The 57,671-nt window shown below is 36.4% G+C and carries 57 protein-coding genes, 2 pseudogenes and 5 other annotated features (2 of these 64 running past the window's edge); of the genes and pseudogenes, 46 read left to right on the top strand and 13 right to left on the bottom strand.

Annotated elements, in window-relative coordinates:
- From NST14_RS23215 to NST14_RS23175, 9 genes are all read left to right on the top strand, one after another.
- On the top strand, window positions 1-24 hold the 3' end of the coding sequence (locus NST14_RS23215) for a replication initiation and membrane attachment family protein (protein ID WP_000415041.1). The gene continues 1,383 nt to the left of window position 1, outside the view; only the last 24 of its 1,407 coding nucleotides appear in the window; the start codon falls outside the window, past its left edge; its stop codon occupies window positions 22-24.
- 33 nt (window positions 25-57) lie between these two features.
- Complete coding sequence (gene dnaI / locus NST14_RS23210) at window positions 58-996, top strand: primosomal protein DnaI (RefSeq protein WP_000400101.1); 939 nt, start codon at window positions 58-60, stop codon at window positions 994-996.
- Between the two features lie 279 nt (window positions 997-1,275).
- The gene (gene ytxC / locus NST14_RS23205; RefSeq protein ID WP_000569618.1) at window positions 1,276-2,157 is read left to right on the top strand and encodes a putative sporulation protein YtxC; all 882 of its coding nucleotides are present in this window, start codon (window positions 1,276-1,278) and stop codon (window positions 2,155-2,157) included.
- Between the two features lie 31 nt (window positions 2,158-2,188).
- Window positions 2,189-2,417, top strand: a binding site (T-box leader).
- A 47-nt stretch (window positions 2,418-2,464) separates the two neighbouring features.
- A complete protein-coding gene (gene thrS / locus NST14_RS23200; protein WP_000786083.1) occupies window positions 2,465-4,402 on the top strand; it encodes a threonine--tRNA ligase in 1,938 nt (645 codons plus the stop codon).
- A 210-nt stretch (window positions 4,403-4,612) separates the two neighbouring features.
- Window positions 4,613-4,733: a sequence feature (ribosomal protein L20 leader region), on the top strand.
- A 62-nt stretch (window positions 4,734-4,795) separates the two neighbouring features.
- Window positions 4,796-5,299, top strand: a complete 504-nt coding sequence (gene infC, locus NST14_RS23195; RefSeq protein ID WP_000973214.1) for a translation initiation factor IF-3 — start codon at window positions 4,796-4,798, stop codon at window positions 5,297-5,299.
- Window positions 5,300-5,320: 21 nt separating this feature from the next.
- On the top strand, window positions 5,321-5,521 hold the full coding sequence (gene rpmI, locus NST14_RS23190; RefSeq protein ID WP_001125945.1) for a 50S ribosomal protein L35: 201 nt from the start codon (window positions 5,321-5,323) through the stop codon (window positions 5,519-5,521).
- 37 nt (window positions 5,522-5,558) lie between these two features.
- Complete coding sequence (gene rplT, locus NST14_RS23185) at window positions 5,559-5,915, top strand: 50S ribosomal protein L20 (protein WP_001138362.1); 357 nt, start codon at window positions 5,559-5,561, stop codon at window positions 5,913-5,915.
- Window positions 5,916-6,387: 472 nt separating this feature from the next.
- Window positions 6,388-6,879, top strand: a complete 492-nt coding sequence (locus tag NST14_RS23180) for a dUTP diphosphatase (RefSeq protein WP_000365050.1) — start codon at window positions 6,388-6,390, stop codon at window positions 6,877-6,879.
- Between the two features lie 69 nt (window positions 6,880-6,948).
- Window positions 6,949-8,034, top strand: coding sequence for a M42 family metallopeptidase (locus tag NST14_RS23175; RefSeq protein ID WP_000163568.1), 1,086 nt, complete (start codon window positions 6,949-6,951; stop codon window positions 8,032-8,034).
- A 40-nt stretch (window positions 8,035-8,074) separates the two neighbouring features.
- Here NST14_RS23175 and NST14_RS23170 read toward each other — a convergent pair whose 3' ends face one another.
- Window positions 8,075-8,692: a TetR/AcrR family transcriptional regulator gene (locus tag NST14_RS23170; RefSeq protein ID WP_000023670.1), complete on the bottom strand. Its 618-nt coding sequence runs from the start codon at window positions 8,690-8,692 to the stop codon at window positions 8,075-8,077.
- Window positions 8,693-8,989: 297 nt separating this feature from the next.
- Between NST14_RS23170 and NST14_RS23165 the strand changes: the two genes are divergently transcribed.
- Both NST14_RS23165 and NST14_RS23160 read left to right on the top strand, forming a co-directional pair.
- Complete coding sequence (locus NST14_RS23165) at window positions 8,990-9,643, top strand: HlyD family secretion protein (RefSeq protein ID WP_001071404.1); 654 nt, start codon at window positions 8,990-8,992, stop codon at window positions 9,641-9,643.
- Between the two features lie 12 nt (window positions 9,644-9,655).
- Window positions 9,656-11,455, top strand: a complete 1,800-nt coding sequence (locus tag NST14_RS23160) for a DHA2 family efflux MFS transporter permease subunit (RefSeq protein WP_095843180.1) — start codon at window positions 9,656-9,658, stop codon at window positions 11,453-11,455.
- A gap of 137 nt (window positions 11,456-11,592) precedes the next feature.
- Here NST14_RS23160 and NST14_RS23155 read toward each other — a convergent pair whose 3' ends face one another.
- The 3 genes from NST14_RS23155 to sspI form a co-directional block, all read right to left on the bottom strand.
- Entirely contained in the window at window positions 11,593-12,306 is a 714-nt protein-coding gene (locus NST14_RS23155) for a CPBP family intramembrane glutamic endopeptidase (RefSeq protein ID WP_001177663.1), read from the bottom strand.
- Between the two features lie 140 nt (window positions 12,307-12,446).
- Window positions 12,447-13,004 carry an HD domain-containing protein gene (locus NST14_RS23150; protein ID WP_000554792.1) on the bottom strand — a complete coding sequence of 186 codons (558 nt, stop codon included), beginning with the start codon at window positions 13,002-13,004 and terminating at the stop codon, window positions 12,447-12,449.
- 161 nt (window positions 13,005-13,165) lie between these two features.
- The gene (gene sspI, locus NST14_RS23145; protein ID WP_000009513.1) at window positions 13,166-13,375 is read right to left on the bottom strand and encodes a small acid-soluble spore protein SspI; all 210 of its coding nucleotides are present in this window, start codon (window positions 13,373-13,375) and stop codon (window positions 13,166-13,168) included.
- Window positions 13,376-13,457: 82 nt separating this feature from the next.
- Here sspI and NST14_RS23140 point away from each other — a divergent pair, with 82 nt between their 5' ends.
- From NST14_RS23140 to NST14_RS23120, 5 genes are all read left to right on the top strand, one after another.
- Window positions 13,458-14,255, top strand: coding sequence for a TrmH family RNA methyltransferase (locus tag NST14_RS23140; protein WP_001993769.1), 798 nt, complete (start codon window positions 13,458-13,460; stop codon window positions 14,253-14,255).
- Between the two features lie 48 nt (window positions 14,256-14,303).
- Window positions 14,304-14,532, top strand: a binding site (T-box leader).
- 43 nt (window positions 14,533-14,575) lie between these two features.
- On the top strand, window positions 14,576-15,610 hold the full coding sequence (gene pheS, locus NST14_RS23135; protein WP_000388219.1) for a phenylalanine--tRNA ligase subunit alpha: 1,035 nt from the start codon (window positions 14,576-14,578) through the stop codon (window positions 15,608-15,610).
- A gap of 18 nt (window positions 15,611-15,628) precedes the next feature.
- A complete protein-coding gene (pheT, locus tag NST14_RS23130) occupies window positions 15,629-18,049 on the top strand; it encodes a phenylalanine--tRNA ligase subunit beta (RefSeq protein WP_000498168.1) in 2,421 nt (806 codons plus the stop codon).
- A gap of 317 nt (window positions 18,050-18,366) precedes the next feature.
- Window positions 18,367-18,618 (top strand) — a binding site (T-box leader).
- A gap of 52 nt (window positions 18,619-18,670) precedes the next feature.
- Window positions 18,671-20,062 carry an asparagine--tRNA ligase gene (gene asnS / locus NST14_RS23125; RefSeq protein ID WP_000432166.1) on the top strand — a complete coding sequence of 464 codons (1,392 nt, stop codon included), beginning with the start codon at window positions 18,671-18,673 and terminating at the stop codon, window positions 20,060-20,062.
- 92 nt (window positions 20,063-20,154) lie between these two features.
- Window positions 20,155-20,289: a YuzL family protein gene (locus tag NST14_RS23120; protein ID WP_000039587.1), complete on the top strand. Its 135-nt coding sequence runs from the start codon at window positions 20,155-20,157 to the stop codon at window positions 20,287-20,289.
- Window positions 20,290-20,328: 39 nt separating this feature from the next.
- Here NST14_RS23120 and NST14_RS23115 read toward each other — a convergent pair whose 3' ends face one another.
- From NST14_RS23115 to rnhC, 3 genes are all read right to left on the bottom strand, one after another.
- The gene (locus NST14_RS23115; RefSeq protein WP_000994756.1) at window positions 20,329-20,580 is read right to left on the bottom strand and encodes a hypothetical protein; all 252 of its coding nucleotides are present in this window, start codon (window positions 20,578-20,580) and stop codon (window positions 20,329-20,331) included.
- Window positions 20,577-20,846 (bottom strand): hypothetical protein, encoded by a 270-nt coding sequence (locus tag NST14_RS23110; protein ID WP_229143036.1) that lies wholly within the window; start codon window positions 20,844-20,846, stop codon window positions 20,577-20,579. The genes NST14_RS23115 and NST14_RS23110 overlap by 4 nt, the downstream gene beginning before the upstream one ends.
- Window positions 20,847-20,962: 116 nt before the next feature.
- A complete protein-coding gene (rnhC, locus tag NST14_RS23105) occupies window positions 20,963-21,898 on the bottom strand; it encodes a ribonuclease HIII (protein WP_000071600.1) in 936 nt (311 codons plus the stop codon).
- Window positions 21,899-22,022: 124 nt separating this feature from the next.
- Between rnhC and zapA the strand changes: the two genes are divergently transcribed.
- From zapA to srtB, 12 genes are all read left to right on the top strand, one after another.
- On the top strand, window positions 22,023-22,292 hold the full coding sequence (gene zapA / locus NST14_RS23100) for a cell division protein ZapA (protein ID WP_000082701.1): 270 nt from the start codon (window positions 22,023-22,025) through the stop codon (window positions 22,290-22,292).
- Window position 22,293: 1 nt separating this feature from the next.
- Window positions 22,294-22,833: a CvpA family protein gene (locus tag NST14_RS23095; RefSeq protein WP_000565413.1), complete on the top strand. Its 540-nt coding sequence runs from the start codon at window positions 22,294-22,296 to the stop codon at window positions 22,831-22,833.
- A 55-nt stretch (window positions 22,834-22,888) separates the two neighbouring features.
- Window positions 22,889-24,607 carry a DNA polymerase/3'-5' exonuclease PolX gene (gene polX, locus NST14_RS23090; RefSeq protein ID WP_000867555.1) on the top strand — a complete coding sequence of 573 codons (1,719 nt, stop codon included), beginning with the start codon at window positions 22,889-22,891 and terminating at the stop codon, window positions 24,605-24,607.
- 19 nt (window positions 24,608-24,626) lie between these two features.
- Entirely contained in the window at window positions 24,627-26,987 is a 2,361-nt protein-coding gene (locus NST14_RS23085; RefSeq protein WP_000893747.1) for an endonuclease MutS2, read from the top strand.
- A gap of 195 nt (window positions 26,988-27,182) precedes the next feature.
- Window positions 27,183-27,872 (top strand): 23S rRNA pseudouridine(2604) synthase RluF, encoded by a 690-nt coding sequence (locus NST14_RS23080; protein ID WP_076856090.1) that lies wholly within the window; start codon window positions 27,183-27,185, stop codon window positions 27,870-27,872.
- 108 nt (window positions 27,873-27,980) lie between these two features.
- Window positions 27,981-28,236, top strand: a binding site (T-box leader).
- 112 nt (window positions 28,237-28,348) lie between these two features.
- Window positions 28,349-29,674 (top strand): branched-chain amino acid transport system II carrier protein BrnQ6, encoded by a 1,326-nt coding sequence (brnQ6, locus tag NST14_RS23075; RefSeq protein WP_229143035.1) that lies wholly within the window; start codon window positions 28,349-28,351, stop codon window positions 29,672-29,674.
- A 500-nt stretch (window positions 29,675-30,174) separates the two neighbouring features.
- Window positions 30,175-30,900, top strand: coding sequence for a heme uptake protein IsdC (gene isdC / locus NST14_RS23070; protein ID WP_001226896.1), 726 nt, complete (start codon window positions 30,175-30,177; stop codon window positions 30,898-30,900).
- Between the two features lie 51 nt (window positions 30,901-30,951).
- Window positions 30,952-33,861 (top strand): NEAT domain-containing protein, encoded by a 2,910-nt coding sequence (locus tag NST14_RS23065; RefSeq protein WP_341119384.1) that lies wholly within the window; start codon window positions 30,952-30,954, stop codon window positions 33,859-33,861.
- Window positions 33,862-33,930: 69 nt separating this feature from the next.
- The gene (gene isdE / locus NST14_RS23060; RefSeq protein ID WP_229143034.1) at window positions 33,931-34,812 is read left to right on the top strand and encodes a heme ABC transporter substrate-binding protein IsdE; all 882 of its coding nucleotides are present in this window, start codon (window positions 33,931-33,933) and stop codon (window positions 34,810-34,812) included.
- Between the two features lie 27 nt (window positions 34,813-34,839).
- Window positions 34,840-35,823: a FecCD family ABC transporter permease gene (locus NST14_RS23055; RefSeq protein ID WP_001036821.1), complete on the top strand. Its 984-nt coding sequence runs from the start codon at window positions 34,840-34,842 to the stop codon at window positions 35,821-35,823.
- The gene (locus NST14_RS23050) at window positions 35,813-36,583 is read left to right on the top strand and encodes an ABC transporter ATP-binding protein (RefSeq protein ID WP_000403755.1); all 771 of its coding nucleotides are present in this window, start codon (window positions 35,813-35,815) and stop codon (window positions 36,581-36,583) included. Before NST14_RS23055 ends, NST14_RS23050 begins: the two co-directional genes overlap by 11 nt.
- A 32-nt stretch (window positions 36,584-36,615) precedes the next feature.
- The gene (srtB, locus tag NST14_RS23045; protein ID WP_061535687.1) at window positions 36,616-37,380 is read left to right on the top strand and encodes a class B sortase; all 765 of its coding nucleotides are present in this window, start codon (window positions 36,616-36,618) and stop codon (window positions 37,378-37,380) included.
- Window positions 37,381-37,446: 66 nt separating this feature from the next.
- On the opposite strand, the gene isdG is transcribed toward srtB, so the two are convergent.
- Window positions 37,447-37,770 carry a heme oxygenase gene (isdG, locus tag NST14_RS23040; protein WP_000587815.1) on the bottom strand — a complete coding sequence of 108 codons (324 nt, stop codon included), beginning with the start codon at window positions 37,768-37,770 and terminating at the stop codon, window positions 37,447-37,449.
- Window positions 37,771-38,113: 343 nt separating this feature from the next.
- Here isdG and NST14_RS23035 point away from each other — a divergent pair, with 343 nt between their 5' ends.
- Both NST14_RS23035 and NST14_RS23030 read left to right on the top strand, forming a co-directional pair.
- Entirely contained in the window at window positions 38,114-39,904 is a 1,791-nt protein-coding gene (locus NST14_RS23035; protein WP_000230347.1) for a cation:proton antiporter, read from the top strand.
- An 89-nt stretch (window positions 39,905-39,993) separates the two neighbouring features.
- Entirely contained in the window at window positions 39,994-41,193 is a 1,200-nt protein-coding gene (locus NST14_RS23030) for a class I SAM-dependent rRNA methyltransferase (RefSeq protein ID WP_001255958.1), read from the top strand.
- A gap of 38 nt (window positions 41,194-41,231) precedes the next feature.
- On the opposite strand, the gene NST14_RS23025 is transcribed toward NST14_RS23030, so the two are convergent.
- On the bottom strand, window positions 41,232-41,426 hold the full coding sequence (locus NST14_RS23025; RefSeq protein ID WP_001014310.1) for a YwbE family protein: 195 nt from the start codon (window positions 41,424-41,426) through the stop codon (window positions 41,232-41,234).
- Window positions 41,427-41,600, bottom strand: coding sequence for a hypothetical protein (locus NST14_RS23020; protein ID WP_001293578.1), 174 nt, complete (start codon window positions 41,598-41,600; stop codon window positions 41,427-41,429). It lies immediately after the preceding gene.
- A gap of 168 nt (window positions 41,601-41,768) precedes the next feature.
- Between NST14_RS23020 and NST14_RS23015 the strand changes: the two genes are divergently transcribed.
- From NST14_RS23015 to NST14_RS22985, 7 genes are all read left to right on the top strand, one after another.
- The gene (locus NST14_RS23015; protein WP_000018056.1) at window positions 41,769-42,461 is read left to right on the top strand and encodes a response regulator transcription factor; all 693 of its coding nucleotides are present in this window, start codon (window positions 41,769-41,771) and stop codon (window positions 42,459-42,461) included.
- 1 nt (window position 42,462) lies between these two features.
- On the top strand, window positions 42,463-43,398 hold the full coding sequence (locus NST14_RS23010; protein ID WP_000247662.1) for a HAMP domain-containing histidine kinase: 936 nt from the start codon (window positions 42,463-42,465) through the stop codon (window positions 43,396-43,398).
- A 125-nt stretch (window positions 43,399-43,523) separates the two neighbouring features.
- Complete coding sequence (locus tag NST14_RS23005; protein WP_000221083.1) at window positions 43,524-44,447, top strand: ABC transporter ATP-binding protein; 924 nt, start codon at window positions 43,524-43,526, stop codon at window positions 44,445-44,447.
- The gene (locus tag NST14_RS23000; RefSeq protein ID WP_000931773.1) at window positions 44,440-44,601 is read left to right on the top strand and encodes a hypothetical protein; all 162 of its coding nucleotides are present in this window, start codon (window positions 44,440-44,442) and stop codon (window positions 44,599-44,601) included. The genes NST14_RS23005 and NST14_RS23000 overlap by 8 nt, the downstream gene beginning before the upstream one ends.
- A gap of 35 nt (window positions 44,602-44,636) precedes the next feature.
- Entirely contained in the window at window positions 44,637-45,341 is a 705-nt protein-coding gene (locus tag NST14_RS22995; protein WP_000945219.1) for an ABC transporter permease, read from the top strand.
- Window positions 45,342-45,378: 37 nt separating this feature from the next.
- Window positions 45,379-46,248 (top strand): DUF4097 family beta strand repeat-containing protein, encoded by an 870-nt coding sequence (locus tag NST14_RS22990; protein ID WP_048557705.1) that lies wholly within the window; start codon window positions 45,379-45,381, stop codon window positions 46,246-46,248.
- Window positions 46,249-46,272: 24 nt separating this feature from the next.
- The gene (locus NST14_RS22985) at window positions 46,273-46,968 is read left to right on the top strand and encodes an ABC transporter permease (protein WP_229143033.1); all 696 of its coding nucleotides are present in this window, start codon (window positions 46,273-46,275) and stop codon (window positions 46,966-46,968) included.
- A gap of 80 nt (window positions 46,969-47,048) precedes the next feature.
- Here NST14_RS22985 and NST14_RS22980 read toward each other — a convergent pair whose 3' ends face one another.
- Window positions 47,049-47,552, bottom strand: a complete 504-nt coding sequence (locus NST14_RS22980) for a DinB family protein (protein WP_214328330.1) — start codon at window positions 47,550-47,552, stop codon at window positions 47,049-47,051.
- 168 nt (window positions 47,553-47,720) lie between these two features.
- Between NST14_RS22980 and NST14_RS22975 the strand changes: the two are divergent.
- Window positions 47,721-47,975, top strand: a pseudogene (locus tag NST14_RS22975) (septation ring formation regulator EzrA); the annotation flags it as partial.
- A 136-nt stretch (window positions 47,976-48,111) separates the two neighbouring features.
- Here NST14_RS22975 and NST14_RS22970 read toward each other — a convergent pair.
- Window positions 48,112-48,216 (bottom strand): annotated as a pseudogene (locus tag NST14_RS22970) (iron ABC transporter permease); the annotation flags it as partial.
- 213 nt (window positions 48,217-48,429) lie between these two features.
- Between NST14_RS22970 and NST14_RS22965 the strand changes: the two are divergent.
- The 8 genes from NST14_RS22965 to uvrC all read left to right on the top strand — a co-directional run bounded on the left by NST14_RS22965 (window position 48,430) and on the right by uvrC (window position 57,112).
- Window positions 48,430-49,431, top strand: coding sequence for a BclA C-terminal domain-containing protein (locus tag NST14_RS22965; RefSeq protein WP_229143032.1), 1,002 nt, complete (start codon window positions 48,430-48,432; stop codon window positions 49,429-49,431).
- Window positions 49,432-49,619: 188 nt separating this feature from the next.
- A complete protein-coding gene (locus tag NST14_RS22960) occupies window positions 49,620-51,305 on the top strand; it encodes a long-chain-fatty-acid--CoA ligase (RefSeq protein WP_000414715.1) in 1,686 nt (561 codons plus the stop codon).
- Window positions 51,306-51,411: 106 nt separating this feature from the next.
- Window positions 51,412-51,999 (top strand): TetR/AcrR family transcriptional regulator, encoded by a 588-nt coding sequence (locus tag NST14_RS22955; protein WP_000742222.1) that lies wholly within the window; start codon window positions 51,412-51,414, stop codon window positions 51,997-51,999.
- A gap of 11 nt (window positions 52,000-52,010) precedes the next feature.
- On the top strand, window positions 52,011-52,787 hold the full coding sequence (locus NST14_RS22950) for an enoyl-CoA hydratase (RefSeq protein ID WP_000911295.1): 777 nt from the start codon (window positions 52,011-52,013) through the stop codon (window positions 52,785-52,787).
- Window positions 52,788-52,865: 78 nt separating this feature from the next.
- Window positions 52,866-53,639 carry an electron transfer flavoprotein subunit beta gene (gene etfB / locus NST14_RS22945; RefSeq protein WP_001029030.1) on the top strand — a complete coding sequence of 258 codons (774 nt, stop codon included), beginning with the start codon at window positions 52,866-52,868 and terminating at the stop codon, window positions 53,637-53,639.
- A gap of 36 nt (window positions 53,640-53,675) precedes the next feature.
- Window positions 53,676-54,653, top strand: a complete 978-nt coding sequence (etfA, locus tag NST14_RS22940) for an electron transfer flavoprotein subunit alpha (RefSeq protein ID WP_000101965.1) — start codon at window positions 53,676-53,678, stop codon at window positions 54,651-54,653.
- Between the two features lie 211 nt (window positions 54,654-54,864).
- Entirely contained in the window at window positions 54,865-55,179 is a 315-nt protein-coding gene (gene trxA / locus NST14_RS22935) for a thioredoxin (RefSeq protein WP_001018943.1), read from the top strand.
- 148 nt (window positions 55,180-55,327) lie between these two features.
- Window positions 55,328-57,112 carry an excinuclease ABC subunit C gene (gene uvrC / locus NST14_RS22930; RefSeq protein ID WP_000544272.1) on the top strand — a complete coding sequence of 595 codons (1,785 nt, stop codon included), beginning with the start codon at window positions 55,328-55,330 and terminating at the stop codon, window positions 57,110-57,112.
- A gap of 113 nt (window positions 57,113-57,225) precedes the next feature.
- Here the strand turns inward: uvrC and NST14_RS22925 are convergent, their stop codons facing one another.
- Window positions 57,226-57,671 carry the 3' portion of a YslB family protein gene (locus NST14_RS22925; protein ID WP_000042220.1) on the bottom strand. 4 nt of this gene lie beyond the right edge of the window, so 446 of the gene's 450 nt are visible here — the last part of the coding sequence; its start codon lies off the right edge, out of view; the stop codon is at window positions 57,226-57,228.

The raw sequence follows: 57,671 nt of genomic DNA, 5'->3' as shown, positions 1-57,671 counted from the left end.
TTAAAAAAATATAAGCGTGATTAATAGAAGAGAATGAACGCTCTTTGAGGTGAGAAAATGGAGCATATTCAAAATTCATTTGCAAAGTTAATGGAAAATGAAAATTTTAAAAATAGATATGAAGTATTAAAGGCGGAAGTAATGGCACATCCGCGTGTGAAAGAATTTATAGACGAACATAAAGGGGAAGTAACAACGTCTATGATTGAACGCAGTCTTGTGAAATTATACGAATATATTGGACAAAGTGTAGGTTGCGCGGATTGTCCGGATCTAGGTTCGTGTAAAAACATGCTGCAAGGATATGAGCCAAAGCTCGTTATCCAAGGGAAGATGATTGATATTCAATATGATCGTTGCGTTAGAAAAGTAGCATATGACGAGAGGAAGAAATATGAAAAGCTCGTTCAAAGTGTATATATGCCAACTGATATTTTACAAGCAACGATGGAAAACTTAGACCCTTCAGATTTAGATGCGCGTATTGATGCAATTGGTGCAGCTAATGAATTTTTAAGTACATATGAACCTGGTAAAAAAGTACAAGGTTTATATTTGTACGGTAAATTTGGTGTAGGGAAAACGTATTTATTAGGAGCAATTGCGAATGAGCTTGCTCGAAAGAAAATAAGTTCAATGCTCGTATATTTCCCTGAATTTTTACGTGAAATTAAAAGTTCAATTCAAGATAATTCGATTGGGGAAAAGATTGATGCGGTGAAACGCGTACAAGTTTTAATGTTAGATGATATTGGAGCAGAAGCGATGTCAAGCTTTGTGCGTGATGATGTACTCGGTGCAATTTTGCAATTCCGTATGTTAGAAAACTTACCGACGTTCTTTACGTCTAACTTTGATTTTAAACAACTAGAACATCATTTAACATATACGCAGCGCGGTGAAGCGGAAGAAATGAAAGCAGCTCGTATTATGGAGCGAATTAAATATTTGGCGAAACCAATACCGATTGGCGGGAAAAACCGTCGTCATAAGTAAAGAGCAAGCTGAGAAGCTTGCTCTTCTTTTGTAGTTAAACGCTTTTTAAAGTAGCCGAATGATAAAATGAAAAGTTCTTATTGAAAATTCCTAGTAGCTTGTATCATTTTTTTCTCCCTCCCTTAATATATATAAAATTAGCAAGCCATATCGAGTGGATTTTCTAACGATAAGAAATGTAATTCTACTAAGAGTGAACTTTCACGCGGGACGGACTCTTATAGGATTTGTAACGTATAGATACAGTCCTTTAGAGCAGGGATAAAAGGGGGGACAAAAGTGATTGAAATTTGCTTCGAAGAAAAAAATGATGCTATGCACGTATATAGACAACTATTGAAAAGAGCGGAACTGTTATATAAGGAAACGAGTGTGTATTTACAGGAACAAAAAGTGGTGATTCACATACCAGTATGTGAATCAAATTATATTGAAAAGATTTTATTGCCAGTAATGGTATATTTCATTGTGAATGTGAAACAAAATGAGTGGATATATACAATCTTAAAAGAGAAGTTTTTTTATGAAGAAGAGGAAGAGTGCCATCAAATATTGCATATGGCACAAGAGATTTTAAAAGGAAGAAGAAAAGGAATTGCTCGTGAATTAACACGTCACACATTTGAATCATATATTAAATCCTCTTTAAATAACTGGCTTTGTGATCCGCTTTCATTCTCGTTTTCATCATATGTTCGTTTTCGTCTTCGTACATATAGGGAAATGGTAGCTAAGCTTGCTGAAGTGGCAATTGATGAGTATAAGTTAGAACAAGAATATCAAATGTTTATTGAGACGCTCCGGCAACAAGTGCGTAGCCGGAAATCACGTTTGTCATGTGTACATCTTATTTTTGATGAAAGTTTTATTTTCTATGATGATAAAGGTAGACGTTTAAAACAAGAGAAATTGGTTCAATATATAGATGAAGACTTATTAAAACAAAAGGATGTATATATTGATACGAAAGTAATTGCACCACTTCTTTCTATTTCGCCGAAAAAAATTTATTTATATACGAAAGAACAAGACCATAATATGATTATTACTTTGCGAAATGTATTTCAAGAACGGGTACAATTACATGGATTACATGAGTTTGAGCGCAATGTGAAAAATTTAAAAAATAAAGGTAACGCCCTTGATTTTCTAAGTTTTTGAGCATATAATTACCTACATAAATGAAATATATTGAAATGTCATGATGAGGACATGAGTAGTTTTCTACGATTTTCAGAGAGGGAAGCCTTAGGGTGTGAGCTTCCTAGTACGGGATTATTACTTACCACCTCTAAACTTTAGCAGTGAACGGTTTTTCTAGTAATTGCTAACGGACAACACCGTTATGTTGAACTTGAGCAATTAACAATTATGTTAATTGGAACAAGGGTGGAACCACGAATTCAACACTCGTCCCTTTTTACGGGATGAGTGTTTTTTATTTTGAGAAAAAGAGGAGTGACCAGTGATGGCAGATGTAGTTAAAATTACTTTCCCTGATGGAGCTGTGAAGGAGTTTCCAAAAGGCGTAACAACTGAAGAAATCGCAGCTTCTATTAGCCCAGGCTTAAAGAAAAAAGCTGTGGCTGGAAAATTAAATGATGAGATGATTGATCTTGTTACACCAATCGAAGAAGATGGTGCAGTTTCTATCATTACATTAGATTCTGAAGATGGCTTATATATTTTACGCCACTCAACAGCTCACCTTTTAGCGCAAGCGTTAAAACGTTTATATAAAGATGTTAAGGTTGAGCTTGGCATTGGTCCAGTAATTGAAAATGGCTTCTACTACGATATTGATATGGAAGAAGCAATTACAGTTGAAGACTTCAAGAAAATCGAAAAAGAAATGCAAAAAATTGTGAACGAGAACTTAGAAATCGTTCGTCATGAAGTACCACGTGCAGAAGCAATTCGTCGTTTTGAAGAAATCGGCGATGAGTTAAAATTAGATTTAATTAACGATCTTCCAGAAGATGCAGTTATTTCAATCTATGAGCAAGGCGAATTCTTCGACCTTTGCCGTGGTGTCCACCTTCCATCTACAGGGAAAATTAAAGTATTTAAATTATTAAGCGTTGCGGGTGCTTACTGGCGCGGCGATAGCAATAATAAAATGTTACAACGTATTTACGGTACTGCATTCGTTAAGAAAGCAGAATTAGATGAGCATTTACGTATGCTTGAAGAAGCGAAAGAGCGCGATCACCGTAAATTAGGTAAAGAATTAAAACTATTTACTAATAGCCAAAAAGTAGGACAAGGTTTACCACTTTGGTTACCAAAGGGTGCAACAATCCGCCGCATTATCGAGCGTTACATCGTTGATAAAGAAGCAAGCTTAGGCTATGATCACGTATACACTCCAGTACTAGGAAGCAGAGAGCTTTATGAAACTTCGGGTCACTGGAACCACTACCGTGATGGTATGTTCCCATCAATGGAAATGGATAATGAAGAGTTAGTTCTTCGTCCGATGAACTGCCCTCACCACATGATGGTTTATAAAAACGATATTCACAGCTACCGTGAATTACCAATCCGTATTGCGGAACTTGGAACAATGCACCGCTACGAAATGTCAGGTGCGTTATCTGGATTACAACGTGTACGCGGAATGACTTTAAACGATGCTCACATTTTCGTACGCCCAGATCAAATTAAAGAAGAATTAAAACGTGTTGTAAACTTAACTCTAGAAGTGTACAAAGATTTCGGTTTAGAGAACTACTCATTCCGTCTATCTTATCGCGACCCAGCAGATACTAAAAAGTACTATGCTGATGATGAGATGTGGGAAAAAGCACAAGGTATGTTAAAAGAAGCTATGGATGAAATGGGTCTTGATTACTATGAAGCTGAAGGTGAAGCGGCATTCTACGGTCCAAAACTTGACGTTCAAGTTCGTACTGCTCTTGGAAAAGACGAAACACTTTCAACTGTACAATTAGACTTCTTACTTCCAGAACGCTTTGAACTATCTTACGTTGGTGAAGACGGTAAACAACACCGTCCAGTTGTAATTCACCGTGGTGTTGTATCTACTATGGAACGTTTCGTAGCCTTCTTAATTGAAGAATACAAAGGTGCATTCCCAACTTGGTTAGCTCCAGTTCAAGTACAAGTAATTCCAGTTTCTCCGCAAGTACATTTAGACTATGCGAAGAAAGTACAAGACGAATTACGCCGTGCTGGTATCCGTGTTGAATTAGATACTCGTGAAGAGAAAATTGGTTACAAAATCCGTGAAGCACAAATGCAAAAAATTCCGTACATGCTTGTAGTAGGTGACAATGAAGTAACTGAAAACGGCGTAAACGTACGTAAATACGGTGAACAAAAATCAGAAACAATCGCATTAGATGCTTTTGTTGATATGATTAAAGTAGAAGGAAAACGATAAGAAAAAGCCGCGGTATACCGCGGCTTTTCTATGTAATATGAGTAAGGGAAATTAGAAAAAAAAACCATGTAACACTTATCGTAAAAAAGTATTGCAAGTATGTTAGTTGTTTGTTACAATATTTCTTGTTGTTAGTAAAACACATTGCGTCTTCTTGACAGACGTCATGTCCTATGATAAACTCATCAAGGATAATAGAATATTGTTTTGTGGAACAAGTAGAAGCACCCGCTTCTCACCTGATGGACGCATTCGCAGTTTACAGGTAAATGTATTTCTTACTTAAGATTTTACAAGTGTGGGTGTCGTATGCCCGCACTTTTTTTGTCGGGTTCTATGACTACAAACTATGTTCTGAGAAAACCTTGGAGGTGGCTTACTATTAGCAAGGATATGATGATTAACGAGCAAATTCGTGCACGCGAAGTACGTTTAGTTGGTGCAAATGGCGATCAACTTGGAATCAAGTCTCGTAATGACGCTTTAGACTTAGCTGCAAATCTTAATCTTGATTTAGTATTAGTTGCTCCAAATGCGAAACCGCCAGTATGCCGCATTATGGACTACGGTAAATTCCGCTTTGAGCAACAGAAAAAAGAAAAAGAACAGCGCAAAAATCAAAAAGTAATTAGCATGAAAGAAGTTCGTTTAAGTCCAACAATTGATGAACACGACTTTAACACAAAACTTCGTAATGCTATCAAGTTTTTAGAGAAAGGCGACAAGGTTAAAGCGTCAATTCGCTTTAAAGGACGTGCCATTACTCATAAAGAAATCGGTCAACGTGTTTTAGATCGCTTCTCAGAAGCTTGTGCTGAAGTTAGTACAATCGAATCTAAGCCTAAAATGGAAGGACGCAGTATGTTCTTAGTTTTAGCACCGAAAAACGATAAGTAATAGATAGAGGAGGAAATACCTATGCCTAAACAAAAAACTCATCGCGGCGCTGCAAAGCGTTTCAAAAAGACTGGATCAGGTAAACTGAAACGTTCTCACGCTTACACAAGCCATTTATTCGCTAACAAATCTACAAAAGCTAAACGTAAACTACGTAAAGCTGGTGTAGTAAGCGCTGGTGACTTCAAACGCATTCGTCAAATGCTTGACAACTTAAAATAAGTTCGGCTGATATATAGAACAATTAGGAGGTAATATTATGCCAAGAGTAAAAGGTGGTACAGTTACTCGTCAACGTCGTAAAAAAGTAATTAAATTAGCAAAAGGTTACTACGGTTCAAAAAATACATTATTCAAGGTTGCTAACCAACAGGTTATGAAATCTCTAATGTATGCATTCCGTGACCGCCGTCAAAAGAAACGTGACTTCCGTAAATTATGGATTACACGTATCAACGCAGCAGCTCGTATGAATGGTCTTTCTTACAGCCGCTTAATGCACGGTCTTAAAAATGCTGGCATCGAAGTTAACCGCAAGATGCTTGCTGACTTAGCTGTTCATGACGAAAAAGCTTTCGCTGAATTAGCAACAGTTGCAAAAAACAACATTAACTAATTAATTAGTTGAAACCTTAGAAGATTTTTCTTCTAAGGTTTTTTTATTTGTATGCAAAGAGAAGTGTGTCGTTATCGATATGACAAAATCAACATAAAAGTTATAGCAATATAGAAGAATATGCATATGAAGTCAGGAGAATCCTCCTGGCTTCTTTTAATTATCATCCTCTGGAAAGAAGAGTATCTTTCCTACCTGAAACGACACTGCTATAATGGAAAGATGATATGGAACTTTCATCAGATAAAATAATATTTTTAATAGTGGGCAATTCCTGGATAAGTATTAACTATCACCAATCGGAGTGAACAATCTAATCGTGATGATTGAAACGTATTTGTAAATTAAGGACAAGCTATTTTGTGTAAAGAGGTAAATGGCTGACTTATTAATAAGAAACGAAAAATAATAATGAACTTTGAGATGAAACAACATTGTTGCGTAAAATGCGATGTTGGAGGAGGACAATAGAGTGGACTTACTACAACTATTTAAATTACAAAAAGAATTAGATGACCGTATTGCGAAAGAACATGACTTACAACCGAAAAAATTGTTAAAAGAGAAAATGTTAGCTCTTCTTGTAGAAATTGGAGAACTTGCAAATGAAACACGTTGTTTTAAATATTGGAGCAACAAACCAGCATCAGAACGTGAAGTCATACTAGAAGAATACGTAGATGGCTTACATTTTATTTTATCAATCGGAATTGATTTAGGTATTGATAAAAACTTCTTATTCTATAAGTGTGCACAGACGAATAAAACACAAGTAGAAATTTTCTTAGACACGTATGCGAAGGTGATTCGTTTTACAGATCAACCATCTATTACGAACTATATTGAATTATTTACAAGCTACCTTCGACTTGGACAAGCACTTGAGTTTGAACAAGAAGAGATTGAAAAGGCATATTTAGATAAAAACGAAGTAAATCATCAGCGTCAAACACAAGGATACTAAGTTAATTTTTGAATATTTCAATTTCCTTTTGTATAATGAAGTGACTGAAGAAAAAGGAGGGTGTTGGCAATGACAAAATTAGACGAGACATTGACAATGCTAAAAGAATTAACAGATGCACGTGGTATTGCGGGTAACGAGCGTGAACCACGCGAAGTAATGAAGAAATATATTGAGCCGTTTGCGGACGAACTTTCTACTGATAATTTAGGAAGTTTAGTTGCGAAAAAAGTAGGGGAAGAAAACGGCCCGAAAATTATGGTTGCAGGTCATTTAGATGAAGTTGGCTTTATGATTACGCAAATTGATGACAAAGGTTTCCTTCGTTTCCAAACAGTTGGTGGCTGGTGGTCACAAGTTATGCTTGCACAGCGCGTAACAATTGTAACGCGTAAAGGAGATGTAACAGGTGTTATCGGTTCAAAACCACCGCATATCTTACCTCCAGAAGCGCGTAAAAAGCCAGTTGAAATTAAAGACATGTTCATCGATATTGGTGCTTCTAGCCAAGAAGAAGCAATGGAGTGGGGCGTACGACCAGGAGATCAAGTTGTACCTTACTTTGAATTCCAAGTGATGAAGAACGAAAAAATGTTACTTGCAAAAGCATGGGATAACCGAATTGGTTGTGCAATTGCAATTGACGTATTAAAACAATTAAAAGATGAAAAGCATCCAAACGTTGTATATGGCGTAGGGACTGTACAAGAAGAAGTTGGTCTTCGTGGTGCAAAAACATCTGCAAATTATATTAAACCAGATATCGCGTTCGCAGTAGATGTTGGTATTGCTGGTGACACACCGGGTGTAACGTCAAAAGAAGCGCAAAGTAAAATGGGTGATGGACCACAGATCATTTTATATGATGCTTCTGTTATTGGTCATACAGGTTTACGTGACTTTGTAGTTGATGTTGCTGATGAATTACAAATTCCATACCAATATGATTCAGTAGCGGGCGGTGGAACGGATGCAGGCGCAATTCATATTGCTGTAAATGGTATTCCGTCTATGGCAATTACGATTGCAACCCGTTACATTCATTCTCATGCGGCAATGTTACACCGTGATGATTATGAAAATGCAGTGAAGTTAATTGTAGAAGTTATTAAACGTCTTGATAAAGAGGCTGTACATAACATTACATTTAATTAATAGAAAAAGCGAAGGAGCCTCTCCTTCGCTTTTTTGTGTTTTAAAAAGGTCGTTCTAATCCCGCGGCAGTATGAGCCCCTAAAATGATTAAACGAGTTAATTGCATGGCCATAAAATGCGGGGTATATATCATCCCTTTTTTTAGCCATGACATAATCATGCCGAGGTGGGCACCAGTAACATAACTAAGGAGAATATCACGTGGAACCATTAGTTTTTCATCGTTAGGCTGTGCAATAGAGAGGCTTAATGTTAAATGTGTCTGAATGGCTTTCATCATTTTATACGTAAAGTTTCCGGCAGCTTTATCACCAAGCATGACGTTATAGAAGTTCGCATTTTCTGCGATATGTTCAAATAAAGACAAGAAATTTGGATGTGGTGAATCAAATGTAAGTTGAAAATCTTCTTTATTTCTATTTTTCGGTTTAATAACTTCTGTTAGCTTCTCTAACATTTCTTCAATGCTTTTGTCTAGTAAGTCATATTTATCGTGGTAATGGCTATAAAACGTAGCGCGATTTACAGGAGCACGTTCTGCAATATGTTGAACAGTTACATTTTCAAACCCTTTTTCGCCTACTAAAGCGACAAAAGCATCCTGTATGAGTTGTCTCGTCCGTTTTACACGTGGATCATTTGTATTTTTAATAGACATTTTTATTTCCCCTCGTTTAATTTTCTGTATTTAAACAACATATTGGTATTATATTGTTGTTTAAGCGACATTTCATACGTAAATTGTCGGTTGTAGATTTGAAATAATTATTTATAATTATAAACGATAGTCCTTCAGAAATCAGCACCGCTTGCAGGTAGATAAATTTCGATTTACACCGCAGATGGTGTGATTTTTTTGTTTAAAAGTTAATATAATTAACAATTAAACAATCTAAACAATAAGGACGTAAATAGTCTAGAAAAAAATTATATGCGATATAAGGAGAGGAATGCAATGAATCAGTTTCGAAGAATGGTGATTATCAACATTATCACATTAATTGTACTAGTTGGTGGCGGTATTGGCGGTTATTACTATTACAATCAAGCGGAAAATTACTTAAAAACAGACAATGCAAAAATTGATGGAAAGGTAATTCCGATTGCATCACCAGTAGCAGGGAAATTAACTGACTGGAAAGCGGAAGTAGGTAAGAACTACAACGAGAATGATAAATTAGGTGCTGTCACTGTAGCAGCAGCGAATGGAGAACAAACAGTAGATGTAACAATTCCACAAAATGCAACAGTTGTACAATCAAACGCAACAACAAATGCTTTCGTTGGAGCAGGTAGCCCAATCGCTTATGCATTTGATATGAACAATTTATGGGTAACAGCAAATATTGAAGAAACAGATGTTGATGATGTTCAAAAAGGTCAAGATGTAGATGTGTATGTAGATGCATACCCAGATACAACGTTAACAGGAAAAGTAGAACAAGTTGGCTTAACAACAGCGAACACATTCTCTATGTTACCATCAAGCAACGCAACAGCGAACTATACGAAAGTAACACAAGTAGTACCAGTTAAAATTTCTTTAGATCATAGCAAATCAGTAAATATTGTTCCTGGCATGAATGTGACAGTTCGTATTCATAAGTAAGGGGGAGATGAGATGTCCTCAATTGTAATTGCAGGATATGCACTATTTTGTATAATCGTCTTCTTCCTTGTAAATCGTCTTTTACGAAAGAAAAAAACGAAAATGGGAGAAGAACAAGTCCCAGCCGTAAGTAAAATAGAAGTAAGTAAAGTTGAAACAGAAGAGAAAGACATTGAACGAAAGCAAGAACCGGAAATTTCTAATGTAGTTGAGTTGGAAACAGGAAAGCAAGAAGAAGTAAAACAAGAAAAAGAAGTGCCGAAAAAACAAATGTCTATGCCTGTAGAGAATGTGAACGTAAAAGCAGTGGTAGCTGTATTAATTCTCGGCATGTTCGTTTCTATTTTAAACCAAACAATCATTAACGTTGCATTGCCTCCGTTAATGAATGAATTTAACGTATCAACTTCAACAGCACAATGGTTAATTACAGGCTTCATGCTTGTAAATGGTATTTTAGTACCGATTAGTGCCTTTTTAGTTTCACGATTTACGTATCGTAAATTATTCGTAGCAGCAATGTTATTCTTTACGGTAGGATCTATCATTTGTGCTACTTCAGGAAACTTTACAATGATGATGACGGGCCGTGTTATTCAAGCGGTTGGCGCGGGTATTTTAATGCCGGTTGGTATGAATATCTTCATGACACTATTCCCGCCTCATAAGCGCGGAGCAGCGATGGGATTACTAGGCGTAGCAATGATTTTAGCACCAGCTATCGGACCAACTGTAACAGGTTGGGTAATTGAAAATTACAGCTGGAACTTAATGTTCTATGCGATGTTTATTATCGGTTTAATTATTACGTTCCTATCTTTAAAATTCTTTACACTAGCTCAGCCAGTGTCTAACACGAAATTAGATATATTCGGTGTGGTTAGTTCAAGTATTGGACTAGGAAGCTTATTGTACGGATTTAGTGAAGCTGGAAACAATAGTTGGACTAGTGCCGAAGTTGTTATTTCACTTATTATCGGTGTAATTGGTTTAGCGTTATTTATTTGGAGAGAGTTAACAACGGATAATAAAATGCTTGATTTACAAGTATTTAAATACCCGGTATTTACTTTTACTTTAGTAATTAACGCAATCGTTACGATGGCATTATTCGGAGGTATGTTATTACTTCCTGTATATCTGCAAAACATTCGTGGCTTTACGCCAATTGAATCTGGTTTACTACTTCTTCCAGGATCATTAATTATGGGGATCATGGGACCAGTAGCGGGTAAATTATTCGATAAATATGGCATTCGTCCATTAGCGATAATTGGATTGGCAATTACGACGTATGCGACATATGAATTTACAAAATTATCGATGGATACACCGTATAGCGTTATTATGACGGATTATATTATACGCTCAATTGGTATGTCATTCATTATGATGCCGATTATGACAGCTGGTATGAACGCGCTACCGATGAAATTAATTTCTCACGGTACAGCAACGCAAAATACGTCAAGACAAGTAGCGGGTTCAATCGGAACAGCGATTTTAATTACACTTATGACGCAACAAACAACGGCTCACGTAGCAGATTATGGAAATATGTTAACAACGTCAAACCCAATTTTAGTTGATAAAGTACACGGCATGGGGCAAAGCTTAGCGGCCTTAGCCGGCTCAGCACAAGCAGGAGATGCGATGAGCACGCAACTATTATTCGGACAAATTTCAAAGTTATCTGCAATTAACGGTATTAACGATGCCTTCTTAATTGCAACGATACTTGCAGGGATTGCTTGGGTGTTATCGTTCTTCTTACCATCAGGCAATAAACCAAATAGAAAAGCAGGGAATTAATTTCCCTGCTTTTTATTTTGGATAGTATTAATAAATAAATGAGAAATAACGATCCAAATTATTGAAAAATGTTAAAGAAAGAGGAATTTGAAGTTGTTATAAAAGAATAAAGAGAGAAATCGTGATGATATCTCTCTTTAACTTAAAAGTGCTACTATATTATTTATAATATGAAATAGTATGGTTGGAATGATGGAATTTGTTTTCCTGTATAAAAAAGCCATCATTAGCCCTGCGAAGAACGCACTCACCATTATCCCCAGTGAGTATGTATGGGCGACTCCGAAAAATAAACTTGTCAAAATTGCAGCAATCCAGAATGGGAACCGTTCTGAGAAGAAGCGAAGCATAAAACCTCTGAAAATGAGTTCTTCAAAAATGGGTGTAAGTATTGCGGACCCGATAAGTAACAATATTTGATATTGGCTTAAAATATGTAAGTTTAACGCAGACGATTGTTCTTCTGATGCATCTGGAAATACGTGTTGTAATACGAATGAATTGAAAAGGATACTTAATGAAAAGATAATGAACAAGTATGCGTATGTACGATATTTTTTTAATACACTAAAGTCAAATGATGGTAATAATAATGTTTTGGCAGGCTCGTATTTAAATATGAAAAACAATAGAATAATTAGTTGTAGTGCAGTACCTGTCGTATCTATAATAGATTCGTATAAGGCGATTTGTGTTTTATCTGCAAATATACTTTTATACATTATTAGTGGGAGTATAAGGAATGTAGTTATAAAACCAGTGCCCCAAAATGCAAATAGAGTAGAGGGGATAAATTGTCCCCATGACATGGATTGTTTTTGTTCGTGCGGAAGTTGTGTAGTAAGTTGCATATGTTTAAACCACCTCTTTATATTTGTATATTTAATTATAAAGTATTTGTTTTTTGAATGTAACATTTAAATATTACATATAAAGGTGTATTTTCCATAAAATAATAAAAGAGGTATCACCCTATAGTGATGCCTCTTTCTCATTGATAACTATGTTCTGTTTTGTTGTTTGATTTCGATTGCTCTATTTGTAATTCACGCTCTACCAATCGGTCTAACTGTTGAATTGCTTTTAGTGCTTTTTCATAAGAAATTGTTCGATAATGATGCGCTCCGCCTGGTTCTTCATCTGCTTCGTCTGCCCATTTAATAATGTTTTGCAGAGATGTTCTTTCGATTTCTTGCTGTACTAAGAAAGAATCTGTATGAAGAAGAATTGCGATAGAAATTTCTTTTGCTAGTTTAGGGTGTTCTCCTAATCTAATAAGCAATTTATGAGCTCTTTCTGCTCCTTTAATTGCGTGTATATCATTCTTTTTATATAAATCATAGTCCCATTCGCCGCCTGTGTACCACGTATGATGTCCGATATCATGAAGGAAACCGGCTTTTGTCGCAGCATCGACTGAGGCGTGATGCTTTTTAGCTAAGTGAAACGCATGGTAAGCGACAGCGATCGCGTGGACCATCCCAGAACGATTTACGTATTTTTGTGTAATGTGGTGTTTAAAAATTTGTTCAAGCGTAATACGGTGCATAAAACATTCACTCCTTTTATCTAATGGTGTATATGAAGAAAAATCGATCGGTTTAAATGTATTTTGAACATTGTACTCCATCGAGTAGCGTTAGTAAAGTAGAAATGTTTAGGAGAAGAAAAAAATCACCTTAGCTTATGCAAAGGTGATTTTTAAATTGCTTATTTTTTTAATCCTTGCTCTAGTGTTTCTAACATTTCATGCTTTTCATTTTCATCAGCGTTTTTCCAAATGACTTCAAATAAGACACCAAGACCTGGAAGCATTTTCTCTTCACCGCTTTGAATTGCATCGACAATTGTTTCTTGTAATTGATCTTGTGTATTACCAGATACATTTGCTAATACAGCACCGCGTAAATTAAAACTCATTGTTTTCACCTCTTCTTCAGAATTGAAACTGACGTTAGTTTTTGTTCTTTTTTATGTAAATATGTATGAAAAATAGGCTATAATGATAAGACAAGAAGAGAGGGAAATACATATTATGAAAAACATTGATTCAGTACAAAATCCGCGTGTGAAGCAGTGGAAAAAGCTGCAAACGAAGAAAGAGCGCGATAAAAAAGGTTTATTTTTTGTAGAAGGATTCCATTTAGTGGAGGAAGCTTTAAAAGCAGGAGTTGTAACAGAACTTATCGTTTCAGATCAGACAGACCTTCCGAAAGATTGGACAGTTAATGATGTAGAAATGTATATCGTACCGGAAGCAATCGTAAAAGTACTTCGTGAAACAGAAACGACGCAAGGTGTATTTGCTGTTTGTGAAAAGCATGAGAAGGAAGTAGCTCTTGCTGATGGGAAGTTTCTTTTATTAGATGGCCTGCAAGACCCAGGTAACTTAGGGACAATTATTCGTACAGCTGATGCAGCTGGTATTCATGCCGTTGTGCTTGGAGAAGGTTGTGTTGATGTTTATAATAGTAAAGTACTCCGTTCTACACAAGGTTCTATTTTTCACTTACCAATTGTAAAAGGGAACTTAGAAGAATGGGTAGACAAGCTAAAAGAAAATAACGTTCCTGTATATGGAACAGCTCTTGAAAATGGAGTTCCGTACGGGGAAGTAACACCAGCTGGTAGCTTTGCATTAATTGTAGGAAATGAAGGAAACGGCGTACGCCAAGAAATTCTTGCAAAAACGGATCGAAACTTGTATATTCCGATTTACGGCGGGGCAGAATCATTAAATGTTGCAGTTGCAGCAGGGATTTTAACGTATTATTTGCAAAGCCCGGTTGCGAACAAATAAAAAACTTCTTATAATAAGTTGAAGTACATTATATTAAAAGTTAAATAACGAAAAACGTTGATAGAGAAGAGTAGCTTACAAAATCGCCATATAGGGAGAGAATGCCGTAGACTGAAAGCATTCTTATGGTAGACGGAAGTGAATTCACCTCTGGAGTTGACGCCAGGACCATGTATATGTAAAGGCGTTCCGGTCAGAATTGATCGTTATAACTAATGAGTGGGCAGACATGTTCTGTCAATTTAGGGTGGTACCGCGAATTTACCTCGTCCCTTTTTGGGAGCGAGGTTTTTTTATTTTTAAAATTAGGAGGGTTCCAAATGGAAGCACGTTTAAAAGAGCTAAAGCAAAAAGCGTTAGAGCTTATTGAAGAAGCGAAAGAGCTAAAAGGCTTAAACGACGTACGCGTAGCGTATTTAGGAAAAAAAGGTCCAATTACAGAAGTATTACGCGGCATGGGAAAATTATCAGCAGAAGAGCGTCCACGTATGGGAGCATTAGTAAATGAAGTACGTGAAGCGATTCAAACGCGTCTAGACGACAAAATCAGCAACTTAGAAAAAGCAGTAATTGAAGCGAAATTAGCAACTGAAACAATTGATGTTACATTGCCAGGTCGTCCTGTTGAAACAGGTTGTCACCATCCGTTAACAGCTGTTGTTGAACAAATTGAAGATGTATTCATCGGTATGGGTTATGAAGTAGCGGAAGGAACAGAAGTAGAAAAAGACTACTACAACTTCGAAGCATTAAACTTACCGAAAGATCACCCAGCGCGTGATATGCAAGATACATTCTACATTACAGAAGAAACGTTACTACGTACACATACATCTTCTGTGCAAGCACGTACGATGGAAAATAATAAAGAAAAAGGCCCAATTAAAATTATTTGTCCTGGTAAAGTGTATCGCCGTGATGACGATGATGCGACGCATTCACACCAGTTCATGCAAATTGAAGGTCTTGTAATTGATAAAAATATTCGTATGAGTGACTTAAAAGGTACACTGCAAGTATTCGTGAAAAAGATGTTCGGTGAAGATCGTGAAATCCGTCTTCGTCCAAGTTTCTTCCCATTCACAGAGCCATCTGTAGAGATGGACATTTCTTGTATGATGTGTCATGGCAAAGGTTGCGGCACTTGTAAAGGAACTGGTTGGATTGAAATTTTAGGCGCAGGTATGGTTCACCCGAACGTACTTGAAATGGCTGGTTATGATTCAAAAGAATATCAAGGTTTCGCATTCGGTATGGGCGCAGAGCGTATCGCAATGTTGAAATACGGCGTAGATGACATTCGTCATTTCTATACAAATGATGTACGTTTCTTACAACAATTCAAACGAGCGTAAGGGAAGGAGAGGATAAGTATGTTCGTATCATATCGTTGGTTACAAGAGTATGTAGATATTAAAGATGTAACGGCACAAGAACTAGCAGACAAAATCACGAAAAGTGGTATTGAAGTAGAAGGTGTTGAAGTATTAAATAAAGGTGTAAAAGGTGTTGTAGTTGGTCACGTATTAGAATGTGAAAAACACCCAGAAGCTGATAAGTTAAGCAAATGCTTAATTGACATCGGCGAAGAAGAACCAGTTCAAATTATTTGTGGTGCTGCTAACATTGCAAAAGGTTTAAAAGTACCAGTTGCAAAAGTTGGCGCTGTACTTCCTGGTAATTTCAAAATTAAAAAAGCAAAACTACGTGGTGAAGCTTCTCACGGTATGGTTTGTGCTCTTCAAGAGCTTGGCATTGATGGAAAGTTAGTTTCAAAAGAATACGCAGATGGTATCTTCATCTTCCCAAGTGACGCTGAAGTTGGTGCAGATGCACTTGAAATTTTAAACTTACATGATGAAGTACTTGAGCTTGGTTTAACACCGAACCGTGCAGATTGCTTAAACATGTTAGGTGTTGCATATGAAGTAGCTGCTATTTACGGCCGTGAAGTAAAACTTCCAGCTATCGACTTACAAGAAACAGCAGAAAAAACTGCCGATTACATTTCTGTAAGTGTAGAAGCGAAAGAAGAAAATCCATTATACATTGCAAAAATGGTGAAGAACGTAAAAATTGGTCCATCACCAATGTGGATGCAAACTCGCCTTATGGCAGCTGGCATTCGTCCGATTAGCAACGTAGTTGATATTACAAACTACATTCTAATGGAATACGGTCAACCGTTACATGCATTCGATTACGATAAATTAGGTTCAAAAGAAATCGTTGTTCGTCTTGCAAAAGAAGGCGAAAAAATTGAAACGTTAGATGATCAAGAACGTACGTTACAAAGCCACCACCTTGTTATTACAAACGGCACAAAAGCGTTAGCTGTTGCTGGTGTAATGGGCGGAGCGGATTCAGAAGTTACAAATGAAACAGTAAACGTTCTAATTGAGTCTGCATACTTTGCAGGTCAAACAGTACGTCGTACATCAAAAGACTTAGGTCTTCGCAGTGAATCAAGTGCACGTTTCGAAAAAGGAATCGATCCAACACGTACATTTGAAGCAATTCAACACGCAGCCGCTTTAATGGCGAAATATGCTGGCGGAGAAGCGCTTGAAGGTGTCGTAGAAGTTGATAACTTACAAGTACAGGAGCGTACAGTATCTGTTACTGCTGAAAAAGTAAACCGAGTATTAGGCACAAATATTTCTGCGAGTGAAATGGGTACAATATTCACAAACTTGAAATTCCCATTCACAGAAGTAGAAGGAACATTCCACGTGAATGTACCAGCACGTCGTCCTGATATTACAATTTCAGAAGACTTAGTAGAAGAAGTGGGCCGTCTATACGGTTATGACCACATTCCAGTTACATTACCTTCTGGAACAATGACTCGTGGTAAATTAACAGCAGCGCAAACGAAACGTCGTAAAGTACGTCGCTTCTTAGAAGGTGCTGGTTTATATGAAGCAATTACGTATTCATTAACAAGCGCTGACAAAGCGAAACAATATATGGTGGAGCCAAACGAAAAAGCGCCTGTAGCTCTTGCACTTCCAATGAGTGAAGAACGTAGCCAACTTCGTTTAAGCTTAGTGCCACAATTGTTAGAAGCAGTTTCATACAATGTCGCTCGTAAAAACGATAGCGTTGCTTTATACGAAGTAGGTTCTATCTTCTTACCGACAGAAGAAGGAGAACTTCCGAAAGAAGAACAACATCTTGCAGGTGTTATGACAGGGCTTGCTCTTCACCATGCATGGCAAGGTGAGAAAAAAGTAGTAGACTTCTTCGTTGTGAAAGGTGTACTAGAAGGTCTATTTGACGTACTTGGCGTTTCAAACCAAATCACATATGCACCAGCAAAACGTGAAGGTATGCACCCAGGTCGTACAGCTGACATCGTATTAGAAGGCGAAGTAATTGGTTTCATCGGTCAATTGCACCCAGAAGCAGAAAAACAATTAGATGTGAAAAATACATTCGTATTCGAACTATCTCTTGTAAAAGTATTCGGTGCAGACGCTGAAGAAACTTACTACTCAGCAATTCCACGTTTCCCATCTATGACACGTGACATGGCTGTTGTCGTAACGAAAGAAACAAAAGCTGGCGAAATGAAGCAAGTTATTGCTGAAGCTGGTGGAGAACTTCTGAAAGACGTAACACTATTTGACTTATACGAAGGTGAAAAAATGGAAGAAGGCAAGAAATCACTTGCATTCTCTATGAACTACTTCGATGCAGAGCGTACGTTAACAGACGAAGAAGTAACAGAAGCACATAACCGCGTGTTAACAGCGGTAGAAGAGAAATTTGGTGCGGAGTTACGTAAATAATAAGAAATTGCCGGATCTATTCCGGCAATTTTTTTAGTGGATTGGTTGTCGGAAAATGTCGGTAAGTCGATATATTACAAAAATCGCCGATATATTTGGAGTTACGGTCGATATATTACAAAAATCGCCGATATATTTGGAGTTACGATCGATATATTATAAAAATCGCCGATATATTTGGAGTTACGATCGATATATTATAAAAATCGCTGATATATTTGGAGTTACGATCGATATATTACAAAAATCGCTGATATATTTTCCGACATCTTGCATCTTTCTCTCGAATGTAGTACATTAATTTTAGTTTAACAAAATGAAAGACGATGATAAGGAAAAGTAGTATATACTATAATCCAAAGCGAGTCAGGGACGGTGAGAGCCTGATGAGGCGGTATATGTGAAGAACACCTTGGAGTTGCTAACCGAAATTGAATCTTGTATTCAAGAGTAGACTTAGACGGGAATCCGGCCTGTTACAAACCGGGAAGTATGTATTACATACGAGTTAAAGTTGGTCTTTATGACAAATTGGGTGGTACCGCGAAGTTTAACCTTTCGTCCCTTTATGGATGAAAGGTTTTTTTGTATTTAAATATATCAGCAAAGGAGAATTTCACTATGGAAAACACATTAGTAAAAAGTCTGTATAGAGATACAGATAAATACGCAGGTCAAACAGTACAAGTATCAGGGTGGATTCGTAACTTACGTGATTCAAAAGCATTTGGTTTCATCGAATTAAACGACGGTAGCTTTTTCAAAAGCGTTCAAATCGTTTTCGATACAGAATTAGATAACTTCAAAGAAATTGCAAAGCTTCCACTTAGCTCTTCAGTTAAAGTAGAAGGTAAAGTAATTGTAACGCCTGGAGCGAAACAACCATTTGAAATTAAAGCAGAAAAAATTGATATTGAGGGCTTATCAGATTCTGATTACCCACTTCAAAAGAAACGTCATACGTTTGAATACTTACGTACAATTGCTCACTTACGTCCAAGAACAAATGCATTCTCTGCAACGTTCCGCGTACGTTCTATCGCAGCATTTGCGATTCACCAATTCTTCCAAGAGCGTGGATTCGTACATGTTCATACACCAATCATTACTGGTAGTGATACAGAAGGTGCGGGCGAAATGTTCCGCGTAACAACGCAAGATTTAAACAACGTACCAAAAGGCGAAGACGGACAAGTTGATGAATCAAAAGACTTCTTCGGCAAAGAAACAAACTTAACAGTAAGTGGACAGCTGAACGCTGAAGCTTATGCATTAGCATTCCGTGATGTATACACATTCGGACCTACATTCCGTGCAGAAAACTCAAACACAACTCGCCACGCTGCTGAGTTCTGGATGGTTGAGCCTGAGATTGCATTCGCTGAACTAGGTGACGTAATGAACCTTACAGAAGATATGCTGAAATATGCAATGAAATACGTATTAGAGCATGCACCAGAAGAAATGGAATTCTTCAACAGCTTCGTTGATAAAACAGTTCTAGAGCGTATGAACAACGTAATTAACTCTGACTTCGGTCGCATCACTTATACAGAAGCAATTAAAGTACTTCAAGAATCAGGTGCTGACTTCAAATACCCAGTAGAATGGGGTATTGACTTACAAACAGAGCATGAAAGATACTTATCAGAAGAAATCTTCAAACGCCCTGTATTCGTAACGGACTATCCGAAAGACATTAAAGCATTCTACATGCGCTTAAATGATGATGGTAAAACAGTAGCTGCTACTGACCTTCTAGTTCCTGGCATAGGCGAATTAATCGGCGGAAGTCAACGTGAAGAAAGAATGGACGTTTTAGTAGATAGAATTAAAGAATTAGGCATGAAAGAAGAGGACTACTGGTGGTACTTAGAACTTAGAAAATACGGCGGTACAAAACACGCTGGATTCGGTCTAGGTTTCGAGCGCTTCCTAATGTACATCACTGGCATGGCTAACATCCGTGACGTAATTCCATTCCCAAGAACTCCAGGTTCTTCTGAATTCTAAAATATGAAAAAAGCGAGAGGATTTCCTCTCGCTTTTTATTTTGTATAGTTTACTGCCTCGTAGCAAAAAGTAACGCGAAGGGGTGAATATAAATGAGTAAAAAAGTGAAAAAAGATCATTCAAGATCGGGCCTCGGTTCTCCAGAAGTAGAAGGACAAGGAACGACGACACATGAAACAGGTTCTCATAAAGTACCTTCATCTAATAAGAAGCAGAAACAAAGCTAACATAAAAAGGAGAGTCTTGGCGACTCTCCTTTTTATGTGTTACATCTTTTTATCATGAATCTCTTTTGTAATGTTATCTACATCTTTGTCTAATCGATCGAAATAGAAAAACCACAGTAAACTCATGAACACGTAATAGATGGCCATCACGCCAAGATTATCAGATATATTTTCAAATGTAGATTTAGTAGTGAAAAAAGCGCCCCAAATGGTAGAAATAGTGAGATAAGAAAGAGGACCTACGATGTGTACGAATGCATAAAGTACCTTTTTAACTTTTACAGCGTTCATATGAAAGACCGCCTTTTTCTAATCATACATTCAAGTTCCTCACAGAAGTGTTGTAGTTTTGTTGGATTATGTATTAACGAGCGAGCATCGTGTTTCCCGATAAACCTGCGGATCCGAAAGTTTAATAAGAAAGATCGGCCATAGCGCTCTATTAAATCGTTGAACTCTCGTTGTTCGCTTAGTAGATGAATGTTTTCCCTAATTTCGAACTGTCTTTCGTGTGGATTACCTAGTAAAATATTTAGAATCATTTGTAGAAGTAGCAATAGGGATCCCCTCCTATGTTAGAATAATCTGTATATTATAATTATAACAAAACTATAAGGATAATAGTAGGATGAAACAAAAAACAGGAGTTTGTAGGCTCCTGTTTTTGTCGATACTATTTTAGTAAGCGAAACGCCTTTTCCGTATTAGCAAAATGCAGTTTCACAAACTCAGGTAATCGTTCTTTACCAAGCTTTTGAATTAATTTAGCGGCGGCGATATCAACTTGTTTACCTGCACCTTTTGGAAGGGGCATACCAGCTTTTTTGCTTAGTTCGTTAAATTGTTTTACGAATGAGTAACGAGCTAAAATGGAGGCGGCGGCTACTGCTAAATGGACGCTTTCGCCTTTCGTTGCGAAGTAAACATTTTCACGTTGTACCTGTTTTTGTTTTGCTAAATATTTGTAGTATGTATCAGGCTGTGTGAATTGGTCGATTAAGACGCCTTCAGGTTTTATAGGTGCCATTTTAGCTAATAAGTTTGTAATAGCTTTATTATGTAGCAAAGCTTTTAGTTTACCTTGGTTGTTTCCTTTATCAAATAGCTCGTTATATTTTTCGTTATGAAGAACGAGAGAGCTGTAAGGAACAACGTGTAGAAGTTGTTTTGCAATGGCAGTAATTTGTTCGTCATTTAAGTTTTTAGAGTCTTTTACACCAAGTTCTTTTAGTAGTGGAATTTGCTTCGCATCCACATATACAGCAACGACTGTCATCGGTCCGAAGAAATCACCAGTCCCCACTTCATCTGACCCTACGATCGACATTGTACCGATGGAAGCAGGCGGTGCATAACGGTGTGAATCAACAGATCTTTTTACAGCTGTTTTCGGTGTTTGAGAGACAGTTTGCCAACGAGAAGCTTCTGCTTCAGCACGTCCACCTTGGAACATTACTTTTCCAGATTTATACGCTGTGATTGTGCAAGATGGCACTTTTGCCATGAAGATTCCGCCTTGTGGAGTTTTCGGGCTAAGCGAATGTTTATATTGTTGTTTCATGTCTTCAATTACTGTAGAATTTGTTTGAATTACGATAGAATTTGACATAATGGTCACCCCTTTTTTTATATTGTTATTTTTATCATATCGGATTGTTCTTTCTGTTTCCATATTATGAAGGTTCATGGTATGATAAACTTTAGGATTCTGTACGTGATTGGAGGCCGGTGAGTTGTCACAACAAAAGGGAAAGAAAAGTCGAATTAATGTAGAAATCTATGGTCAGCAATATTCAGTTGTTGGCGATGAAAGTACAAGTCATATCCGCATGGTAGCAGCGATTGTGGATGATAAAATGCGCGAACTCAATGCCAAGAATCCTTCGCTTGACACGAGTAGACTAGCGGTATTGACGGCGGTAAACGTCATACACGATTACATAAAATTAAAAGAAGAACATGAGAAATTGAAAGAAAGTATGACAAAAAAAGGAATGGAATAACATGATTGATATTATTATCATTTTACTGCTTGTTATGGGATTTTTCCTCGGCTTACGCAGAGGGTTTATTCTGCAACTTGTAAAGTTAACAAGCTTTATTATCGCATACCTTGTTGCATACTGGTACTGTAAAGATTTAGCGCCAGCACTTGCGAAATTTATTCCGTATCCATTTGATAAAAATGTATCCGTTCCAGAATGGATTGATGCAAATAATATTGAGACAGTATTTTATCAAGCGCTTGCGTTTATCATATTGTTTATTATCACAAAAATTGCACTTTCATTACTTGGTAATTTGTTAAATATGTTTGCAGAAATACCGGTTTTAAAGCAAGTAAATGCGTTTGCGGGGGCACTCCTCGGATTTTTAGAAGTATATATTATTTTGTTTGTCTTAATTATCATTGGAAACATTCTTCCGATTGAACAATTACAAACACCATTACAACAATCATCAATTAGCAAAATAATTGTAGACGATACACCGATTCTCTCTGAAAAGGTGAAGGAACTATGGCAGACAGGTAGCAGAGTATAACTTCTCTTTTTTCGGAAAGAGAAGTTTTTTTCTATGAAAGAAAGGCGGGGTAATGATGAAAGTAAATAAAAAACAAGTTATCAAATTATTAGAGACAATCGGGCTTTTTATGGAACTAAAGGGCGCGAATCCGTTTAAAATATCTGCATTTCGTAAAGCGGCAGCAGCATTAGAAAGTGATGATCGTAGTCTTTCTGAGATTGAAGATTTCACGAAGATTCCGGGCATTGGAAAAGGAACAGCGGCAGTTATTCAAGAATATATAGAGTCGGGAACATCTGAAGTATTACAAGAGCTTGAACAAGAAGTGCCAAGTAGCTTATTACCGTTATTAAAATTGCCAGGCCTTGGTGGTAAAAAGGTAGCTAAGTTATATAAAGAACTTGGTGTTGTTGATATGGAATCGCTAAAAGCGGTTTGTGAGGAAAATAAAGTACAAGCTTTAGCTGGTTTCGGCAAAAAAACAGAAGAGAAAATATTAGAAGCAATCGATCAAGTAGGATCTCGTCCAGAGCGTTTACCAATCGCGATGGTATTGCCTATTGCCGGGGAAATAGAGGAGAAATTGTCGAATATTGCTGAGGTAATTCGTTTCTCTCGCGCTGGTAGTTTGCGCCGTGTTCGTGAAACAGTAAAAGATTTAGACTTTATTATTGCAACGACAGAACCAGCTGCAGTACGTGAGCATTTACTACAATTTGATAATATGATTGAAGTAATCGCGAGCGGGGATACGAAAGTTTCTGTTCGTCTTCAATATGAATATGATATTTCAATTGATTTTCGCTTAGTAAAACCAGAAGAGTTTATTACAACTCTTCACCATTTCACAGGATCCAAAGACCATAACGTAAAAATGCGTCAAATCGCAAAAGATAAAGGCGAGAAAATTAGTGAGTACGGTGTAGAGAACTTGGAAACAGGGGAAGTGAAAACATTTGAGACTGAAGAAGAATTCTTTGCTCATTTCGGTCTTCCATTTATCCCGCCAGAAGTTCGTGAAGATGGAAAAGAAATTGAATTAATTAAAGAGTATCCAAACTTAATTCAGTTCTCTGACATACAAGGTGATTTACATATGCATACAACATGGAGTGACGGTGCTTTTTCTATTGAAGAGATGGTACAAGCGTGCCGTGCTCGTGGATATAAGTTTATGGCAATTACTGATCACTCACAATACTTGAAAGTAGCGAACGGTTTAACGAAAGAGCGCCTTCGTGAACAAGCGAAAGAAATTGAACGTATGAACGAAAAGTATCCAGACATTACAATTTTACGCGGAATTGAAATGGACATTTTACCGGATGCCTCGCTTGATTTTGATGATGAAGTATTAGCAGAACTAGATTATGTCATTGGAGCAATTCACTCTAGCTTCTCACAAGACCGTGAAACGATTATGAAACGTCTTCGTGCTGCACTAGAGAATAAGCATGTCACAATGATTGCCCATCCGACAGGACGTCTCCTTGGACGCCGTGAAGGTTATGATGTAGATACAGACTTATTAATCGAACTCGCAAAAGAAACAAATACAGTTTTAGAATTAAATGCGAATCCAAACCGTCTAGATTTAAGCGCGAAATTATTAAAACAAGCACAAGATGCCGGTGTAAAAGTAGCGATTAACACGGATGCTCATACACTTGAAATGTTAGAAGATATGGAAACAGGTGTAGCGGCAGCACGTAAAGGTTGGATTCAAAAAGATAACGTGATTAACACGTGGGATATTGAACGTTTATTAGACTATATTAAACGTAATAAGTAACACAAGGGGGACCTGCAACATGTTAGAAAGAACGTTGCGTGTATTAGAATATAATAAAGTAAAAGAACAATTACTTGAACATACAGCATCTTCACTTGGTCGTGACAAAGTGAAGAACTTAGTGCCGAGCACTGATTTTGAAGAAATTGTAGAGATGCAAGATACAACGGATGAAGCAGCGAAAGTCATTCGTTTAAAAGGCAGTGCACCATTAGGTGGTATTACGGATATTCGCTCCAATGTGAAGCGTGCAAAAATTGGAAGTATGTTAAGTCCGAATGAACTACTTGATATTGCAAATACGATGTATGGTAGTCGCAATATGAAACGTTTCATTGAAGATATGGTTGATAATGGTGTCGAGCTTCCGATTTTAGAAACTCATGTCGCTCAAATTGTATCTTTATATGATTTAGAAAAGAAAATTACAAATTGCATCGGTGATGGCGGTGAAGTAGTCGATAGCGCAAGTGATAAACTGCGTGGTATTCGTACTCAAATTCGTACTGCGGAAAGCCGTATTCGTGAAAAGTTAGAAAATATGACGCGTTCTTCAAACGCGCAAAAGATGCTGTCTGACTCAATTGTAACGATTCGTAATGAACGTTACGTAATCCCAGTAAAACAAGAATACCGCGGCGTATATGGCGGTATTGTTCATGATCAATCAGCTTCGGGACAAACGTTATTTATTGAACCGCAAGTCATTGTAGAGTTAAATAACGCGCTCCAAGAAGCACGTGTGAAAGAAAAACAAGAAATCGAACGCATCTTATTAATGTTAACAGAAGAAGTGGCAGTAGAAGCCGATATCGTTTTATCAAATGTAGAAGTAGTTGCAAATCTTGACTTCATTTTTGCGAAAGCTTTCTATGCGAAGCGAATTAAAGCAACAAAACCAATCGTAAATAACGAGCGTTACATGGATTTAAAACAAGCACGTCATCCGCTTATCGATCCAGAAATTATTGTGCCAAATAACATTATGTTAGGGAAAGATTTTACGACAATTGTTATTACAGGACCGAATACAGGTGGTAAAACAGTTACGCTGAAAACAGTTGGTATTTGTGTATTAATGGCGCAATCTGGTCTTCACATTCCAGTAATGGATGAGTCAGAGATTTGTGTATTTAAAAATATATTTGCTGATATCGGTGATGAGCAATCGATTGAACAAAGTTTAAGTACGTTCTCCTCACATATGGTGAACATTGTTGATATTTTAGAAAAAGCTGATTTTGAAAGCTTAGTTTTATTCGATGAATTAGGTGCTGGAACAGACCCGCAAGAAGGGGCTGCACTTGCCATTTCAATTTTAGATGAAGTATGTAATCGTGGTGCTCGCGTTGTTGCTACGACGCATTACCCAGAATTAAAAGCATACGGATATAATCGTGAGCAAGTTATCAATGCGAGCGTTGAGTTTGATGTAAATACATTAAGTCCAACGTATAAATTATTAATCGGTGTACCAGGACGTAGTAATGCCTTTGAAATTTCGAAACGCCTTGGATTATCTGATCGCGTCATTGAGCAAGCACGCAATCACATTAGTACAGATACAAACAAAATTGAAAATATGATTGCGAAGTTAGAAGAAAGTCAAAAGAATGCAGAGCGTGACTGGAACGAAGCAGAAGCACTTCGCAAGCAATCTGAAAAACTTCATCGTGAATTACAACGTCAAATTATTGAATTTAACGAAGAGCGTGATGAACGATTGTTAAAAGCGCAAAAAGAAGGGGAAGAAAAAGTCGAAGCTGCAAAGAAAGAAGCAGAAGGCATTATTCAAGAACTTCGTCAATTGCGTAAAGCCCAACTTGCAAACGTGAAAGATCACGAGTTAATTGAAGCGAAGAGCCGTCTAGAAGGCGCAGCACCAGAGCTTGTGAAGAAACAAAAAGTAAACGTGAAAAACACTGCGCCGAAACAACAGTTACGCGCAGGTGATGAAGTAAAAGTATTAACGTTCGGTCAAAAAGGTCAATTGCTTGAAAAAGTAAGCGATACAGAGTGGAGCGTACAAATTGGTATTCTGAAGATGAAAGTAAAAGAATCTAATATGGAATACATTAATACACCGAAACAAACAGAGAAAAAAGCAGTTGCAACAGTAAAAGGTAGAGATTATCACGTTTCATTAGAACTTGACCTTCGTGGTGAACGATTTGAAAATGCAATGGCGCGCGTCGAGAAATATTTAGACGATGCCCAGCTTGCAAGCTATCCTCGCGTATCAATCATTCACGGTAAAGGAACAGGAGCGCTTCGCCAAGGTGTTCAAGATTACTTGAAGAAGCATCGTGGTGTGAAAACATTCCGTTACGGTGACATGGGCGAGGGAGGCCTAGGCGTAACAGTTGTCGAATTAAAATAGAAAACAACGAAACAAAGGGGAAACCATTATATGTTTATGGACAAACTTGCAAAAGTATTGTTAGCTTGTTGCGGAATATTTTTGGTGATTGGGGTTATTTATTTAGTTGTTTTTGCGAAGTAAACGAGCGTCAATCGTGGCATAATGATATTGCCATAGATTGACGCTTTTAATATATGTGAAAAGGAATAAAACATGAAAATCAACCAATACATAAGCGAAGCAAAATCATGCTCCAGACGTGAAACAGATCGCCTTATTAAAGCTGGACGCGTGGCTATTAACGGCGAAATATGTACGCACGGTGCAATTGTAAGTGATGATGATGTAGTAACGATTGATGGACGGGTTATTGTAAAGGAAGAGAAAGAAAAGGTGTATATCGCCTTTCATAAGCCAGTTGGTATTACTTGTACAGCAGCTGATCATATTGAAGATAATATTATTGATTATATTAATTACCCAGAGCGAATCTTTCCAGTTGGGCGATTAGATAAAGCGTCAGAAGGCCTTATTTTATTAACGAATGACGGTGCGATTGCGAATCAAATTTTACATGGTGATCATGAGCACGAGAAGGAATATGTTGTCACAGTCGATAAACCTTTTACGGACTGGTTTATTGATGAGATGTCCAGCGGTGTAAAGATTAAAGATGGAATGACGAAGCCATGTAAAGTGACTAGAGTGGATCAGTCTACATTTCGCATCGTTTTAACGCAAGGAATGAACAGACAAATTCGTAGAATGAGTCGAGCTTTCGGGTTTACTGTAACAAAGTTAAAGCGAGTACGCATTATGAATATAGAGCTAAATGAGCTTGAAGTTGGAAAGTGGCGGAGCGTTACAGCTGAAGAGTTAGAAATTTTAATAGGGCAGTTATAGGGAGGAAAAATTTTCTCCCTATATTTTTTTGTCAGAAAAAATAAAACTATTGATTTTTTAAAAAATAGCCCATATAATAAAAAACAACAAGTTTCGACAAGATATTTTATAAAAGTAATGATGAGGACATGAGTTGTTTTTTACGATTCTCAGAGAGGGAAGCCTTAGGCTGTGAGCTTCCTAATACGGAAAGACGAACTTACCACCTCTAAACTTCAAGAGTGAACTGCATGCATAATGCATTGTAATTCTTGGCGGATAAAACCGTTATCAATTTACACGAGCTATAAAATGAGCTTATTTCGTTATAAATTCATTTTATTAGAATAAGGGTGGAACCACGATTTCAACACTCGTCCCTTTGTTAGGGACGGGTGTTTTTTGCGTTCTTTTACGGGGAAGTATGCTTGAAAGAGGATATATGACGGATTTTAATTCAGAATATTTTGTTAAATTAAATTAGGAGGTTAGTAGAAATGAAATCATCTTTAAAGTTTTCTGAGATGTTTGCAATAAGTTTAATGTTATTTGCACTATTTTTCGGTGCAGGTAATATGATTTTTCCACCAGCATTAGGACAAGGCGCTGGAACAGATGTATGGATCGCATTGTTTGGTTTTATCGTAACAGGCGTTGGGTTGCCTTTATTAGGAGTTATCGTTATAGCCCTTAAGGGAGATATTAATGAGTTAGCAGGGCGTGTACACCCTATATTCGCACTAGTTTTTATTACTGCAATTTATTTATGTTTAGGTGTATTCGTAAGCGTGCCGCGTACAGGAACGGTTGCTTATGAAATGAGTGTTGCACCATTTTTACCAAGTGAAATAGCTGGTCAATCGTATCCACTTGTTATCTTTACATTTATTTTCTTTGCTCTCACTTTCTATTTAGCTTTAAACCCATCAAAATTAGTGGGCCGCATCGGTAAAGTATTAACTCCGATTTTATTAGCTGTTATTGCAATTATTGTAGTGAAAGCACTTATTACACCAATGGGTGAATTTGGTGCACCGACAGAAGCATATAGTGCTCCGCTCTTTAAAGGTTTTATTGACGGATATTTAACTTTAGATGGACTTGCAGCACTTGTTTTCGGAAATGTTGTTATTCATGCTTTAAAAGGAAAAGGTATTACAAATAAAAATAGCATTGCAAAAGTAACAATTTTTGCAGGATTTATTGCAGCACTTGGTTTACTACTTGTTTACTTAGCGCTTGCTTATCTGGGAGCTTCTAGTGTCTCTCTTGGAATGGGAGCAAACGGAGGAATTATTTTAACAAACGTTGTAAATCATTTATTTGGTAGTTACGGAACTTTATTATTAGGAATCGCAATTTCAGCAGCATGTTTAACAACTTCAGTAGGGATTGTCGCAGCTTGCGGAGAATATTTCTCTTCTTTATTACCGAAGCTTTCTTATCAAAAAGTTGTTTTCATTTTCTGTGTATTAGCATTTATGGTAGCGAATCTTGGTTTAACTCAGTTAAATGCATTAGCATTACCAATCTTAATCGCAATTTACCCAATTGGTATCGTGCTGATTATATTATCACTTGTTGAAAACTATATTCGTCTTCCTTTAGTAATGTATGTAGGTGGTATTGTAGGAGCATTCATGATTAGCTTCTTTGATGGATTACACAATGCAAATCTTGAGATTGCAGCATTAACACCAATTTTAAATAAAATTCCATTATATAGTGTTGGGATTGGTTGGTTTGTTCCTGCTCTAGTAGGTATTGTAATTGGATATGTCATTTCATTGTTTCAAAAGCAAGAAGTTGCTGTAGAAAAATAGAGAAAAGAGGCTTTCTATGAAAGAAAGCCTCTTTTTTTGTAGAAAAAGCCGGATATAAGGAAATTCAGATATTTAAAGTTTTATACGTAATATAGTTGACAAAAAAATTATGAGTAGGCTAAGATTGACTTAGTTGTGGAAATATTAGAAGGAAAGTGAGGAATGAAAGGTATAAGACTTTCTATAACGATATCATTTTGGTAGATAGAGGTGATAGAGTAGGAAAATGGTTAGTTTTATTTTTTTTGAGTTTCATTGAGAATGATAATCAATAAAATAAATAGAGACTTATGTTAAAATAAGAATCGCTCTTTATAAAGAATAGAGAGGGATATTATTTTTAACATGAATTGAGAATGATAATCAATAATATCTGTATTACATAAACAAATTACAATTAAATAAGGATAGAAGATTATTATTTTTTTTTAATATAATGAGAATAATTATCATTTTCAAAAAAGTATGGATGAAAGATAAACAAGGAGGAAGTAAGCCAAATGAGAAAGATTTCTGTATTACCCGCTTTTATTATAACGTTCGTATGTATGCTAGCTTTTCTTGTCATGCCATATGGGAAAGTTGCAGCACAACTAGCTGACGGTACGTATGATATTAACTATGTCATTCAAAAAGCGGAAAATGATTCAGCTTCAATGGCAAATGATTATTTTGAAAAACCAGCTAAGCTAATTGTGAAAAATGGTGAGATGAGAGTGCAAATCCCGATGAATCATAGTGCTTGGATTACAGAATTTAAAGCACCTGAAAACGGGAATTTTGTTGATGCAAAAGTAGTTAGCAAGGACGAGGCTGCTGATAAAAGAACGGTTGAATTTAAAATTGATGATTTATCAAAACCATTAGGAGTAAAAATTCATGTTGTCGTACCAAGTGCAAACTATGACCACCACTACACAATTCGTTTTGCTTTTGATGCAAATGTAAAAGCTGTAGGTGGAGATAACGGCGCGGCTACTACAACAAAAAACAATGATCAAACGAAAACAGGTACACAAGTTAAAGAAGAGAAAACAAAAGTGGAGAATAAAGAAACAACAAAAGAAGCGAACAAAGAAACAAATAAAGATACAAAAAATGAAAATGGTAAAGCTGAAAAAACAGATAATCCTAAAACAGGCGATGAAGCACGTATCGGATTATTTGCGGTGTTAATTCTTATTTCAGGTGTTTTCTTAATTCGTAACGTGAAGTTTAGTAAATAAATAAAAAGGAGCGTTATTTCATTGAACAGGTATCTTAAGATTGTTGTTGCTATGTTTTTAATGATATTTACATTCGTATCAACACTACAACCACTTGCAGTTCAAGCAGCTACTCAATTAGCTGACGGTGAATACTCAATCGGTTTTAAAGTTCTTAAAGACGCATCGGATGAAGTATCCATGATGAATGAATACTCTGTAAGTCCAGGAACTTTAAAAGTGAAGGATGGGAAAAAGAAAGTGTCCTTTACATTAAAAAATAGTTCATGGATTACGAAATTTGAAACAGACAAAGCAGGTCAACTTGTTGAGACAAATGTAATTAGTGAAGATAAAGAAAAAGATACAAGAGTAGTAGAATTCGATGTGGAAGATGTAGAGAAGATATTAAAAGCGAAAGTAAAAGTAGATATTGATTTTCTGAACTATCATCATGAATATGATGTTCGTATTGCATTTGATCAAAATAGCATTACACCAATTCATGTAGAAAAACCAGATGAAAAAGAGGACCCAGCTAATAAGCCAGATCCAAATGAAACTACGGATCCAGGTCAGAAGCCCGACCAAAAGCCTGACCCAGATCAACAACCAAATTCTAACACAATTGAAGATGGTGCGTACAGCATTCCTTTCAAAGTGTTAAAAGATCAAACAGATGAAGAATCTAAAATGAATAGTTACATGGAAAATCCAGGAGTATTGAAAGTAGAAAATGGTAAGAAAAAAGCGGTTGTAACGTTAAAAAGTAGCTCATTAATTAAAAATTTCCAAACGGAAAAAGATGGTGCATTTGTTGATGCAAAAGTAGTGAGTGAAGATAAAGAAAAAGATACAAGAGTAGTAGAGTTTGAAGTAGCTGATTTATCGAAAAAACTTAATACAAAAGTATTTATTGAGATGGCATCAAGAAATTATAAACAAACGCATGACGTACAACTTGTATTTGAACAAGATAAATTGGAAGCTATTAAAAGTGAAGATAAACAACCAGACGGAGACAAACAACCAGACGGAGGTAAACAACCAGACGGAGACAAACAACCAGACGGAGGTAAACAACCAGACGGAGACAAACAACCAGACGGAGGTAAACAACCAGACGGAGACAAACAACCAGACGGAGGTAAACAACCAGACGGAGACAAACAACCAGACGGAGACAAACAACCAGACGGAGACAAACAACCAGACGGAGATAAACAACCAGACGGAGATAAACAATCAAACGTAGATACCATTAAAGATGGTGAATACAGTATTGGTTTTAAAGTATTGAAAGATAAAACAGAAGAAATTTCAATGATGAATACGTACACGAAGAGTCCAGGTGTATTAAAAGTGAAAGATGGAAAGAAATATGTATCCTTCACATTAACGAATAGCTCATGGATTACAAAGTTCGAATTTGAAAAGAATAATTCATTTGTTGATGCAAGTGTATTAAGTGAAGATAAGAAAGCTGATACACGTGTAGTAGAAGTGGAAGTAGCTGATTTATCTAAGAAACTAAATGCAAAAGTGAAAGTAGATATTGATTCAATGAATTATCACCATTTCTATGATATTCAATTTGCATTTGATAACGATAGTATTCAACCGTTAGACAACCAAGGTGGAAACAACAATCAAGGCGGAAGTAACGACCAAGATGGAAACGACAACCAAGGTGGAAACAACAACCAAGGCGAAAATAACGACCAAGATGGAAACGATAACCAAGGCGGAAACGACAACCAAGGTGGAAACAACAACCAAGGTGGAAATAACGACCAAGGCGGAAACGACAGCCAAGACGATAACACAGCAATTGATCCAAACGCTCTTAAAGACGGTGAATACAGTATCGGTTTTAAAGTGTTAAAAGATAAAACAGAAGAAATTTCAATGATGAACACATATACGAAGAATCCAGGTGTATTAAAAGTGAAAGATGGAAAGAAATATGTATCCTTCACATTAACAAATAGCTCATGGATTACGAAGTTTGAGTTTGAAAAGAATGGTGCGTTCGTCGATGCGCAAGTATTAGGTACAAATAAAGAGAAAGATACAAGAGTAGTAGAAGTGGAAGTAGATGATTTATCGAAAAAGTTAAATGCAAAAGTGAAGGTAGATATCGATGCAATGAATTATCATCATTTCTATGATATTCAATTTGCATTCGATAAAGGAAGTATTAAAGCTTTAGGTAACCAAGGTGGAGATACTAACCAAGATGGTAATGGTAATCAAATCGGAAGCGACAACCAAGGCGGAAGCGACAACCAAGGTGGAAACGACAACCAAGATGGAACGAATAATCTAAATGAAAACCCAACAGTTGATCCGAAAAATTTAAAAGATGGTCAGTACGATATTGCTTTTAAAGTGTTAAAAGATAAGACAGAAGAAATTTCAATGATGAATCAATATGTTGTAAGTCCAGCAAGATTAACAGTGAAAGATGGCAAGAAGTATGTTGCAATGACACTGAAAAATAGTGACTGGATTACGAAATTCCAAACAGAAAATAATGGTGGATTTGCAGATGCAAAAATAGTAAGTGAAGATAAGGCTGCCAATACAAGAGTCGTAGAATTTGAAGCTAATGATTTATTTGCAAAATTAAATGCAAAAGTAAAAGTAGATATCGATTCAATGAATTACCATCATTTCTACGACGTACAAATTCAATTTGATACGACGAAGATTGGCGCTGTAGGAACGGTAAAAGAAGAGCCAAAGAATGAACCGAAAAACCCAGTAACTACACCAAAAGTAGATAATGTAAAAACAGTAGGAACTCCTGATTTTAACCGAAATGCAGATGGTAAAAAGAAAAACGAAGCTACAAATAATGATTCGAAAAAAGAGAAAAACTCAAAAACTGCAGATACAGCACAACTTGGTTTATACATGATGTTACTGCTAGGTTCACTTGCTTTACTAGTTCGTAAATATAGAGCAGGTAGATTGTAATTTTTGGAGTCTTGATGCATGTTCGCGTGCATCAAGACTTGTTTCATATTGTTTGGAAAGGAGTGGTGATTGAGAGTGAGGAAAATTGCAAGTGTACTAATGGCTATCATTTTATTAGTGAGTATAGCTGGGTGCTCATCACCTAAAAAAGAAACTGCGAAGCAAGTAAAGAGTGAAAGTAAAGAGCGAATTGTTGCAACGACAGTCGCTGTTACTGAAATTATGGATGTGTTAGAAGTAGATTTAGTTGGTGTTCCAACTAGTTCTAAAACCTTACCGAAGCGATATAAAGGTTTACCTGAAGTCGGGAATCCGATGAGTCCTGATATGGAAAAAGTAAAGTCGTTAAAGCCGTCAGAAGTATTATCCGTGACAACACTTGAATATGAATTAAAGCCAGTGTTTGACGGTGTAGGTATGAAAGCAAATTTTGTGGACTTAACTAGTTTAAAAAATATGCAAAATTCCATTAGTAATTTAGGTAAGCAATATGGACGCGAAAAGCAGGCTGAAGCAGTTGTAACGAAGTTAGATAAAAAGGTTGCTAGCATTCAAAAAGAAGTAAAAGGAAAGAAAGAACCGACAGTGCTTATTTTATTAGGTGTACCGGGGAGCTATTTAGTAGCAACTGAGCATTCCTATATTGGTGATTTAGTGAAACAACTAGGTGGTAAAAATATTGTACAAGGTGAACAAGTAGAATATTTAGCTTCTAATACAGAGTATTTAAAGAAAGCTGATCCGGATATTATTTTACGAGCAGCTCATGGTATGCCTGAGGAAGTTGTAAAAATGTTTGATAAAGAATTTAAAACAAATGATATTTGGAAACACTTCGCTGCAGTTAAAAATAATCGTGTTTACGATTTAGAAGAGCGTTTATTTGGAACGACAGGAAATTTAGCAGCAATCGAAGCTTTAGATGAATTGAAGAAAATGATGTATCCGTGATGCATTTTCATATAAAGGAAGAGTGAAATGAATAAAAAAACTTGGAGTTTCTTCATTGTTACTGTATTGCTTATTGTTATGACGTCATTGTCAGCGATGAAAGGGAGTTTAGAGGTTGGTATCGTTGACCTTGTACAAGGGATATTTACAGGGGCAAATGAAGATGTTGAGGTCATTAAAGATTTACGTTTCCCGCGCATTATTATTGCACTGTTCACTGGGGCGGCTCTTGCTGTTTCTGGTGTTCTTTTTCAAGCTGTAATGAAAAATCCACTTGCCGATGCTGGGGTAATCGGTATATCTTCAGGAGCAAGTTTTATGACACTTGTTATTATTACGTTATTCCCGCAATTCTTTTTCTGGACACCAGTATTCGCCTTTTTAGGTGGTGCGTTTGCGTGTTATCTCGTTTATGCCTTTTCATGGAAGTCAGGGTTAAGTCCACTTCGTATTATTTTAGTTGGTATAGCTATTAATGCGATGTTTACTGGATTAAATGAATCTTTCATTACGATTTGTGGATATTTCATTAAGAGTATTAAGCAAACGACGACTTCTAATATAACGATGAAGACGTGGGGCGATGTAGAAATAATGGTTACGTATGGAACAATTGGTTTGGTTCTTGCACTGTTTGTAGGAGCTTGGTGTAATTTATTATCGCTACAAGATAAGACTGCGAAAAACTTAGGTTTGCACGTGACGAGAGTTCGTCTTATTATTTCTGCTATTGCAGTACTCTTAGCTGCAGTATCAACAGCGATTGCAGGTGTTATTGCTTTTGTAGGATTACTCGTTCCGCACATTTCAAGGCAATTAGTCGGTTCAGATCATAAAGTATTAATTCCATTTTCTGCTCTTGCAGGAGCGTTATTAATTTTGACGGCGGATACGATTGGAAGGTTAATTGTACCACCTAACGAAATTCCAGCGGCGACGATTATGGCAGTTATTGGTGGCCCATTCTTAATATTCTTGCTTAGAAAGAGTGATAAAGTTCATGGAAATTAAAAATGTAACCTTTTCATACGATAATGTAACAAATCGTTTAAAGTCTGTTAGTAGTGAAATAGAGATTGGGAAAATTACAACAATCATTGGTCCGAATGGTTGCGGAAAATCAACATTACTTGGTGTTATGTCTAGAAATCATGCTCCTAATAGTGGGGAAGTAATACTTGATGGAAAAACGATTAGTGAGTATAAACCGAAAGAGTTCGCTAGAAAGTTAGCTGTTGTCCATCAACAAAATGAGGCGCCAGCAGATATTACAGTGGAAAAACTAATAAGCTTTGGGCGTATGCCATATAAAAATGTTTTTTCTTCGCAAACTGATGAAGATAGAGAAGCAATTGAGCGTGCACTAACATGTACAAATTTGCAAAGTAAGCGTGAAAAGCCAATTCATGCTTTATCGGGCGGAGAGAGACAGCGAGTTTGGATCGCGATGACATTAGCTCAAAGTACACCAATGCTTTTCTTAGATGAACCGACAACATATTTAGATATTTATTATCAGCTAGAAATATTAGAGTTAGTGAAAGAGTTAAATGAAGTGTATGGATTAACGATTGTGATGGTACTACATGATATTAATCAAGCCATTCGTTATAGTGATCATATTATCGTTATGAAAGATGGGGAAATTGTTACGAAAGGTAATCCTAATGAGGTAATAACAGAAGAAATGGTTAAAGCAATATATGGTGTAGATGTCGTTGTAAAACAAGACGAAGATACAGGGTTATACATGGTACCAATGGGAATTTAAAGGCTGGGCATAATCCGTTTTGAGGTGATAATTTGAATAGTAAGAAAGAACGGAAAAAGAATTCTTTTTTTCAACGAATACTTACAATTGTATTTTTAGGAATCTTTTTCTATTCAATGTATGAATTGGGTGGGATTTTCATGGATTATTATGAAAATCGTAAAGTAATGGCTGAAGCGCAACATATTTATAAGAGAAGTCCAATGGAAGAAAAATCAGAAGATGGGGAAGTACGTAAACAGTTTCAAGCTCTCCAAAAAATTAATCCAGAAATAGTGGGATGGATTACGATGGATGATACACAAATCAATTATCCAATCGTTCAAGCGAAGGATAATGATTACTATTTATTTCGTAATTATAAAGGCGAGGATATGAGAGCGGGAAGTATTTTTATGGATTATCGTAATGAGGTGAAATCTCAAAACCGAAATACTATTTTATATGGTCATCGTATGAAGGACGGTTCTATGTTTGGAAGTTTAAAAAAGATGTTGGATGAAGATTTCTTCATGTCCCATCGTAAATTGTATTACGATACATTATTTGAAGGATACGACGTTGAAGTTTTTTCAGTATATACGACAACGACGGACTTTTATTACATTGAAACGGATTTTGAAAGCGATGCAGCGTATACAGCATTCTTAAAGCAAATTCAAGATAAATCCCTTTACAAAACGGATACGAAATTGACGGCTAATGATGAAATTATAACACTTTCTACATGTGACTATGCACTTGATCCAGAAGCAGGAAGATTAGTCGTACATGCGAAACTAGTAAAAAGACAGTAAATAAAAAAGTATAGAATATGAGAAGTGGTAACGCTTCTCATATTCTATACTTTAAAAAAACAGTTTTTACTGTGCTGCAGCCATTGGCATACGTACAACTTTTACATCATAGTAAGAGATTTTATTATCAAGAATATAATCTGGCATTCCGCCTTGATGGGAGTGAGCAGCTTTAAATGCTGGGCTCTTTGTCCAACCTTGGAAATCTTCTTTTGCATTCCAGCGCGTGCTAATTGTTACCTCGTCATAATCAACTGTATTTTGCGTTAGAAGAACTTCTAATCCTAAAAATCCTGGCATTGTTTCGACTTGACCTACTTTATTAAAACGATCAATTAATTTATGTCCATTTCCCTTTGTAATTTTAGCTGTATTTGTAACAATAATCATGTTTATTCCTCCTATAAGTTGTAGCCTTTATTTTCGAGAATTCATATACATTAAATGATAATGAAAATCATTATCATTGTCAATGGTAATCTTAAATTATGATAATATTTTTAATCCCGCTATTTGTTGGGCAGTAAGCCCCCCACCTCAAAATTTAGCGAAAGCGAAGAAGTTAGGTGGAGGGCGGGCTGATTAAAGTTTCACTTTATGTAGTATAATATCCTCCTGTTGACTATATATTTAACTTAGTTATATATTATGCAAATAGAATCAATCGAAAATATATAGAAGTAAAGTATGGTTTATACTTTGCTGTCGCAATACTATGAACAAGGAGGGCATTATGGTTGAATCACTTTTACTTAGTATCGTTATTATTATTACATTAGGTATTGCTTCACAATGGACTGCATGGCGCTTCCAGCTTCCTGCGATTGTTGTTATGGCAGTTGCTGGATTATTAATTGGTCCGGTTTTCGGTATTATTAATCCCAAAGAGGTGCTTGGGGATGTTTTTAGTCCACTCGTATCACTCTCTGTTGCGATTATATTGTTTGAGGGTAGTTTAAGTTTAGATGTACGTGAACTGAGGGGGCTATCAAAACCAGTATTTCGTATCGTTACGTTTGGTGCGTTTATCGCGTGGATTGCTGGCTCACTTGCAGCTCATTACGTCGCTGGATTAGATTGGGCGGTTGCATTTATTATTGGAGGACTTTTTATTGTGACAGGTCCAACGGTAATTATTCCGTTGTTACGCCAAGCGCGATTAAAACCAAGAACAGCTGCAATTTTAAAATGGGAAGGGATTATCGTTGATCCATTTGGCGCTTTGCTTGCTGTATTCGCCTTTCAAATTGTAAATTTCTTAACGAAAGAAAATGTACAATTACATACGTTGCTGTACTTCTTTGCAGGTTCATTATTTGCAATGGTACTCGGTTATGTATTTAGTATTTTTATGAGCTATATGATTTTAAAGGGAAAAGTACCAGAATATTTAAAAGCCCCAATTTTGCTAGTTACGGTACTGTTATGTTTTGGCATTGCGGATGAAGTGATGCATGAAACAGGTATGCTAGCTGTGACAGTAATGGGGATTACGCTTGCGCGGATGAAAAAATATATTTCTTCTATCGGTGATATTCGTCATTTTAACGAAAATATTTCTGTGCTACTAACGTCGACTGTTTTTATCATATTAACAGCATCCCTTCCAAGAACAACGATTATGGAGATTTTCAGCTGGCCTATTATAAGCTTCGTACTTATGATGCTATTTGTTGTACGCCCTTTATCGATTTGGATATCGACAATCGGCACAGAGTTAACAAAAGCAGAACGGGCGCTAGTTGGCTGGATTGCGCCGCGAGGTATTGTTGCATTAACGGTTTCAAGTTACTTTGCGACGGAGTTATTACAAGAAGGTTATAAAGATGCTTCTATATTAACGGCACTTACATTTGCACTCGTTATTACGACCGTTTGTGCTCATGGATTTTCAATTGGATTTTTAGCGAAAAGATTGGGATTGGCGAATACGGAGCCACCGGGAATTTTAATTTCAGGTGCGAGTACATTCTCATCTGCTTTTGCATTGCACTGTAAAGAGATGGGTATTCCGAGCTTAATTGTAGATGTATCAGAAGAGCATTTGCAATGTGTAAAGGGGAAAGGGCTTAATACATATAATGGCCAAGTACTTTCTGAACAATTACAATTTGAAGTTGATATGAATCAGTACGAATACTTAATTGCAGTTACAGATACGGATTCTTATAATGTATTAGTCGCAAATACATACGTACCGCAGTTTGGACATCATAATACATTTTTACTTCCAATCCATGATGTGGAAAAGATTGAACAAGAACGCATTTCCCTTTCGAAAAAAGCTCATTTACTGTTTGGTCAAAATGAAATTTATGAAGAATTAAATAGAAAAATTGAAGATGGTTATACGTTTAAAACGATACAAGTTGCAGAAGAACAAAAGATTAATAAAGAAGAAATCGATTCAGAGGATTTAATACTATTTATTCGCCATAGAGATGGTAGTCTTACTTTTTCAACATTGTATAAATATATAGCTGTTATGCCAGGGGATGAGCTAGTTGTACTAGCAAAGCAATAATATGGTATAGTGAAACGAGGCTGTTTTTCAGTCTCGTTTTTTAAGTGCTTCCTATAGAGAAAGCATGCAAATGGAAAGGAAGTTTTTATATGCGATCAGAAGTAACTGTAAAAATAAAACCGAAATTTATAAAAGAAATTAAAAGTGGATATCCGCTTATTTTAAAAGATGCGATTCAAAATTTAAATGATGTTCAGGAAGAAGGAACAATCATTAAAGTGGTAGATGAGAAGAACCATTTTGTCGGAAAAGGTTATTATGGAAAACAAAATAAAGGATACGGCTGGATTTTAACGAGAAAAGAGAGTGAACAAATTAATCAATCTTTCTTTGAAAGTAAAATTAAATCTGCCTTACATAAACGAAAGCAATTTTATAAATCAAGTGATACGACAGCATTCCGCGCTCTAAACGGTGAAGGTGATGGGCTTGGAGGCTTAATCATCGATTATTATGACGGCTATTATGTAGTAAGTTGGTATAGCGAAGGGATTTATACTTTCAGAGATGAGATTATAGCAGCTCTTCAAAAAGTAGCAAACTTTAAAGGCATTTATGAGAAGAAGCGTTTTGATACGAAAGGGAAATACATTGAAGGCGATGATTTCGTAGCAGGAGAGCGCGGTGAGTTCCCGCTTATCGTAAAAGAGAATGGTGTGAATTTCGCTGTTTATTTAAATGACGGAGCGATGGTTGGTGTATTTTTAGATCAGCGTAACGTGCGAAAACAAATTCGTGATAAATATGCGAAGGGAAGAACAGTGTTAAATATGTTCTCTTATACAGGTGCCTTCTCTGTATTTGCAGCGCTTGGTGGAGCGAGCAAAACGACGAGTGTCGACCTTGCAAATCGTAGTTTAAGTAAAACGATTGAGCAGTTTAGTGTAAATGAAGTTGATTATGAAGCGCAAGATATTATTGTAGAAGATGTATTCCTTTACTTTAAATATGCAGCGAAGAAAAAGATGAAGTTCGATATGGTTGTATTAGACCCTCCAAGCTTTGCGCGCTCGAAAAAATATACATTTAGTGCAGCGAAAGATTATAAAAATTTATTAAAAGAAACAATTGCCATTACAGAAAATAACGGTATTATCGTTGCTTCTACAAATTGTAGTGCATTCGATATGAAAAAGTTTAAAGGCTTTATCGATACAGCCTTTAAAGAAATGAATGGTAAATATAAAATATTAGAAGAACATTCTTTACCAGAAGATTTCCGTACCATTGATCAATTTAAAGAAGGAGACTATTTAAAAGTAGTTTTCATCGAGAAAATTAAAGGGTAATAAAGAAAAGGAGCTCGAGTTTACTTGAGCTCCTTTTCTTATTGAACGATATTTTGTACTCTACCGACTTGCCCGTCCTGCAATCGAACTTTAATGCCATGCGGATGAGAAGGGGAGTTCGTTAAAATATCTTTTACAATTCCACGTGTTAATTTGCCAGTTCGTTGATCTTGTTTTAATACAATATCAACTTCAAGGCCGGGTGCGATATTAGAACGTTTTTGTCCGTTCATTTATACACCTGTACGTCTACGTTGGTTGTTTGTCTTTTTCGTTTGTTGGTTTTGTAACTTTTTTGTTTCTTGGCTTTGGTTTTTGGCATTTTGACCATTACCGTTACCTTGCTTTTTCTTTGCAAGTTGTTCGCGCATTAAATCAGCTAAGCTTACTTTTTTGTTTTCTGACATGATAAGTCTCCTTTATATAAAGTTAATTATGAACAATCGTAGTGAATTTCATCATATCATTGTTAAGGAAGGAAGGGAAGTTGGTTTGAAAATTCATATATTTGTTTCAAGTCTGTAGTAGTTACGATACAATTGAATTGTTAACGTTTGTAAAAAGGGGATAGACATATGTCACATCATATATTATTAGTTGAAGATGATCTCTCAATTCAAGAGATGGTGGAAAAGTATTTAATAAAAGAGGGCTTTCAAGTTACAATCGCGTCTGATGGAGAAGAGGGCGTGAACACATATTTAAAAGGTTCATTTGATTTGATTATCCTAGACATTATGATGCCAAAGTTAGATGGCTTAGAGGTTGTGCGAATTATTCGAGAAAAAAGTGCTGTTCCGATTTTAATGATGTCGGCAAAAGATACAGATGTTGATAAAGCTGTCGGATTAGGGCTTGGAGCAGATGATTACATTTGTAAGCCATTTTCTATGATTGAATTAGCCGCGCGTGTAAAAGCAGGAATTCGGAGATCTACGAAATATTCAGCTACAGAAACAACAGAAAAGATGATTCAAATTGGTGATTTAACGATTGATCCAATTAATTTTACTGTGGAAAAAAACGGGAAGCCTCTCAAACTTACTTTAAAAGAATTTGAGATTTTAAAACTGTTTGTAAAGAATCAAAATCGTGTATTTACGAAAGCACAAATATATACGCTAATTTGGAACGAAGAGTATTACGGTGACGATAACGTTATTAATGTTCATATGAGAAGATTGCGTGAGAAAATCGAAAGTGATCCATCTAATCCAGAATACATTAAAACGTTATGGGGTATCGGTTATAAGTTGGAAGTGATGTAATATGGTCAATTTGTTAATAGGTATTATTTTTATATTGTTATGTGTCATTTATATACAATATAAAATGAGGAAAAATAGTAGCAAAAATTTGCGATACACATATGAAAAGTTAGAAAGTATTGTTAATGAAAAAACAGGTGAGAAGTTACTTGTTATGACAGATGATCTAGAATTGCAAAAATTGTTAGTGGCAATTAATCAATTGTTAGATGCAAAACAGAAAACAAATGCAGATCATGCGAAAGTAGAAATTTCGATGAGAAAAATGCTTTCAAATATTTCACATGATTTGAAGACGCCACTAACAGTTATTCTTGGATATACAGAAATGTTAAATAAGGATAAAACGATAAATGAAGAAGAACAACAAATATTACTTGAGAAAGTGCATACGAAAACACTAGAAGTGATGGAACTAATTCATAAGTTTTTTGATTTAGCAAAATTAGAATCTGGTGACAAAGCAATCGAGATGACAAAAGTGAATATGAATGAAGTTTGTCGTGAGAAGATTTTATCTTTTTATGATTTAGTGACGTCGAAAGGTTTTCATGTTCATATTGATATACCAGAAAGAAATATATATGCACTTGGAAATGTAGAAGTATTAGGTAGGGTATTGAACAATTTTATATCAAATGCGATTACATATGGAGACGATGGAAAGACACTTGGTATGACGTTAAGAGATGATGAAACGAATGTGTATATAGACGTATGGGATACAGGAAAAGGAATTGATGAATCGCATATTGATAAAGTGTTCGAGCGTATGTACACACTTGAAGATTCAAGAAATAGATTGTACCAAGGGAGCGGTTTAGGGTTAACGATTACGAAAAGGCTTGTGGAAGCGATGGATGGAAAAATTCATCTTTCTAGTAAGCCGTATGAAAAAACAATTTTTACAGTTGCATTAAAGAAGATGCAGTTTTAGCTTGTAGAGAAGTAGATTCTACAAGCTTTTTTGCAGCGTAAGGAATTTGTAAGAAACGGGTAAGAAAAAAGAGATTTCCGTTGTCTATTATAGAAATATAAAGTAGTGCGAAAGGGGAAAGTGACATGACCTATATTTTAAAAACGAATCAGTTAACGAAAGTGTTTAAAGGGAAAGAAGTTATTTCTAGTGTTAACATGCATGTAAAAAAAGGAGAAATATACGGTTTCTTAGGACCGAATGGTGCTGGTAAAACAACGATTATGAAAATGATTACAAATTTAATAAAACCGACGAGTGGTGATATTGAAATCTTCGGTGAGAAATTAACAGATACATCTTATGAAGTATTAAAAAGAATGGGGACAATTATTGAATATCCAATATTTTATGATAAATTAACGGCGAAAGAAAACTTAGAATTACATTGTGAATATATGGGCTATTACGATAAAAACGCAATTGACCATGCTTTACATTTAGTGAAGCTGCAAGGCATAGATAATAAAAAAGTAAAAGATTTTTCATTAGGAATGAAACAACGACTCGGTATTGCAAGGGCAATCGTAACAAAGCCAGAATTACTCATTTTAGATGAACCCATTAACGGTTTAGATCCAATTGGTATTAAAGAATTAAGAGACTTATTTAAAATGCTCTGCAAAGAATATGGCATTACATTATTAGTTTCTAGTCATATTTTAGGTGAGATGGAACTAATGGCGGATACAATTGGTGTAATTCAAAATGGAAAACTAATAAAAGAAGTTTCAATGAAAAGTATTAACGGAAAACAAACAGAGTACATTGAAATTACTATTCCTGATGTGAAGCGTGCAGCTTATATTTTAGAAGATAAACTTGGTATAAAAAATTACAAAATAATGAGTGGAAATATGATTCGTGTGTATGATACAGAAGTGTCTCAGCAAGCCATTTCAAAAGCGCTTATTATGAACGATGTGGAAATTGAAAGTATTAATAAGAAACATAGTTCCTTAGAGGAATATTTCTTAAATGTAATGGATGGAGAGGGCATTCATGCTTAATGGATTGTTAGTGAATCTAGTAAGTGGATTGGTCGTAATGTTCATAAGCGGGATTTTATATTATAGGAAACCAGAGCGGAAATGGTTGTTAATTCTACTAATGATAGGAATGTTAAGCGTAGTTACTGCTGGAATTAGAATGTTAGCAGCATAAAGACAGTTATATAAAGAATGGAGGAGTGGTTTTGTATGCTTAGATTAATGAAGCTCGAATGGAAGAAACATCAATTATCTAGTTACTTTAAAAGTGTAGCAATTTGTATTATAGCAATTTTCGCTGTAGTAAGCCTTATGGCAGTGGGAATGAAAGCCGAGGAAGACGTGCTCTTCTCTGACTTCACACAGAACATGGCTTTAGTAAATATTTTTATTAGGGTAACATTCATTATTTTTAGTTCGGTCATTTTATCACGTTTAGTAATTGATGAGTATAAGAACAAAACGATACAACTATCATTTATGTATCCGCTGCAAAGGAAAATGCTAATGAGTGCGAAATTAACAATTGTTTTCTGTTTTTGTTTTGTGAGCACGATTATCGCGACTTTCATTATTAGCTTGCTCGTATATTTTGTGAGTCCAATGATGGGACTGATTGAAACACCTGCTACGATAGGCGAAATAATAGCTATCGTTCCAGGTACTATTATAAGTGCATTTATGATATCTGGTATAAGTTTAATTCCTTTATTTTTTGGAATGAGAAAGAAATCGACACCGACAACGATTACTTCGGCAGTAATAATTGGTATGCTGATTAGTGGTAACGTTGGTGCTGGAAACGGTCAAGTAAGTATGTTTGATTTTATAGCTATTCCAATCGTGCTCTGTTTATTAGGAATTTTCATTAGTTATCTATCATTTCGTAAAATCGACAAGATCGATGTGGCGTGAAGTAAGCTTAAAACAAAAACGAACTGGGGTATGAATAATGAAAAAAATAATAGTAATTGCAATATTATTCATTACAATTGCTAGTGTGGTTTTTGGTTTTAAGGTATTTCAGGGGAAAGATTTTAAGAAAGAAAAGTCTTTTGATATAAATAATATAAAAGAAATAGAAGTAGACAATGAAAATTGGAATATTGAATTTAAAAGTACAGACGCTAATAAAATAGTAATTTCCGCTCAAGGTCAACAAACAGATAAAGAGATAGATCCCGTCAAAATAGAAAATGATGAAAATAAAATTGTGATTAAGCAAAAACAAAAGGCGACCAGATTTTTTTATGGTTTTACGTTTAGGAAGAAAAATAGTATATCTATAGCTATTCCGAAGAAAGAAATAGATAAAATTATATTAAATAATAAATCGGGTGATGTGAAAATAAACGATATAGTAGTAAAAAGCATCGTGACAAAAGGCAAATCTGGAGATGGAATGATTACAGGACTATCGGCAGAGAAGGGTGAATTCACATCCGAAAGTGGAGATTTAATGTTAAAAGATAGTTTATTACAAGATGTAAATATAACTTCCACTACTGGCGATAATTATGTGAAAAATGTAAAAAACGAAAATATGAACATCACTTCAACATCTGGGGAAGTATTACTGAAAGATATGACAGAAGGAAAATCATTATTTATAGAAACAAAATCAGGGGATATTGGCGTACGGTATAAAGGTGTCCCGGCATCATTGAAGCTTATGGCCAAAAGTAATTCGGCTGACGTAATAGTGGATTTAAAAGGACTTAAGAAAGATAAAAATACAGAAAAAATAAAAGTAGGAACGATTGGTGATGCGAAAAATGAAGCGAAGATTTTAAGTGAAACAGGAGTCATTTATATTGATTAAGTCTTAGGAGGAAGGAGGACTATCATGCTACATTTAATGAAGCTAGAATTGAAAAAGTTTAAGCTTGGTTGGTACGTGAAGAGGGCAATTATTGCAAATATTGTTATACTGGCATTAATGATCTTTGTGAGCATCATCGCTCAAGTAGAAGGGGATGCAGAAATAAGGAATCCAGAGACGATATTGTTAATGGCTAGCACAATAGTAAGAGCAACATTTATTATTTTTGGTAGTGTCTTAATCGCAAGGTTAATAATTGGCGAATATAAAAATAAAACAATACTACTTATGTTTTCTTATCCTATTAACCGAAAGAAAATGATGGCTAGTAAGTTGGTTATTACAGCGATAGTCACATTTATAACAGTTATTGTATCTAACATTTTAGTAGTAGGAATTTTCTTTGGGATAGATAGCTATTTTTCAATTCTTCCTAATTCATTCACAGTAGATCAATTGGTGCAAGAAGGAATAAAACTGGTTCCTTTAGCCATTGCAACTGCGGGAATGAGTTTAATCCCTCTATATTTCGGAATGCGTAAACGTTCAGTGCCAACTACAATTGTTTCATCTCTTATCGTTGTCTCAATTGCAATGAATAGCAACCCAGAGTTTCCCACAGCAACTTTTCTTCCCCTTCAACTAGCATTGGCAGCAATTGGAGTTGCCATTGCATATTACGGAATTAAAAATATAGAGAAGGAAGATATAACTGTATGATAAGAATACGTAAAATAGTTTCACATGAAACAAGTTACAGAAAAAGACAAGATGTGTAAACACCTTGTCTTTTTCTGCTGTTACATTTTAGGAGCTTCCATTCCAGCGGCAGCCCATTCTTCTTTTGCAGGGCCATATACGCCAGGGACTGTTAAGCCAGCTTGCCTCATTAATACCGTCATTTGTCCGCGGTGGTGATTTTGATGATTAATAAGTGTCATTAAAAATATAGAATTTGGCATAGGACGACCAAAGAAGTCATTAATAGTTGCTAAATCTTTATCAGCCCATTTACTTTGAAGTGCTTCAACAAAAGCTGTATTCACTTTACGATATCCATCTGCAATTGTTTTTGCTGAAGTTGGAACAGGATAATCTTTCGTTTCTCCTTCAAACTTAAGCCCAGTACCAGATAGTATAACAGGAATTGCCGTCACGATATGCCAAGCAACTCTGCCTAACGTCCAATGCTCAGGTGCAATTCCTTGTGATAAAGATGCATCGGTTAATGAATCAAGCATTTTCTGAGTAGACGCAGCCTCGTATGTCCATGATTGCAAGAAGCCTTCAATTGTTTGGTACATTATTGTTATCCCCCCTATTTATGTTCATACATTAAATTCGAGAGAAGTGATGCATTCCCTTTTAATAGAAAAGCTTTCGTTAAATATTGCTACATTATAAAAATAATTAGAAAATATTTATAAAAGTGTCAGAAAAACGATCTTTTTATTCGTATATGTAATGAATAGAGAAATGGAAGTGAATTTCTGTATATAAAGTATAAAAATGATAAGGAATACGTATTGTTAGGGAATGCTGATGATTACAGAGGGCTATTTCAAATAATAGGTGGATTGAAAGTAGCGAACGGAATAGAACTAAAATTACAAGATAAGGAATTAAAGAGAAAGTTAACTTTAAAACGAAGTGTGTTCAATATAATCATGTATTCACTTGTTATATATTTTATGTACAAAGCTTATATTAATTTTATCCCGCATTAACGGGCAGTAAAACTCCCGTCTCAAAACTCGGCTAGATTGAAGAATTTAGATGGAAGTCAGGTTGCCTGTAAAAGTCTAATTATAGTTTCACTCTATGCCATAATAGAAAAACCAGCTTCATATATGAAGCTGGTTTTTAATTAACCTTCTTTTCACTCTTCCTCATCAAACATGAGAAATAAGGTGCTCCAATTACAGCAACGACAAGGCTGGAAGGGATTTCTTTCGGATATGCAATCGTCCCAATACAAAGTGAAATGTGTATAGTTAATAATCTGTGGAGATGAGGCGAAAGTACAAGCAAAAGGAGAGCAAATTGCATGTAATAATTACTAGAATCTATGGAATGTATCTGTGTTTATCCTATTAAGTAAATTATTTCTTTGTTAGTTAGATAGGTGTTTTTTAACTAGATGATTTTACTTAAAAGATCGAAGTAAAGGAAGTGATCAACATGTCTTCATGGAGAAATAATATAAATGGATATTGTAGTTGTAATAATCAAAATGGTGTACATGTTGATTCGTGTTGTTTTAGTTGCGATGGGACAGTGCCTAAGCTAGGCCCAACCGGTCCGACGGGAGCAACAGGTCCAACGGGAGCAACGGGAGCGACAGGAATAACAGGAGCAACAGGAATAACAGGAGCAACGGGAGCAACAGGAGCGACAGGAATAACAGGAGCAACAGGAATAACAGGAGCAACGGGAGCAACGGGAGCAACGGGAGCGACGGGAGCAACGGGAGCAACGGGAGCAACGGGAGCAACGGGAGCAACAGGAATAACAGGAGCAACGGGAGCGACAGGAATAACGGGAGCGACAGGAGCAACGGGAGCAACAGGTCCAACGGGAGCAACAGGTCCAACAGGAGCGACAGGAGCAACGGGAGCAACAGGCCCAACCGGAGTAACGGGTCCAACGGGAGCAACAGGAATAACAGGAGCGACAGGTCCAACGGGAGCAACGGGCCCAACCGGAGTGACAGGAATAACGGGAGCAACAGGTCCAACAGGCTCAACGGGGGCAACCGGAGCTACAGGTACAAGTATCACGGCGACGTATGCATTTGCAAATAATACGTCGGGAACAGCGATATCGGTACTTCTTGGTGGAACGAATGTCCCGCTTCCGAATAATCAAAACATCGGTCCAGGAATTACTGTTTCTGGTGGAAATACAGTATTTACGGTTGCAAATGCTGGGAATTATTATATTTCATATACAATTAATATAACGGCTTCGTTATTAGTCAGTTCACGGATTACAATTAATGGAGCACCACTTGCTGGGACGATCAATTCTCCTGCGTTAGCAACTACATCATTTAGCGCAACAATTATTACAACTCTTGCAGCAGGAGATGCTATTAGTTTGCAACTATTTGGTTTGTTAGCTGTTGCAACATTATCAACAACTACACCAGGAGCTGTGTTAACGATAATAAGATTAAGCTAAATAATAACTCTCTTATTTTTTTATAGATTAGGAGAGTTTGTACATATAATAAGAAGTTAATGGAGTGAAGCATAGTTATATAAAAGTCAGAATATTATGATTGTAACGTTATGGTGACTATAATATAATGAAAACAACCTCATGAATGAACATTCATTTATTTTTATGTATTTGAAGGGGGAATGAAGGTGGAAAAACCATGGTTGAAAAATTATCCAGAGGAAATTCCAAGTACAATTTCTTATGATATTCAGCCGCTTCATAAATATGTAGAACAGATGGCTTCTCGCTACCCAGAAAAGAAAGCGCTTCACTTTTTAGGGAAGGATATTACATTTTCAGACTTTCATGATAAGGTGAAGAGATTTGCAAATTATCTTCAAAAGCTCGGTGTGGAAAAGGGTGATCGAGTTGCCATTATGTTGCCGAATTGTCCGCAAGCTGTAATCGGTTATTACGGTACATTACTTGCGGGAGGTATCGTAGTCCAAACAAATCCATTATATACAGAAAGAGAATTAGAATATCAACTTCATGACTCGGGAGCAAAAGTCATTCTTTGCCTCGATTTAGTGTTCCCAAGAGTAACGAATGTTCAATCTGCTACAAAAATTGAGCATATTATCGTAACTCGTATTGCGGACTTTTTGCCCTTCCCTAAAAATCTATTGTATCCATTTGTGCAGAAAAAACAGTCAAATTTAGTTGTGAAAGTATCAGAGAGTGAAACGATTCACCTTTGGAACTCAGTAGAAAAAGAAGTGAATACGGATGTTGAGGTGCCTTGTGATCCTGAAAATGATTTAGCTCTTTTACAGTACACAGGAGGAACAACTGGATTTCCGAAAGGCGTTATGTTAACGCATAAAAACCTCGTTTCTAACACTTTGATGGGAGTTCAATGGTTATATAATTGCAAAGAAGGAGAAGAAGTCGTTCTTGGGGTTCTTCCATTTTTCCACGTGTATGGCATGACGGCTGTCATGAATTTAAGTATTATGCAAGGATACAAAATGGTTCTTATTCCAAAATTTGATATGAAAATGGTTTTTGAAGCGATTAAGAAGCATAAAGTGACATTGTTTCCAGGAGCACCAACTATTTATATCGCTCTTTTAAATAGCCCGCTTTTAAAAGAATACGATATTTCGTCTATTCGTGCTTGTATTAGTGGATCAGCACCACTACCAGTAGAAGTACAGGAAAAGTTCGAAACAGTTACAGGGGGTAAACTCGTAGAGGGATATGGTTTAACAGAATCATCTCCAGTTACACATAGTAATTTTTTATGGGAAAAGCGAGTGCCAGGTAGCATTGGAGTTCCGTGGCCAGATACAGAAGCAATGATTATGTCGCTTGAAACTGGTGAGGCATTACCACCGGGAGAAATCGGTGAAATTGTAGTAAAAGGTCCTCAAATTATGAAAGGATATTGGAATAAGCCAGAAGAAACAGCAGCTGTACTGCAAGATGGATGGCTCCATACAGGGGACGTTGGCTACATGGATGAAGATGGCTTTTTCTATGTGAAAGATCGTAAGAAAGATATGATTGTTGCGAGTGGATTTAATGTGTATCCTCGTGAAGTAGAAGAAGTATTATATGAGCATGAAAAAGTGCAAGAAGTAGTGACGATTGGAGTTCCCGATCCGTATAGGGGAGAGACAGTTAAAGCGTTTGTTGTGTTAAAAGAAGGTACAGAGTGTTCTGAGGAAGAATTAAATCAGTTTGCTCGTAAATATTTAGCGGCCTATAAAGTTCCGAAAGTATATGAGTTTAGAGATGAACTGCCGAAAACGACAGTTGGGAAAATTTTGCGCCGTGTCCTAATTGAGGAAGAGAAAAGAAAGAATGAGGATGAGCAAACGGGCTAAGGCCCTTTCTTTTTGAAAAAATGGGATTGACACTTTTCTAAATAGTCAGTATTATAAGAATATGAATGACTATTCATTCAGTCATCTTCTTGAAGGGGACAGTAAAGTGAAGAAAAATAGACCGAAATACAATCAAATTATTGATGCGGCAGTCATTGTGATTGCGGAGAATGGGTACCACCAAGCGCAAGTTTCTAAAATAGCAAAGCAAGCTGGGGTAGCTGATGGCACGATTTATTTATATTTTAAAAATAAAGAAGATATATTAATATCCTTATTCCAAGAGAAGATGGGAGAATTTGTCGAAACAATTCGTCAAAAAACAGCAGGAATTGAAAGCGCTGTATCGAAGTTATTCATGTTGGTAGAAACGCACTTCTTGCTGTTGTCGCAAAATGATCCTCTTGCTATCGTTACGCAATTAGAGCTAAGACAGTCCAATCAAGACTTACGCCTGAAAATAAATGAAGTATTAAAAGGCTACTTACAAGTTATTGATGAGATTTTAGAGACTGGTATAAAGCAAGGTGAATTCCAAGCGGATTTAAATGTTCGCGTGGCAAGACAAATGATCTTTGGAACAGTAGATGAAGTTGTGACCAATTGGGTAATGAGCGATCATAAGTATGATCTGGTCGCACTTTCAAAAACGGTACATGGGCTACTTATTGCAGCTTGTGGTTATCGTCAATAATGGGAGGGATCATGTTGAAATTCCTATCTGTAAGAGTTGAAGATCATATCGCGGTGGCTACGTTAAATCATGCGCCAGCTAACGCGATGTCTTCACAAGTTATGCATGACGTTACTGAATTAATTGATCAAGTGGAGAAGGATGATAACATTCGTGTTGTTGTTATTCACGGTGAAGGGCGCTTCTTCTCGGCGGGAGCAGATATTAAAGAATTTACATCTGTTACTGAAGCGAAGCAAGCGACTGAATTAGCGCAGCTTGGACAAGTTACGTTTGAGCGCGTTGAAAAATGTTCAAAACCAGTTATCGCGGCAATTCATGGAGCGGCACTTGGCGGCGGCCTTGAGTTTGCTATGTCTTGCCACATGCGCTTTGCAACTGAAAGTGCAAAACTTGGTTTACCTGAATTAACACTTGGATTAATTCCTGGATTTGCAGGTACACAGCGATTACCACGTTATGTTGGGAAAGCGAAAGCTTGTGAAATGATGTTAACAAGTACACCGATTACTGGTGCAGAAGCATTAAAATGGGGACTAGTTAACGGAGTTTTTGCTGAAGAAACATTTTTAGATGATACGCTTAAAGTTGCAAAACAGATTGCTGGAAAAAGCCCAGCGACGACTCGTGCTGTACTAGAGTTATTGCAAACGACGAAATCGTCTCATTATTATGAAGGTGTACAACGCGAAGCTCAAATCTTTGGTGAAGTATTTACGAGTGAAGATGGAAGAGAAGGTGTAGCGGCGTTTTTAGAAAAACGTAAGCCTTCATTTAGCGGCAGGTAGTTCAATTATTTTTTTAATGTAAATTAACAGAAAATTAAAATTGATAGAATCTTTCTGAAAAACAAGGGGGTAAATGGAATGAACATCTACGTACTCATGAAACGAACATTTGATACAGAAGAAAAAATCGTAATTAAAAACGGTGCAATTTACGATGGCGAAGCGGAATTCATCATCAACCCTTACGATGAATATGCAATTGAAGAAGCAATTCAAGTAAGAGACGCACAAGGTGGAGAAGTTACTGTCGTAACAGTTGGTGGCGAAGATAGTGAGAAAGAACTTCGTACGGCGTTAGCGATGGGCTGCGATAAAGCGGTATTAATTAATATTGAAGATGATGTAGAAAATGGTGACCAGTTCACGACAGCAAAAGTGCTTGCTGAATATTTAAAAGATAAAGATGCAGATTTAATTTTAGGCGGAAACGTTGCAATTGATGGTGCATCTGGACAAGTTGGTCCGCGTGTAGCTGAAGCGTTAAATATTCCGTACGTAACGACAATTACAAAACTTGAAATTGACGGTACAAACGTGAAGATTGAGCGCGATGTTGAAGGTGATACAGAAGTGATTGAAACTTCATTACCAGTTTTAGTAACAGCACAGCAAGGTTTAAATGAACCTCGTTATCCATCGCTTCCAGGTATTATGAAAGCGAAGAAAAAGCCACTAGAAGAATTAGAATTAGATGATTTAGATTTAGAAGAAGATGATGTGGAAGCAAAGACAAAAACAATTGAAATCTATTTGCCTCCTAAGAAAGATGCAGGAAAAGTGTTACAAGGCGAGCTGCAAGATCAAGTAAAAGAACTTGTATCGTTGCTCCATACAGAAGCGAAAGTAATCTAATAAAATACGAAATTATATATGCAGGAGGGAAAATCTATGGCTCGTAAAGTATTAGTAATGGGTGAAGTTCGTGATGGATCGCTACGTAACGTTTCGTTTGAAGCGGTAGCAGCAGCAAAAACAATTGCAGAAGGCGGTGAAGTAGTAGGTCTTCTAGTTGGAGACAGCGTTGCTTCTTTTGCAAATGAATTGATTCATTACGGTGCAGATCGCGTTGTGACAGTTGAAAATGATAAATTAAAATCATATACATCTGATGGCTATGCACAAGCATTTTTAGCTGTATATGCTGAAGAAAATCCAGAAGGTATTGTATTTGGACATACAGCACTTGGGAAAGATTTATCACCAAAATTAGCAGCGAAGCTTGAGGCTGGTCTAGTTTCTGACGTAACTGCTTTAGAAGTTGAAGGTGGAAATGTTATCTTTACTCGTCCAATTTACTCTGGTAAAGCGTTTGAGAAGAAGATTGTAACAGACGGCATCTTATTTGCGACAGTGCGTCCAAATAACATCGCAACGCTTGAAAAAGATGAGTCTCGCAGTGGTGACGTGTCTTCTATTACAGTAGATGTGAAAGACTTACGTACAATCATTCAAGATGTCGTCCGTAAGACGGCAGAAGGCGTTGATCTTTCTGAAGCAAAAGTGATTATCGCTGGCGGACGCGGTGTGAAGAGTGAAGAAGGGTTCAAGCCATTAAAAGAGTTAGCTGACGTATTAGGCGGCGCTGTTGGAGCATCTCGTGGTGCTTGTGACGCTGAGTATTGCGATTACTCATTACAAATTGGTCAAACTGGTAAAGTTGTTACGCCAGACCTATACATTGCATGCGGTATTTCTGGAGCGATTCAGCATTTAGCTGGTATGTCTAACTCAAAAATAATCGTTGCGATTAATAAAGACCCAGAAGCAAGTATCTTCAAAGTAGCTGACTACGGTATTGTTGGCGATCTATTTGAAGTGGTACCTCTTTTAACAGAAGAGTTTAAAAAGTTAAAAGTACATTCATGATTTGAGTACCCTTGAGTTCCAAGTGAAGTACCCCTATATATAGAAAAAGGTGAGAGATCCCCTGTCTCTCATCTTTTTAGTATTTAATCCGTATTTTTATATAGTATAAAGGAACACTTTTTTGTTACAATACATAACGATACATATTATTCGCCACGTATATAAGTTAATGATATACTCTTGGTAGAATATACTTGAAGGAGGAAATAAAATGGCAATTGTAAACGCAAATGACCAAAGCTTCGCAGCAGAAACTAGCGAAGGTGTTGTATTATTAGATTTCTGGGCACCTTGGTGTGGACCTTGTAAAATGATCGCTCCTGTATTAGAGGAAATTGATGCAGAACTAGGCGAAAAAGTAAAAGTAGTAAAAGTAGACGTGGATGAAAATCAAGAAACTGCTCGTCAATTCGAAGTAATGAGCATTCCAGCTCTTTTCGTATTAAAAGACGGTAAAGTAGTTGATCAAGCGTTAGGTTACAAACCGAAAGAAGCGTTAGTAGAATTAGTTTCTAAACACTTCTAAAATAAAAAGGCTACCATTTGGTAGCCTTTTTTATTTTCCTTTTTTACACCTTTCCGTTACAATGAAAGAACGTATGTTGGGTGTTTTGGCATAGTATGTTTTCATGTGAAAATAAAAATGCTAAGCATGTAGAAATGGAGGGTAACGAGTGCACGAACATTTAAAAGAGAAGTTGGCTATTTTACCAGATCAACCTGGTTGTTATTTAATGAAAGATAAGCAAGGAACGGTTATATATGTCGGAAAGGCAAAAGTGCTTAAAAATCGTGTGCGCTCGTACTTTACTGGTTCGCATGATGGAAAAACACTTCGGCTAGTAGGGGAAATTGTAGATTTTGAATATATTGTAACCTCCTCAAATCTAGAGGCGCTCATTTTGGAGTTAAACTTAATAAAAAAACATGACCCAAAATATAATATTCAATTAAAAGATGATAAAACATATCCTTTTATTAAAATTACAGCTGAGAAACAACCGCGATTACTTATTACGCGAAATGTAAAAAAGGATAAGGGAAAGTATTTTGGTCCTTATCCGAATGCACAATCAGCTCATGAAACGAAAAAACTGCTAGATCGTATGTACCCGCTTCGTAAGTGCTCAAATATGCCCGATAAAGTTTGTTTATATTATCATATGGGTCAATGTTTAGCACCTTGTGTGAAAGAAGTTACGGAAGAACAAAATAAAGAAATTGTAGATGAAATTATTAAGTTTTTAAATGGTGGACATAAAGAAGTTCGTTCGGAATTAGAAACAAAAATGTATGAAGCTTCAGAGAAACTAGAGTTTGAACGTGCAAAAGAGTTACGTGATCAAATCGCTCATATCGATGCGATTATGGAAAAACAAAAGATGATTATGAGTGATTTAGTGGACCGTGATGTGTTTGGCTATGCAGTTGATAAAGGGTGGATGTGTGTTCAAGTTTTCTTCGTTCGAAAAGGAAAGCTAATCGAACGTGATGTTTCTATGTTTCCAATCTACGATGAACCAGAAGAGGGGTTCTTAACGTTTATCGGTCAATTTTATGAAAACAGCAGTCATTTTAAGCCGAAGGAAATTGTCGTTCCAGGAAGTATAGACTCAGAATTAGTAGAACGCTTTTTAGAAGTGGAAGCGACACAGCCGAAACGCGGTAAGAAAAAAGATCTTGTAGAACTGGCAAATAAAAATGCGAAGATTGCCTTGGAAGAGAAATTCTATTTAATTGAACGTGATGAAGAGCGAACGATTAAAGCGGTAGAGAATTTAGGGAAGCAGCTCGGAATTGAAACGCCTTATCGTATTGAAGCGTTTGATAACTCAAATATTCAAGGGACAAATCCTGTTTCGGCAATGATTGCTTTTATTGATGGGAAACCAGCTAAGAAAGAATACAGGAAATATAAAATTAAAACAGTTCAAGGACCAGATGATTATGAGTCTATGAGAGAAGTTGTGAGACGCCGTTATACAAGGGCGCTGAAAGAGGGGTTACCTTTACCAGATTTAATCATTATTGATGGCGGAAAAGGTCATCTGGCGGCTGCAAGTGATGTTTTAGAAAATGAGCTCGGTTTATATATTCCGATGGCAGGTCTTGTAAAAGATGACAAACATAAAACATCTCATTTAATTATTGGAGATCCACCTGAACCTGTGATGCTTGAGAGAAATAGCCAAGAATTTTATTTATTGCAGCGCATTCAAGATGAAGTGCATCGATTTGCAATTACATTCCATCGTCAATTACACGGGAAATCTGTCATTCAATCGGCACTCGATGATATTCCTGGAATTGGAGATAAACGAAAAAAGATATTGTTAAAACATTTCGGATCGCTAAAAAAGATGAAAGAGGCTTCTGTAACAGAATTTGTCGAAGCGGGTATGCCGAAAAATGTCGCAGAGACGATTTATAGTTATTTAGCGGATAAGAAGACGTTGTAGTTTACAACGTCTTCTATTTTTTGGTATAATTTCTGAAGATTTAAAATAAATTCAAATGAATGAAAATGCAAAAAGTCAACTAAACTGATATGTCTAGTTGACCGCGGGTAATGCTACACTTCAATGAGATCTTTTATATCCCATTTTACGAGAAATGTAATAGAGTCTGAACGTTTTTTCTTTTCTTCGTAGGACTCTGCAACGACGTTTCGTTGCTTTTGAATTTGTTCAGCGATGAACCCAGCTTCTAATTGATAAGAAGAATGTCTTTTTTGTTTTTGACGTTCAGCGATGAGTGTGCCTTTAAGTTGAAACTGCATTTCACGACGCTTATGTTCAATAATGCTTAAAGTGCCCCAGCCAGCTTTTTCAAAGAACTGAATGACTTCTTCAATTGTGTCTAGTGGATATTTTCTTGCAAGGTTTCTACCGGACCAGTATAAAATACCATCTAGATCGTTACCGATTAAATCAGGTAGTAATTCTTCACGTAGCAATTCGTAAGCGAAGGCGTTCAATGAAACATCTTCTAAAGATGTTGTATCGATTGTATTTTTAC

Origin of the sequence: Bacillus sp. FSL W8-0519, assembly GCF_038005585.1 — a bacterium.
GTDB lineage: Bacteria > Bacillota > Bacilli > Bacillales > Bacillaceae_G > Bacillus_A > Bacillus_A paranthracis.
This window is presented reverse-complemented; position numbering and strand designations above follow the sequence as displayed.

Excerpts from the sequence above, each read along its gene's own strand:
- NST14_RS23015 (WP_000018056.1), top strand. The coding sequence starts at position 41,769 with ATGTCACATCATATATTATTAGTTGAAGATGATCTCTCAATTCAAGAG.
- trxA (WP_001018943.1), top strand. The coding sequence starts at position 54,865 with ATGGCAATTGTAAACGCAAATGACCAAAGCTTCGCAGCAGAAACTAGC.
- rpmI (WP_001125945.1), top strand. The coding sequence starts at position 5,321 with ATGCCTAAACAAAAAACTCATCGCGGCGCTGCAAAGCGTTTCAAAAAG.
- polX (WP_000867555.1), top strand. The coding sequence starts at position 22,889 with ATGAAAGTAAATAAAAAACAAGTTATCAAATTATTAGAGACAATCGGG.
- NST14_RS23165 (WP_001071404.1), top strand. The coding sequence starts at position 8,990 with ATGAATCAGTTTCGAAGAATGGTGATTATCAACATTATCACATTAATT.
- NST14_RS22980 (WP_214328330.1), bottom strand. The coding sequence starts at position 47,552 with ATGTACCAAACAATTGAAGGCTTCTTGCAATCATGGACATACGAGGCT.
- NST14_RS23065 (WP_341119384.1), top strand. The coding sequence starts at position 30,952 with ATGTTTTTAATGATATTTACATTCGTATCAACACTACAACCACTTGCA.
- NST14_RS23175 (WP_000163568.1), top strand. The coding sequence starts at position 6,949 with ATGACAAAATTAGACGAGACATTGACAATGCTAAAAGAATTAACAGAT.
- thrS (WP_000786083.1), top strand. The coding sequence starts at position 2,465 with ATGGCAGATGTAGTTAAAATTACTTTCCCTGATGGAGCTGTGAAGGAG.
- isdG (WP_000587815.1), bottom strand. The coding sequence starts at position 37,770 with ATGATTATTGTTACAAATACAGCTAAAATTACAAAGGGAAATGGACAT.
- NST14_RS23170 (WP_000023670.1), bottom strand. The coding sequence starts at position 8,692 with ATGTCTATTAAAAATACAAATGATCCACGTGTAAAACGGACGAGACAA.
- NST14_RS22990 (WP_048557705.1), top strand. The coding sequence starts at position 45,379 with ATGAAAAAAATAATAGTAATTGCAATATTATTCATTACAATTGCTAGT.
- rplT (WP_001138362.1), top strand. The coding sequence starts at position 5,559 with ATGCCAAGAGTAAAAGGTGGTACAGTTACTCGTCAACGTCGTAAAAAA.
- NST14_RS23155 (WP_001177663.1), bottom strand. The coding sequence starts at position 12,306 with ATGCAACTTACTACACAACTTCCGCACGAACAAAAACAATCCATGTCA.
- NST14_RS23000 (WP_000931773.1), top strand. The coding sequence starts at position 44,440 with ATGCTTAATGGATTGTTAGTGAATCTAGTAAGTGGATTGGTCGTAATG.
- NST14_RS22995 (WP_000945219.1), top strand. The coding sequence starts at position 44,637 with ATGCTTAGATTAATGAAGCTCGAATGGAAGAAACATCAATTATCTAGT.
- NST14_RS23050 (WP_000403755.1), top strand. The coding sequence starts at position 35,813 with ATGGAAATTAAAAATGTAACCTTTTCATACGATAATGTAACAAATCGT.
- pheS (WP_000388219.1), top strand. The coding sequence starts at position 14,576 with ATGGAAGCACGTTTAAAAGAGCTAAAGCAAAAAGCGTTAGAGCTTATT.
- NST14_RS22985 (WP_229143033.1), top strand. The coding sequence starts at position 46,273 with ATGCTACATTTAATGAAGCTAGAATTGAAAAAGTTTAAGCTTGGTTGG.
- asnS (WP_000432166.1), top strand. The coding sequence starts at position 18,671 with ATGGAAAACACATTAGTAAAAAGTCTGTATAGAGATACAGATAAATAC.
- NST14_RS23140 (WP_001993769.1), top strand. The coding sequence starts at position 13,458 with ATGATAAGACAAGAAGAGAGGGAAATACATATTATGAAAAACATTGAT.
- NST14_RS23115 (WP_000994756.1), bottom strand. The coding sequence starts at position 20,580 with ATGAACGCTGTAAAAGTTAAAAAGGTACTTTATGCATTCGTACACATC.
- NST14_RS23120 (WP_000039587.1), top strand. The coding sequence starts at position 20,155 with ATGAGTAAAAAAGTGAAAAAAGATCATTCAAGATCGGGCCTCGGTTCT.
- NST14_RS22950 (WP_000911295.1), top strand. The coding sequence starts at position 52,011 with ATGTTGAAATTCCTATCTGTAAGAGTTGAAGATCATATCGCGGTGGCT.
- NST14_RS23150 (WP_000554792.1), bottom strand. The coding sequence starts at position 13,004 with ATGCACCGTATTACGCTTGAACAAATTTTTAAACACCACATTACACAA.
- NST14_RS23020 (WP_001293578.1), bottom strand. The coding sequence starts at position 41,600 with ATGTCAGAAAACAAAAAAGTAAGCTTAGCTGATTTAATGCGCGAACAA.
- NST14_RS23005 (WP_000221083.1), top strand. The coding sequence starts at position 43,524 with ATGACCTATATTTTAAAAACGAATCAGTTAACGAAAGTGTTTAAAGGG.
- NST14_RS23160 (WP_095843180.1), top strand. The coding sequence starts at position 9,656 with ATGTCCTCAATTGTAATTGCAGGATATGCACTATTTTGTATAATCGTC.
- sspI (WP_000009513.1), bottom strand. The coding sequence starts at position 13,375 with ATGAGTTTTAATTTACGCGGTGCTGTATTAGCAAATGTATCTGGTAAT.
- NST14_RS23080 (WP_076856090.1), top strand. The coding sequence starts at position 27,183 with ATGAAAATCAACCAATACATAAGCGAAGCAAAATCATGCTCCAGACGT.
- NST14_RS23035 (WP_000230347.1), top strand. The coding sequence starts at position 38,114 with ATGGTTGAATCACTTTTACTTAGTATCGTTATTATTATTACATTAGGT.
- NST14_RS23095 (WP_000565413.1), top strand. The coding sequence starts at position 22,294 with ATGATTGATATTATTATCATTTTACTGCTTGTTATGGGATTTTTCCTC.
- NST14_RS23085 (WP_000893747.1), top strand. The coding sequence starts at position 24,627 with ATGTTAGAAAGAACGTTGCGTGTATTAGAATATAATAAAGTAAAAGAA.
- NST14_RS22965 (WP_229143032.1), top strand. The coding sequence starts at position 48,430 with ATGTCTTCATGGAGAAATAATATAAATGGATATTGTAGTTGTAATAAT.
- etfB (WP_001029030.1), top strand. The coding sequence starts at position 52,866 with ATGAACATCTACGTACTCATGAAACGAACATTTGATACAGAAGAAAAA.
- NST14_RS23010 (WP_000247662.1), top strand. The coding sequence starts at position 42,463 with ATGGTCAATTTGTTAATAGGTATTATTTTTATATTGTTATGTGTCATT.
- NST14_RS23055 (WP_001036821.1), top strand. The coding sequence starts at position 34,840 with ATGAATAAAAAAACTTGGAGTTTCTTCATTGTTACTGTATTGCTTATT.
- dnaI (WP_000400101.1), top strand. The coding sequence starts at position 58 with ATGGAGCATATTCAAAATTCATTTGCAAAGTTAATGGAAAATGAAAAT.
- isdC (WP_001226896.1), top strand. The coding sequence starts at position 30,175 with ATGAGAAAGATTTCTGTATTACCCGCTTTTATTATAACGTTCGTATGT.
- etfA (WP_000101965.1), top strand. The coding sequence starts at position 53,676 with ATGGCTCGTAAAGTATTAGTAATGGGTGAAGTTCGTGATGGATCGCTA.
- rnhC (WP_000071600.1), bottom strand. The coding sequence starts at position 21,898 with ATGTCAAATTCTATCGTAATTCAAACAAATTCTACAGTAATTGAAGAC.
- NST14_RS23025 (WP_001014310.1), bottom strand. The coding sequence starts at position 41,426 with ATGAACGGACAAAAACGTTCTAATATCGCACCCGGCCTTGAAGTTGAT.
- infC (WP_000973214.1), top strand. The coding sequence starts at position 4,796 with ATGATGATTAACGAGCAAATTCGTGCACGCGAAGTACGTTTAGTTGGT.
- brnQ6 (WP_229143035.1), top strand. The coding sequence starts at position 28,349 with ATGAAATCATCTTTAAAGTTTTCTGAGATGTTTGCAATAAGTTTAATG.
- NST14_RS23030 (WP_001255958.1), top strand. The coding sequence starts at position 39,994 with ATGCGATCAGAAGTAACTGTAAAAATAAAACCGAAATTTATAAAAGAA.
- pheT (WP_000498168.1), top strand. The coding sequence starts at position 15,629 with ATGTTCGTATCATATCGTTGGTTACAAGAGTATGTAGATATTAAAGAT.